General features: G+C 67.1%; 50 protein-coding genes and 3 pseudogenes (2 of these 53 cut by a window edge). 18 read left to right on the top strand and 35 right to left on the bottom strand.

Annotated elements, in window-relative coordinates; translation table 11 throughout:
• Positions 1-80 carry the 5' portion of an MFS transporter gene (locus QF050_RS09360; RefSeq protein ID WP_308930202.1) on the bottom strand. It extends 1,192 nt beyond the left edge of the window, so 80 of the gene's 1,272 nt are visible here — the first part of the coding sequence; its start codon is at positions 78-80; its stop codon lies beyond the left edge, outside the window.
• Positions 81-187: 107 nt separating this feature from the next.
• Between QF050_RS09360 and QF050_RS09355 the strand changes: the two genes are divergently transcribed.
• The 3 genes from QF050_RS09355 (at position 188) to QF050_RS09345 (ending at position 2,961) form a co-directional block, all read left to right on the top strand.
• Positions 188-685, top strand: coding sequence for a Fur family transcriptional regulator (locus QF050_RS09355; RefSeq protein ID WP_308930201.1), 498 nt, complete (start codon positions 188-190; stop codon positions 683-685).
• The gene (locus QF050_RS09350; RefSeq protein ID WP_308930200.1) at positions 682-2,178 is read left to right on the top strand and encodes a catalase; all 1,497 of its coding nucleotides are present in this window, start codon (positions 682-684) and stop codon (positions 2,176-2,178) included. Before QF050_RS09355 ends, QF050_RS09350 begins: the two co-directional genes overlap by 4 nt.
• A gap of 147 nt (positions 2,179-2,325) precedes the next feature.
• Entirely contained in the window at positions 2,326-2,961 is a 636-nt protein-coding gene (locus tag QF050_RS09345) for a DUF2461 domain-containing protein (RefSeq protein ID WP_308930199.1), read from the top strand.
• Positions 2,962-2,965: 4 nt separating this feature from the next.
• On the opposite strand, the gene QF050_RS09340 is transcribed toward QF050_RS09345, so the two are convergent.
• From QF050_RS09340 to QF050_RS09295, 10 genes and pseudogenes are all read right to left on the bottom strand, one after another.
• The gene (locus QF050_RS09340) at positions 2,966-3,565 is read right to left on the bottom strand and encodes a TetR/AcrR family transcriptional regulator (RefSeq protein WP_308930198.1); all 600 of its coding nucleotides are present in this window, start codon (positions 3,563-3,565) and stop codon (positions 2,966-2,968) included.
• A gap of 81 nt (positions 3,566-3,646) precedes the next feature.
• Complete coding sequence (locus tag QF050_RS09335; protein WP_308930197.1) at positions 3,647-5,209, bottom strand: amino acid permease; 1,563 nt, start codon at positions 5,207-5,209, stop codon at positions 3,647-3,649.
• A gap of 175 nt (positions 5,210-5,384) precedes the next feature.
• Positions 5,385-5,792, bottom strand: coding sequence for a DUF779 domain-containing protein (locus tag QF050_RS09330; protein ID WP_308930196.1), 408 nt, complete (start codon positions 5,790-5,792; stop codon positions 5,385-5,387).
• Positions 5,792-6,814 carry an alcohol dehydrogenase AdhP gene (adhP, locus tag QF050_RS09325; RefSeq protein WP_308930195.1) on the bottom strand — a complete coding sequence of 341 codons (1,023 nt, stop codon included), beginning with the start codon at positions 6,812-6,814 and terminating at the stop codon, positions 5,792-5,794. Before adhP ends, QF050_RS09330 begins: the two co-directional genes overlap by 1 nt.
• Before the next feature lie 45 nt (positions 6,815-6,859).
• Positions 6,860-8,383, bottom strand: coding sequence for an aldehyde dehydrogenase family protein (locus tag QF050_RS09320; protein WP_308930194.1), 1,524 nt, complete (start codon positions 8,381-8,383; stop codon positions 6,860-6,862).
• Between the two features lie 164 nt (positions 8,384-8,547).
• Positions 8,548-9,892 (bottom strand): annotated as a pseudogene (locus QF050_RS09315) (GAF domain-containing protein).
• Between the two features lie 72 nt (positions 9,893-9,964).
• The gene (locus QF050_RS09310) at positions 9,965-11,248 is read right to left on the bottom strand and encodes a nucleotide disphospho-sugar-binding domain-containing protein (protein ID WP_308930193.1); all 1,284 of its coding nucleotides are present in this window, start codon (positions 11,246-11,248) and stop codon (positions 9,965-9,967) included.
• Positions 11,248-11,853: a TetR/AcrR family transcriptional regulator gene (locus QF050_RS09305; protein WP_308930192.1), complete on the bottom strand. Its 606-nt coding sequence runs from the start codon at positions 11,851-11,853 to the stop codon at positions 11,248-11,250. The genes QF050_RS09310 and QF050_RS09305 overlap by 1 nt, the downstream gene beginning before the upstream one ends.
• Before the next feature lie 57 nt (positions 11,854-11,910).
• Positions 11,911-13,371, bottom strand: coding sequence for an FAD-dependent oxidoreductase (locus QF050_RS09300; protein ID WP_374121514.1), 1,461 nt, complete (start codon positions 13,369-13,371; stop codon positions 11,911-11,913).
• Positions 13,372-13,410: 39 nt separating this feature from the next.
• A pseudogene (locus tag QF050_RS09295) lies at positions 13,411-14,407 on the bottom strand (DNA topoisomerase IB).
• 119 nt (positions 14,408-14,526) lie between these two features.
• Here QF050_RS09295 and rarD point away from each other — a divergent pair.
• Positions 14,527-15,537, top strand: a complete 1,011-nt coding sequence (gene rarD, locus QF050_RS09290; RefSeq protein ID WP_308930190.1) for an EamA family transporter RarD — start codon at positions 14,527-14,529, stop codon at positions 15,535-15,537.
• Between the two features lie 76 nt (positions 15,538-15,613).
• On the opposite strand, the gene gabT is transcribed toward rarD, so the two are convergent.
• Together gabT and QF050_RS09280 are read right to left on the bottom strand one after the other, a co-directional pair.
• Positions 15,614-16,984 (bottom strand): 4-aminobutyrate--2-oxoglutarate transaminase, encoded by a 1,371-nt coding sequence (gabT, locus tag QF050_RS09285; RefSeq protein ID WP_308930189.1) that lies wholly within the window; start codon positions 16,982-16,984, stop codon positions 15,614-15,616.
• A 74-nt stretch (positions 16,985-17,058) separates the two neighbouring features.
• Positions 17,059-18,489, bottom strand: coding sequence for an aminobutyraldehyde dehydrogenase (locus QF050_RS09280; RefSeq protein ID WP_308930188.1), 1,431 nt, complete (start codon positions 18,487-18,489; stop codon positions 17,059-17,061).
• A 167-nt stretch (positions 18,490-18,656) separates the two neighbouring features.
• Between QF050_RS09280 and QF050_RS09275 the strand changes: the two genes are divergently transcribed.
• On the top strand, positions 18,657-20,093 hold the full coding sequence (locus QF050_RS09275; protein WP_308930187.1) for a PucR family transcriptional regulator ligand-binding domain-containing protein: 1,437 nt from the start codon (positions 18,657-18,659) through the stop codon (positions 20,091-20,093).
• An 8-nt stretch (positions 20,094-20,101) separates the two neighbouring features.
• Here the strand turns inward: QF050_RS09275 and QF050_RS09270 are convergent, their stop codons facing one another.
• Positions 20,102-21,712 carry a CYTH and CHAD domain-containing protein gene (locus tag QF050_RS09270; RefSeq protein WP_308930186.1) on the bottom strand — a complete coding sequence of 537 codons (1,611 nt, stop codon included), beginning with the start codon at positions 21,710-21,712 and terminating at the stop codon, positions 20,102-20,104.
• 135 nt (positions 21,713-21,847) lie between these two features.
• On the opposite strand from QF050_RS09270, the gene QF050_RS09265 reads away from it, so the two are divergent.
• Both QF050_RS09265 and QF050_RS09260 read left to right on the top strand, forming a co-directional pair.
• Positions 21,848-23,116 (top strand): MFS transporter, encoded by a 1,269-nt coding sequence (locus QF050_RS09265; RefSeq protein ID WP_308930185.1) that lies wholly within the window; start codon positions 21,848-21,850, stop codon positions 23,114-23,116.
• A gap of 4 nt (positions 23,117-23,120) precedes the next feature.
• Positions 23,121-23,801 carry a FadR/GntR family transcriptional regulator gene (locus QF050_RS09260; RefSeq protein ID WP_308930184.1) on the top strand — a complete coding sequence of 227 codons (681 nt, stop codon included), beginning with the start codon at positions 23,121-23,123 and terminating at the stop codon, positions 23,799-23,801.
• A 196-nt stretch (positions 23,802-23,997) separates the two neighbouring features.
• Here the strand turns inward: QF050_RS09260 and QF050_RS09255 are convergent, their stop codons facing one another.
• A complete protein-coding gene (locus QF050_RS09255) occupies positions 23,998-24,537 on the bottom strand; it encodes a hypothetical protein (protein WP_308930183.1) in 540 nt (179 codons plus the stop codon).
• A 159-nt stretch (positions 24,538-24,696) separates the two neighbouring features.
• Here QF050_RS09255 and QF050_RS09250 point away from each other — a divergent pair, with 159 nt between their 5' ends.
• From QF050_RS09250 to QF050_RS09240, 3 genes are read left to right on the top strand one after another with little or no spacing between them, the layout of a single operon-like run.
• A complete protein-coding gene (locus QF050_RS09250; RefSeq protein ID WP_308930182.1) occupies positions 24,697-24,987 on the top strand; it encodes a hypothetical protein in 291 nt (96 codons plus the stop codon).
• A gap of 3 nt (positions 24,988-24,990) precedes the next feature.
• Positions 24,991-25,818 (top strand): DUF1206 domain-containing protein, encoded by an 828-nt coding sequence (locus tag QF050_RS09245; RefSeq protein ID WP_308930181.1) that lies wholly within the window; start codon positions 24,991-24,993, stop codon positions 25,816-25,818.
• Between the two features lie 34 nt (positions 25,819-25,852).
• A complete protein-coding gene (locus QF050_RS09240; RefSeq protein ID WP_308930180.1) occupies positions 25,853-26,293 on the top strand; it encodes an SRPBCC family protein in 441 nt (146 codons plus the stop codon).
• Between the two features lie 65 nt (positions 26,294-26,358).
• Here the strand turns inward: QF050_RS09240 and QF050_RS09235 are convergent, their stop codons facing one another.
• The 3 genes and pseudogenes from QF050_RS09235 to QF050_RS09225 form a co-directional block, all read right to left on the bottom strand.
• Positions 26,359-27,825, bottom strand: a complete 1,467-nt coding sequence (locus tag QF050_RS09235; protein ID WP_308930179.1) for an FAD-dependent oxidoreductase — start codon at positions 27,823-27,825, stop codon at positions 26,359-26,361.
• An 87-nt stretch (positions 27,826-27,912) separates the two neighbouring features.
• Positions 27,913-29,176, bottom strand: a pseudogene (cobA, locus tag QF050_RS09230) (uroporphyrinogen-III C-methyltransferase).
• Between the two features lie 94 nt (positions 29,177-29,270).
• Positions 29,271-29,879 carry a helix-turn-helix domain-containing protein gene (locus QF050_RS09225; RefSeq protein ID WP_308930178.1) on the bottom strand — a complete coding sequence of 203 codons (609 nt, stop codon included), beginning with the start codon at positions 29,877-29,879 and terminating at the stop codon, positions 29,271-29,273.
• 74 nt (positions 29,880-29,953) lie between these two features.
• Between QF050_RS09225 and QF050_RS09220 the strand changes: the two genes are divergently transcribed.
• Entirely contained in the window at positions 29,954-30,451 is a 498-nt protein-coding gene (locus QF050_RS09220) for a cupin domain-containing protein (RefSeq protein ID WP_308930177.1), read from the top strand.
• A 9-nt stretch (positions 30,452-30,460) separates the two neighbouring features.
• On the opposite strand, the gene QF050_RS09215 is transcribed toward QF050_RS09220, so the two are convergent.
• The 4 genes from QF050_RS09215 to QF050_RS09200 all read right to left on the bottom strand — a co-directional run bounded on the left by QF050_RS09215 (position 30,461) and on the right by QF050_RS09200 (position 33,963).
• Positions 30,461-30,922 carry an SRPBCC family protein gene (locus QF050_RS09215; RefSeq protein ID WP_308930176.1) on the bottom strand — a complete coding sequence of 154 codons (462 nt, stop codon included), beginning with the start codon at positions 30,920-30,922 and terminating at the stop codon, positions 30,461-30,463.
• A 203-nt stretch (positions 30,923-31,125) separates the two neighbouring features.
• Positions 31,126-32,091: an ABC transporter permease gene (locus QF050_RS09210; protein ID WP_308930175.1), complete on the bottom strand. Its 966-nt coding sequence runs from the start codon at positions 32,089-32,091 to the stop codon at positions 31,126-31,128.
• Complete coding sequence (locus tag QF050_RS09205) at positions 32,081-32,806, bottom strand: ABC transporter ATP-binding protein (protein ID WP_214944836.1); 726 nt, start codon at positions 32,804-32,806, stop codon at positions 32,081-32,083. Before QF050_RS09205 ends, QF050_RS09210 begins: the two co-directional genes overlap by 11 nt.
• A gap of 26 nt (positions 32,807-32,832) precedes the next feature.
• Positions 32,833-33,963, bottom strand: coding sequence for an ABC transporter substrate-binding protein (locus QF050_RS09200; protein WP_308932138.1), 1,131 nt, complete (start codon positions 33,961-33,963; stop codon positions 32,833-32,835).
• Positions 33,964-34,226: 263 nt separating this feature from the next.
• Between QF050_RS09200 and QF050_RS09195 the strand changes: the two genes are divergently transcribed.
• Positions 34,227-34,661: an SRPBCC family protein gene (locus QF050_RS09195; RefSeq protein ID WP_308930174.1), complete on the top strand. Its 435-nt coding sequence runs from the start codon at positions 34,227-34,229 to the stop codon at positions 34,659-34,661.
• Positions 34,662-34,687: 26 nt separating this feature from the next.
• Here QF050_RS09195 and QF050_RS09190 read toward each other — a convergent pair whose 3' ends face one another.
• The 6 genes from QF050_RS09190 to QF050_RS09165 form a co-directional block, all read right to left on the bottom strand.
• Positions 34,688-35,461, bottom strand: a complete 774-nt coding sequence (locus tag QF050_RS09190; protein WP_308930173.1) for a hypothetical protein — start codon at positions 35,459-35,461, stop codon at positions 34,688-34,690.
• A gap of 213 nt (positions 35,462-35,674) precedes the next feature.
• Positions 35,675-37,084: a GTP-binding protein gene (locus QF050_RS09185; protein ID WP_308930172.1), complete on the bottom strand. Its 1,410-nt coding sequence runs from the start codon at positions 37,082-37,084 to the stop codon at positions 35,675-35,677.
• Positions 37,084-38,148, bottom strand: a complete 1,065-nt coding sequence (cysD, locus tag QF050_RS09180; protein WP_308930171.1) for a sulfate adenylyltransferase subunit CysD — start codon at positions 38,146-38,148, stop codon at positions 37,084-37,086. The genes QF050_RS09185 and cysD overlap by 1 nt, the downstream gene beginning before the upstream one ends.
• On the bottom strand, positions 38,145-38,888 hold the full coding sequence (locus QF050_RS09175; protein ID WP_374121513.1) for a phosphoadenylyl-sulfate reductase: 744 nt from the start codon (positions 38,886-38,888) through the stop codon (positions 38,145-38,147). Before QF050_RS09175 ends, cysD begins: the two co-directional genes overlap by 4 nt.
• A complete protein-coding gene (locus QF050_RS09170) occupies positions 38,852-40,597 on the bottom strand; it encodes a nitrite/sulfite reductase (RefSeq protein WP_308930169.1) in 1,746 nt (581 codons plus the stop codon). Before QF050_RS09170 ends, QF050_RS09175 begins: the two co-directional genes overlap by 37 nt.
• A 54-nt stretch (positions 40,598-40,651) precedes the next feature.
• Entirely contained in the window at positions 40,652-41,521 is an 870-nt protein-coding gene (locus tag QF050_RS09165) for a CbiX/SirB N-terminal domain-containing protein (protein ID WP_308930168.1), read from the bottom strand.
• Between the two features lie 60 nt (positions 41,522-41,581).
• Here QF050_RS09165 and QF050_RS09160 point away from each other — a divergent pair, with 60 nt between their 5' ends.
• Both QF050_RS09160 and QF050_RS09155 read left to right on the top strand, forming a co-directional pair.
• Positions 41,582-42,235 carry a trimeric intracellular cation channel family protein gene (locus QF050_RS09160; protein WP_308930167.1) on the top strand — a complete coding sequence of 218 codons (654 nt, stop codon included), beginning with the start codon at positions 41,582-41,584 and terminating at the stop codon, positions 42,233-42,235.
• 50 nt (positions 42,236-42,285) lie between these two features.
• Complete coding sequence (locus QF050_RS09155; protein WP_308930166.1) at positions 42,286-42,717, top strand: hypothetical protein; 432 nt, start codon at positions 42,286-42,288, stop codon at positions 42,715-42,717.
• 111 nt (positions 42,718-42,828) lie between these two features.
• Here the strand turns inward: QF050_RS09155 and QF050_RS09150 are convergent, their stop codons facing one another.
• The 4 genes from QF050_RS09150 to QF050_RS09135 form a co-directional block, all read right to left on the bottom strand.
• Positions 42,829-43,668, bottom strand: a complete 840-nt coding sequence (locus QF050_RS09150) for a type IV toxin-antitoxin system AbiEi family antitoxin domain-containing protein (protein ID WP_308930165.1) — start codon at positions 43,666-43,668, stop codon at positions 42,829-42,831.
• A 421-nt stretch (positions 43,669-44,089) separates the two neighbouring features.
• Entirely contained in the window at positions 44,090-45,190 is a 1,101-nt protein-coding gene (locus QF050_RS09145; RefSeq protein WP_308930164.1) for a polyprenyl synthetase family protein, read from the bottom strand.
• The gene (locus QF050_RS09140; protein WP_308930163.1) at positions 45,187-46,518 is read right to left on the bottom strand and encodes a geranylgeranyl reductase family protein; all 1,332 of its coding nucleotides are present in this window, start codon (positions 46,516-46,518) and stop codon (positions 45,187-45,189) included. Before QF050_RS09140 ends, QF050_RS09145 begins: the two co-directional genes overlap by 4 nt.
• Positions 46,519-46,521: 3 nt before the next feature.
• Positions 46,522-47,289: a demethylmenaquinone methyltransferase gene (locus QF050_RS09135; protein WP_308930162.1), complete on the bottom strand. Its 768-nt coding sequence runs from the start codon at positions 47,287-47,289 to the stop codon at positions 46,522-46,524.
• Between the two features lie 114 nt (positions 47,290-47,403).
• Between QF050_RS09135 and QF050_RS09130 the strand changes: the two genes are divergently transcribed.
• The 4 genes from QF050_RS09130 to QF050_RS09115 all read left to right on the top strand — a co-directional run bounded on the left by QF050_RS09130 (position 47,404) and on the right by QF050_RS09115 (position 51,702).
• Entirely contained in the window at positions 47,404-48,804 is a 1,401-nt protein-coding gene (locus QF050_RS09130) for an isochorismate synthase (protein WP_308930161.1), read from the top strand.
• 176 nt (positions 48,805-48,980) lie between these two features.
• Positions 48,981-49,934: an ABC transporter substrate-binding protein gene (locus QF050_RS09125; protein WP_308930160.1), complete on the top strand. Its 954-nt coding sequence runs from the start codon at positions 48,981-48,983 to the stop codon at positions 49,932-49,934.
• A 35-nt stretch (positions 49,935-49,969) separates the two neighbouring features.
• Entirely contained in the window at positions 49,970-50,929 is a 960-nt protein-coding gene (locus tag QF050_RS09120; protein WP_285248530.1) for an amino acid ABC transporter permease, read from the top strand.
• A complete protein-coding gene (locus tag QF050_RS09115; RefSeq protein ID WP_308930159.1) occupies positions 50,926-51,702 on the top strand; it encodes an amino acid ABC transporter ATP-binding protein in 777 nt (258 codons plus the stop codon). The genes QF050_RS09120 and QF050_RS09115 overlap by 4 nt, the downstream gene beginning before the upstream one ends.
• Before the next feature lie 122 nt (positions 51,703-51,824).
• On the opposite strand, the gene menD is transcribed toward QF050_RS09115, so the two are convergent.
• From menD to QF050_RS09100, 3 genes are all read right to left on the bottom strand, one after another.
• Positions 51,825-53,615, bottom strand: a complete 1,791-nt coding sequence (gene menD / locus QF050_RS09110; protein ID WP_374121564.1) for a 2-succinyl-5-enolpyruvyl-6-hydroxy-3-cyclohexene-1-carboxylic-acid synthase — start codon at positions 53,613-53,615, stop codon at positions 51,825-51,827.
• A 185-nt stretch (positions 53,616-53,800) separates the two neighbouring features.
• Positions 53,801-55,867, bottom strand: a complete 2,067-nt coding sequence (locus tag QF050_RS09105; RefSeq protein WP_308930158.1) for a PhoX family phosphatase — start codon at positions 55,865-55,867, stop codon at positions 53,801-53,803.
• Between the two features lie 201 nt (positions 55,868-56,068).
• Positions 56,069-56,709, bottom strand: the 3' portion of a protein-coding gene (locus QF050_RS09100) for an o-succinylbenzoate synthase (protein ID WP_308930157.1). 397 nt of this gene lie beyond the right edge of the window; the window shows 641 of its 1,038 coding nt (coding positions 398-1,038); its start codon lies beyond the right edge, outside the window; its stop codon occupies positions 56,069-56,071.

Genomic DNA, 56,709 nt, shown 5'->3' with positions numbered 1-56,709 from the left:
GATACCGCTGAGCCGAGCCAGAGCCTGCGGAATGCGGGGCTCTCCTTGAGCGGCGTCATGTCAGCAAGCAGTTTCCCCACCCTGCAACCCTAATGTCACCGGGGGCGCCCTGCCGTTCACCAGAGGTTGGCAGGAGGTTAGCCAGGCCTTATTGCGATAAAGTCAAAATAAGTGTTTCAATGGAGCCATGACGGAACACTTTGACGGCCAGGACGCATGGGCAGCAGCCCTGCGTGCCCACGGCCGCAGGGTGACCAAGCAGCGGCTTGCCGTGCTCGCCGCCGTCGAACGCCACCCGCATTCACCTGCCGAAAGCATCCTGGCCGCCGCGCGCGCCGAACTGCCGGAACTGACGGCCCAGTCGGTCTACGTGGTCCTTGGCGACCTGACGGACCTGCACATGCTGCGCCGCTTCGAACCGCCACACTCCCCCGCCCTGTACGAGACGCGCGTGGGTGACAACCACCACCACGCCATCTGCATCAGCTGCGGGCGCGTGGAGGACGTGGACTGCGCCGTCGGCCACGCCCCGTGCCTCACTCCCCACTGGAACCCTGACGCCAAGCCGATGACCATCCAGATCGCCGACGTCATGTACCAGGGCATCTGCCAGGACTGCCAGCGGGCCCAACAACTTCCTCCCCAATCGTCCCTTGCAAGTAACAGAGAAATAGGAGAACAATGACTGCCGTTTCCACAACCCAGTCAGGTGCGCCGGTTACGTCCGACGCTCACTCGAAGTCAGTTGGTGCCGACGGTGCCATCATCCTGACCGACCACTACCTGGTGGAAAAACTTGCCCAGTTCAACCGCGAACGGGTTCCGGAGCGCGTAGTGCACGCCAAGGGTGGCGGCGCATTCGGCACCTTCAAGGCCTCCGAGGACATCTCCAAGTACACCAAGGCTGCGTTCCTGCAGCCCGGCGCCGAGACCGAGATGCTGATCCGTTTCTCCTCCGTCGCCGGTGAGAACGGCTCCCCGGACACCTGGCGCGATCCCCGCGGTTTCGCCGTGAAGTTCTACACCACCGAGGGCAACTACGACCTCGTGGGCAACAACACCCCCGTCTTCTTCATCCGCGACGGCATCAAGTTCCCGGACTTCATCCACTCCCAGAAGCGCCTGCCGGGCACGCACCTGCGCGACGCCGACATGCAGTGGGACTTCTGGACCCTGTCCCCCGAGTCCGCACACCAGGTCACCTGGCTCATGGGTGACCGCGGCCTGCCCGCTTCCTGGCGCGAAATGCAGGGCTACGGCTCGCACACCTACCAGTGGATCAACGCCGAGGGCGAGCGCTTCTGGGTCAAGTACCACTTCAAGTCCAACCAGGGCGTGAACTCCATGAGCAGCGAGCAGGCCGAGCAGCTCGCCGGCTCCGACGCGGACTTCTATATCCGCGACCTGTCCGAGAACATCGCCGCCGGCAACTTCCCCTCCTGGGACCTGCACGTCCAGGTGATGCCGTACGAGGACGCCAAGACCTACCGCTTCAACCCGTTCGACCTGACCAAGGTGTGGCCGCACAGCGACTACCCGCTGATCAAGGTTGGCACCATGGAGCTGAACCGCAACCCGGAGAACTACTTCGCGCAGATCGAGCAGGCCACCTTCGCGCCGTCGAACTTCGTACCCGGCATTGCCGCCTCGCCGGACAAGATGCTGCAGGCCCGCATCTTCTCCTACGCCGATGCGCACCGCTACCGCGTGGGCACCAACCACGCCCAGATCCCGGTGAACCAGCCCAAGAACCAGGTCAACAACTACAGCCAGGACGGGCAGGGACGCTTCCTGTTCAACGCCCCCTCGGTTCCGGTCTACGCCCCCAACTCCGTGGGTGGCCCTGCTGCAGTTGAGCCGCAGAACCCGGCCGGCGGCTGGGAGAACGACGGCGAGTTGACCCATGCCGCGCACTCCCTCCACGCCGAGGACAGCGACTTCGTCCAGGCCGGTGCGCTCTACCGCGAGGTCTACGACGAGGCAGCCAAGGCCCGCTTCCTGGAGACCATCACCGGTGCCGTGGGCGGCGTCAAGAGCCCGGGCATCAAGGAACGCGCCATCCAGTACTGGACCAACGTTGACGCAGAACTTGGCGCCAAGCTGCGCGCCAACCTCGGCGCGGGGGATGCCCCCTCGGCTCCGGCCTCGGATGCAGAGTCCGCCAACAAGATCGGCTAGCACTGCACTGTCCGGCCAACCGGACCGATTGGAACACCCCGCTCCCGGCCTGCCCGGGGGCGGGGTGTTCTGCTGTCTGCGCTGCGGTTTTGCACATAGGGTGCCGGAGGTCTGGCCGGTCAAGGACGGCGGCCTTAGGCTCCGTACATGAACACTTTCGCAGGCATTCCCCCGGAAGCCTTCAGCTTCTACGCACAGCTGGAAGAGAACAACAACCGCGACTGGTGGCTCGAACACAAAGGCATCTACGAAGAAGCGGTCAAGGAGCCACTCACCCTCCTGCTCTCCGAACTGGAGCCCGAGTTCGGCCCAGCCAAGCTGTTCCGCCCCAACCGGGATATCCGCTTTTCGCCGGACAAGTCGCCGTACAAGACGGCCCAAGGCGCATTCGCCGCACGCCAGGAAGGCGTTGGGTTCTATCTCCAAATCAACGCTGACGGACTGTTGATCGGCGGCGGCTACCATTCCCATACTCCCGCGCAGCTGGCCCGGTTCCGCTCCGCCGCGGATGCTTCCGCCAGCGGGTCCGCCCTGCAGGACATTGTGGACGCCGTGGCCGGGGCAGGTTTTGCCATCGAGGGCGAGAAACTGAAGACCGTCCCGCGGGGATTCGACAAAGACCATCCGCGTGCCGAACTGCTGAAGCACAAATCGTTGTCCGCAGGGGTCGAGGTCGGCCAGCCCGACTGGGTCTCCACACCGGCGGTGAAAGAGCAGGTCGCGGAACGGTGGCGGAAACTCCGTCCGCTCGTGGAGTGGGTGGGCCGCTACGCAGCCCCCTGACGCCTTAGGGTCCTGCGTCGGCCAGGCGCGTCTCGAGGTTGTTGAAGAACACTGTCAGCATCAGTTCGAATGCTTTTGTGGCGGCGTCTGGCTGGTTCATCACCACGAAATCGAACTGCAGGCCGTAGAAGGTGGAGGTGAAAAGCCTGGCATCGGTGTCCGCATATTCCTCGGGAATGCCCTGGACCATCAGCCAGTCGCGGGTTTTGTGGTGCAGCAGGCGGAAATGCTCCTGCGCGGTGCCCCGGGGCGTGGCAGCCACAATGTCCTGCGAGGTAGCCTCGAATTCGAGCCTGGTCAGGTGCCGGTTCCGCTGGGCCATGGTCCACTGCCACGAGTCGAGCAGGAAGGCCCGCCAGGCTTCCCGGTCAATGTCGCGCACATCGGTGTTGCGCATCCGGTTCAGGCGCGACTCGATGGACACCACGATGTCGTTGATCAACTGCTCCCGGCTGCCGAAGTGGTACACCAGCGTGTAGGAACTCATCCCCAGGCCCTCTGCGAGGCTCCGGAAGCTCAGTTCGGCCAGGGTCTTGTCCATCAGGTAGTCAAGGATGGCAGCAAGCAGTTCCGCTTTGCGTTCTGACCGGGAGGGACGTGCCATACATCCATCCTAGGAGCGGGAAACGCCACTGCCCGCCCGGCAGGGGCCGGGCGGGCAGTTTCACCAGGGGTGAGGGGTCGGTCAGGTCCGGGACAACTCGTCCTCGTCGTCGGACTCCTCGGCAGCCCGCCGGCCGGTGACCGGGCCGCTGTTGACGGACGCGGTGGCTTCGGCGAAGCGTTCGTTGAGCCGCGAGTGGCGCTGGCCGTAGGCAAAGTAGATGGCGAGGCCGATGACCAGCCAGAACGCAAAGAAGATCCAGGTCTCCACGGCGAGGTTGGTCATCAGGTACAGGCACAAAACCGCGGAGACAACCGGCAGCACCTTGCCAAACGGGACACGGAAGGCCGGCTTCAGGTCCGGGCGCTTCTTGCGGAGCACCAGAATTCCCAGGCTCACCACCACGAACGCGGAGAGCGTGCCGATGTTGATCATTTCCTCCAGCAGGTCCACGTTGGTAAGGCCCGCAACCAGGGCCACCGCGGCGCCGCAGATGATCTGCAGGCGCGCCGGGGTGGAACGCTTTTCGCTGGTCTTGGACAGGGCCCGTGGCAGCAGGCCGTCGCGGCTCATGGCCAGCACCACGCGGGACAGGCCCATGAGGAGCACCATGATCACGGTGGTCAGGCCCACCAGGGAGCCGAAGGCGATGACCTTGGCCGCTGACGTGTCCCCCACTGCCTCGAAGGCGGTGGTAAGCGTGGGACTCTTGGCCTCGGCCAGCTGGGTGTAGGACACCATGCCGGTCAGTGCCAGGGACACCAGGATGTAGAGCAGCGTGACCAGGGCCAGGCCGCCAAAGATGCCGCGGGGCAGCGTCTTTTGCGGGTTCTTCACTTCCTCGGCCGAGGTAGCCACCACGTCGAAACCGATGAAGGCGAAGAATACCAGGGCGGCACCGGCGAAGATGCCCAGGGTGCCGTACTGGGCCGGGGCAGCACCGGTAAGGAAACCGAAGAAGGACTGCTTCAGCACGTACGCACCGCCGGTGCCGGCGGTGGGCTCCGCTGCCGGAACGAACGGCGCGTAGTTTTCGACCTTGACGTAGGTGAAGCCCACCACGATCACGAACAGCACCACGCCGATCTTGATCAGGGTGAAGATGTTGCCGACGCGGGCAGAGAGCTTGGTGCCCAGGACCAGCAGCACGGTGAAGATGGCCACGATCAGGAAGGCGCCCCAGTAGAGGTCCACGCCGCCGAGGGGGATGGCGGGCGGGATGTCGGCCCCGGTGAGGGCAAAGACCTTGCTGAGGTAGATGCCCCAGTATTTGGCGATCACGGCGGCGGCGGTGAACAACTCCAGGATCAGGTTCCAGCCGATGATCCAGGCAAGGAGTTCGCCCATGGTGGCGTACGTGAAGACGTAGGCTGAACCGGCCACGGGGATTGCGGTGGCGAACTCGGCGTAGCACATGATGGCCAGCGCGCAGGTCACGGCGGCGATGGCGAAGGACAGCGTGACGGCGGGGCCGGCAAAGTTTGCGGCAGCCTTGGCGCCAACGGAAAAGATGCCGGCGCCCACGGCAACGGCGACACCCATGATCATGAGGTCCCAGGTGCTGAGGGAACGCTTGAGCTTGCGTCCGGGTTCATCGGCGTCGGCGATCGATTGCTCGATGGATTTTGTCCGCAGAAGATTCATTGGGAGGTCACAATCCTGGTTTGTGATGGAAACAGACCTATCAACGATAGTGTCCATCCACTGGACGGCCCCAATTGTCCCGAATAGTGAGACGGCTATTTCGCCGAACTTTATTCCGCCAACGTGCTCGGGGCCCTCCTGGTGGAGGGCCCCGAGGCGTTTTTGACCGAACTTCCTAGACGGGCCAGTCCATCAGGGTTGAGCGGATCAGGAAGCGTTTGCCCTCCGGCGCCTCCACCGAAAACCCGCTTCCCCGGCCCGGTACGACGTCCACGGCCAGATGCGTGTGGCTCCAGTAAGTGAACTGTTCCCTGGACATCCAGAACTCCAAAGGCATCGGCTGCCCTCCATCCGACAGGTCGAACAGTCCCAGCAGGACGTCTGAATCCCCCGTGGTGAATTCCCCTGCCGGGTAGCACATTGGCGAGGACCCGTCACAGCAGCCGCCTGACTGGTGGAACATGAGCGGACCGTGCCGCTCCCAGAGCATCCGGAGCAGGTCTACGGCCGCGGGCGTGAGGGCCACCCGGGAAAAGTCTTCCCCGGGCAGCGTCACCGCGGCCTCAAGCCCTTGAATGCGCATCAGAACTTCAGCACCACGCGGCCGTCGATCTTGGCATGCTTCATCTCGTCGAACACCGCGTTGACCTCGGAAAGCTCCCGCACGGAGACCGTGGGGTGGATCTTCCCCCGGGCGTAGAAGTCCAAGGCTTCCTCGAGGTCCTGGCGGGTGCCCACGATCGAGCCGCGGACCGTCAACCCCTTGAGCACAATGTCAAAGATCGGCGCGGGAAAGTCCCCCGGCGGCAGTCCGTTGAACACAATGGTGCCGCCACGGCGGGCCATCCCGATGGCCTGCCCGAACGCTGACGGGTGCACCGCAGTAACCAGGACTCCATGGCATCCTCCTGTTTCACGCTGGATCACTTCGGCCGGGTCTTCATGCAGGGCGTTGACTGTTACTTCGGCGCCGTGGGCCTTTGCCAGGGCAAGTTTGTCGTCGGCGATATCCACCGCGGCGACACGCAGGCCCATGGCCACGGCATACTGGACGGCGATGTGGCCCAGCCCGCCGATGCCGGAGATGGTGACCCACTGGCCCGGCCTCGCCTCCGTCATCTTCAGGCCTTTGTAGACGGTGACGCCGGCGCAGAGCACCGGGGCCACCTCGACGGGGTCGGATCCCGCCGGTATGCGGGCCGCGAAGCGCGAGTCCACGAGCATGTACTCCCCGAAGGAGCCGTCCACGCTGTAGCCGCCGTTCTGCTGTGCCTCGCACAGGGTTTCCCAGCCGGTGCGGCAGTACTGGCAGTCGCCGCAGGCGGACCACAGCCAGGCGTTGCCCACGAGGTCGCCGATGGCGAGATCGGTGACGCCCTCGCCCAGGGCCACCACTTCGCCCACCCCCTCGTGGCCGGGAACGAACGGCGGCGTGGGCTTCACCGGCCAGTCGCCCTCCGCGGCGTGGAGGTCGGTGTGGCAGACACCGGTGGTGAGCACCTTGACCAGTGCCTGCCCGGGCCCGGGCACCGGGACGGCGATGTCCTGGACGGACAGGTCCGTGCCGAATTCGGTTACTACTGCTGCGTGCATTGTCGTCGTCATTGGCGATATCCTTGCGTCGTTGTAGTGGGTGTGGTGCGGCCGGACCTAAAAGAAGCCCAGCTTGTTCTCGTCGTAGCTGACCAGCAGGTTCTTGGTCTGCTGGTAGTGGTCCAGCATCATCGCGTGGTTCTCGCGCCCGATGCCCGAGGACTTGTAGCCGCCAAACGCGGCACCCGCCGGGTAGGCGTGGTAGTTGTTGACCCAGACACGGCCGGCCTGGATTTCACGGCCGGCGCGATAGGCCACGTTGCCGTTGCGGGACCAAACGCCGGCGCCCAGGCCGTACAGGGTGTCATTGGCGATGCCCATGGCGTCGTTGTAGTCGCTGAACCGGGTCACGGCCACAACGGGCCCGAAGATCTCCTCCTGGAAGATCCGCATCCGGTTGTGCCCCTCGAATACAGTGGGCTGGACGTAGAAGCCGCCTGCCAGATCACCCGGCAGTTCGGCGCGGGCTCCACCGGTGAGCACCTTGGCGCCTTCCTGCTTTCCGATGTCGATGTAGGACAGGATCTTCTCAAGCTGGTCGTTGGACGCCTGCGCACCAACCTGGGTCTCGGTATCCAGCGGGTTGCCCTGGATCATCTTTTCCACCCGGGCCACGGCGTCCGCCATGAAGGACTCGTAAATGTCCTCCTGAACCAGGGCGCGGGACGGGCACGTGCAGACCTCCCCCTGGTTGAACGCGAACAATGCGAAGCCCTCCTGGGCTTTGTCGTAGAAGGCGTCGTTCTCCTGGGCAACATCGTTGAAGAAGATGTTGGGGCTCTTGCCTCCCAGCTCCAGCGTGACAGGGATGAGGTTCTGGCTGGCGTACTGGCTGATCAGGCGGCCCGTGGTGGTCTCGCCGGTGAAGGCGATCTTGCGGATCCGCGGGCTGGACGCGAGCGGTTTGCCGGCCTCCACGCCGAAGCCGTTGACCACGTTAAGGACGCCGGCCGGGAGGAGATCACCGATGAGCTCCATCAGGACCAGGATGGACGTGGGCGTCTGTTCGGCCGGCTTGAGGACCACGGTGTTGCCGGCGGCGAGCGCCGGGGCCAGTTTCCAGACGGCCATCAGGATGGGGAAGTTCCAGGGGATGATCTGGCCTACGACGCCGAGCGGTTCGTGGAAGTGGTAGGCGGTGGTGTTGTCATCCAGTTGGGACAGGCTGCCTTCCTGGGCCCGGACGGCGGAAGCGAAGTAGCGGAAGTGGTCCGAGGCCAGCGGAAGGTCTGCGTTGAGGGTTTCGCGGACGGGCTTGCCGTTGTCCCAGGTTTCGGCGACGGCGAGCATTTCGAGGTTTTCGTCGATCCGGTCCGCGATCTTGTTCAGGATGGCGGCCCGTTCAGCCACGGAGGTCTTCCCCCAGGACGGTGCCGCTTTGTGGGCTGCGTCCAGTGCCAGCTCGATGTCCTCCGCGGTGCCGCGAGCCACCTCGCAGAAGGCCTTGCCCGTGACCGGGGTGATGTTTTCGAAGTACTGGCCCTTCACCGGGGCCACCCATTCGCCACCAATCCAGTTCTCGTACCGGTCCTTGAAGGTGACCTTCGAACCGTCGGTTCCTGGCTGTGCGTAAACGGTCATTGCTTAGCTCCTTTGCTGTGCAGTTTGGCCTGCCCACAAGGGGCCCGCCGTTGGAGCCAGCGTAGGAGCTCGAAGGTTGCAGCAAGGTTGCAGCGGTGGAATCCGGTGGTTGAGCCTGTCGAAACCCGGTTTTCGACAGGCTCAACCACCGGGCAGGCCGGGATTTAGGCGCGGAGTTCGGCTTCCAGCCGTTCGAGATCTGCGACGACGGCGGCCCGCTTGGGTGAGCGCGGCGGCAGGAGGCGGAGCACGGCACGGCGGATGCCGACGTCGTCAATCGCCTCGGGAAGCGCGGCGAACTTGAGCAGGGAACTCGGCGCTGCCGTCCGTCAGGACCGCCTCGCGGAGCAGGGATGAAACCCTGTTCCTGAGGTCCACGACGCCGGGGGCCTCGGAGCGGGGCAACACGGCGCCGCGGTAGATCTCCAGCGCAATCCGGTGGGCACCGCGCTGCAGGCAACTGAGGACCTGGCCGGTATCGGCCACGAGGTCCACGGGGAGCCGGTAGGGGCGGGACCCGGGGACGGCCTCGGGGCTGAGCTGCTGGATCACCTTGCGCAGGCGCACCATCTCGGCCCGGAGCGTCATGGTGGAGCCCTCTCCCTGGTACAGCAAAGAACTGAGTTCCCCGGCGGTGAGCCCGTCCGGATGCATGCCCAGCAGGGCCAGGATTTCACTGTGCCGGGCGGACAGGGCAACTGTCTTTCCTCCCAGGCTGAGCAGTGCCTGGTCGCGGCCCAGGAGCTGCAGGCTGTTCCGGTAGAGGCTGCCTTCCGTGGCATCCCGGCCCTGCCTGCCCGCGCCGGCCGGGGACCGTCGTCGTACGGGCTTCCGTGCCAGCTCCGCCGCGTGCTGCAGGCGTTCGACCCGCAGCTGGGCCTGGGCCGCGGCCACCGTTGCCTCCACCAGCGACAAGGTGTGTGGTGCCACCGCGGTGGCCGTCCCCGTGATGTCCACGACGCCCAGGACGGCGCCTGAGTCGGGATCGTGGAAGGGGACTGCGGTGCAACTCCAGGGGTGCACCGCCCGCTGGTAGTGCTCGGCGCCGGCGATCTGGATTCCACGGCCCAGGGCAAGGGCCGTTCCGGGTGCGCTGGTACCAACGCTCGCTTCGGACCAGTTGGCGCCGGGGACGAACATCATGCCTTCGGCCCGGCGCTGGAGCGCGGGATCGCCGTCCACCCAGAGGAGCCTGCCTACCTCGTCCCCTACGGCCACCAGGAGCCCGCTGTCGTGGCTGGGCTGGACCAGGAGCTTGTTGATGACCGGCATGATCGCGGCAAGGGGATGCCGGCGGCGGTAGTCCTCCAGCTCGTCCCAATCGAATGCCAGCGGCGCGGCGGCGTTGTCCGGGTTCGCTTTGAAGCGGGCGGACCGCTGCCAGGATTCGCGGATCAGGGAGCGCAGGCCGGGGATCTCGGGGGTGGCGTCGTCGAACGCGTAGTCCAGGCGCTCGTGTCCCGCCAGCGCGGCACGCTGGCGCGGTTCAGGCTGGATCAGGTTCGTCATCGAACTCCCGGATAGCGCAGGGGTATGGCGGCTATTCTAACCCTGCCTGCCGGGGGCTGGTCCGGCGGACGGTCACCGGGCCGGGCGGGGCAGGTTTATCACCTCTTCAAGGGCGTCTGCCCCGGCAGCTGCGCCGCCTGCGGCCGCGTATCCCTCAGCGACCCTTCGGGCCCCCGGTGTTTTGGTGAGCGCCTCCCGGACGGCAGCCCGCAACGAATCCGGCGTGAGATGTTTCCGGTTGAGGCGCACACCTGCGTCTGCAGCCACAACCCGCGCGGCTACCTCATGCTGGTCACGGCCGAATGGAACCACCACCACGGGCACCCCCTTGGCGAGCGCCTTCTGCGTCGCCCCCATGCCGCCGTGCGTGATCGCAACCGCGGCACGGTCCAGGACCGGACCGTGCGGCACGAAGTGCTCAAGCCGGGCATTGGGCGGAACGGGGCCGAACCGGTCGATGCCGGCAGCCCGGGCGGCGCCCGCCGAACCGGCCCGCGCGGCAGGCAACGTGGCGACGACGGTGAATGGCTCCCCTGCCAGGCCCGCCAGGGCGGTCCGGACGATGGCTTCATCGGCCTGGTATTCGGAGGACGTGGTCACCAGGACAACGGGGTCGGTGGCCGCCCCGAGCCAGGCGGGAAGATCCGCGGGCGGCTCCCACTCCAGGGCGCCAATCATCCGCACGTCCGGGGCCCAGTCCGGATGCGGATACTCGAACGGCTCGGCGGTGGTTACCAGCATCAGCGGTGCGGTGCGGAACATGGAATCGGCGCCGGTCACCGGGGGAAGCATCCCGCCGGAGATGTCGGCCCGCAGGGCGTTGATCCGGGGCAGCATCAGCTTCTCCACCGCGCCAATCACCAGGCGGCGGGCCACCGCATCACGGGCCCTTCCCAGGGGTCCGGCCATGGGGGCAAGCCCCGGGCCAAAGGGCGGCGTTCCGCGTGACTGGAGCGGCGGGGTGTAGGGGCTGAAGGTGGCCCACGGCAACCCTGACGATTCGGCATGGATGCGGGCTCCCCATGCGTTGATGTCGATCAGCAGCAGGTCCGGGCCGACGTCGGCAATGGCTTTCTCCAGATCCGGTGCATCAAAGCGGGCGCGGGCCGCGAAGGTCTCAACGCTGGAAGCCAGGGCGGCCTTCGCGTTCCGGGCGCGGTAATCCGTGGCCTCGATCTCAAGAACCCTGCCATCCATCGGCCCGGCGTGGAACCCCGACTCCGTGAGCATGGAAACCTGCCGGGGAAGGGTACGGACGTGGACATCATGGCCGCGGGCCTTCAGCTCCAGGAGCAGCGGGACCATCGGGAACAGATGGCCGATGGCGGGTGAGGTATAGGCAAGGACGGTTGGCATCAGGGCCTCCGGATGAAGGGCTCAAGCATTTCGTGGAGCGAAAGGGCCACCTGGTCGCGGCTGAGCCCGGCGTCACGGCGGAGCAGTTTCCAGGTGTAGACGTCGCAGACGGCGACGAACTGGGCCAGCCGGCGGTCACGGTCCGGCGTACCCGCCATGGGTTCCAGGAAGGGCGCAAACACCCGTTCGCACCATTGCCGGTGGAGCTGGCGGGCCGCCCCCGTGATGGCGGCGAGGTCCGCGGATGAGTGTTCCTCGGCAAGTAATTTCAGGGCGAGCGCGGCGGTGGTTTCGTAGTGGTCGAGCAGGTTATCGACGGCGGCGTGGACGTCACCGGGTGGAGCGGCATTCCGCTGGGCCGAGACGCGCGCGGCGGCGGACTCTGCCGTGGCGCGGATCAGGCCCGCCCGGTCGCCGAACCGGCGGATGACGGTCTGGACCGTGACGCCCGCCCGCCCCGCCACGGCGTTCAACGTGACGTCAGCGAGCGGCCCTTCCATGAACAGGTCTTCGGTGGCCTGCAGGATGCGGTGACCCGTCTGCGCCGCAGCCGAGGCGCGCTTCCGGGAGTCATAGGCACGGGTCTTTGCCCCGCCGACTTTCATGTTAATTATGCTAACTCGAATATGCGGCGCTGCACAGGGCCGCAGTATCGGGAAGCGTCAGCCGCGGGAGATGCGGATCATTTCCTCGCGTGGCACTACTTTGATGCGCTCGCGCGCCACGTGGTCCAGCCCTTCGGGGCCGGTCCAGGCAGCACCGAGGCCGGCCTCGTGGGCGTCGAGCTTGTTCCAGCCCTCCCACGTGGTGTACTCGATGCCGCGCTCTTCCAGGAGGTCGATGATCGCCTGCGGATCCGGGTTCCGGGCCGCAGGGAGGTTCAGCCGGTCCTCCAGCAGGAAGCCGATGGTCTCCAGGGCATCGCCTTTGGTGTGCCCGATCAGGCCCACCGGCCCGCGCTTGATCCAGCCGGTGGCGTAGATTCCGGGGACTGGCTTGCCGCCGGCGTCCAGGACACGGCCGCCCTCATTCGGAATGACGCCGCGCTTGGCGTCATATTCCAGTTCATCGAGCGCCGAGCCGTGGTAGCCAATGGCGCGGTAAACGGCCTGGACGGGGTATTCGACGTACTCCCCCGTGCCCTTGGCGTTGCCGGTCCCGTCCAGCTGCATCCGCTCAAACTTGATGCCGTCCACCTTGCCCGTTCCGTCGTCGAGCACTTCCACCGGGCTGTGCAGGAAGTGCAGGTGCAGCCGGCGGGACGAGGGGTTCTCGGCTTCGGCGTGTTCCTCCACCAGCCAGTTGGTGAGGGTGTTCACCATGGTCTTGATCTGGTTGTTGCTGCGGATGGCCTCGTCCGAGGCGTCGTCGAATTCGAAGTCCTCCGGGTAGAGCACGATGTCCACGTCGTCCATGTGGCTGAGCTCCCGCAACTCCAGCGGGGTGAACTTGACCTGGGCCGGGCCGCGGCGGCCGAAGACGTGGACGTCCGTCACGGGGGATGCCTTCAGGCCCTGGTAGACGTTGTCCGGGATTTCTGTGGTGAGCAGTTCCTCCGGGTGTTTGACCAGCATGCGGGCCACATCCAGGGCCACGTTGCCGTTGCCGATGACGGCGATTTCCTTGGCGTCCAGTGGCCACTCGCGGGGCACGTCCGGGTGGCCGTCGTACCAGGATACGAAGTCCGCTCCGCCGAAGGAGCCGTGCAGGTTGATGCCGGGGATGTCCAGGTCCGCGTCCTTGACTGCGCCGGTGGAGAAGATTACGGCGTCGTAGAACGCGCGGAAGTCGTGCAGGGTCAGGTCCCGGCCGTAGGTCACGTTGCCCAGGAAGCGGATGTCGCCGCGGTCCAGGACCTTGTGCAGGGCGTTGACGATGCCCTTGATCCGTGGATGGTCCGGGGCCACGCCGTAGCGGATCAGCCCGTACGGCGCCGGGTAGGCCTCGAAGAGGTCGATGCTGACCTGGAAGTCGCCGTCCTTCACGCCGCTGGACTTAGTGAGGATGTCCGCAGCATAGACTCCTGCCGGTCCCGCGCCGATGATGGCGACGCGGAGCGGACGGTTGGCGGCGGATTCGCTGTGATTGGACACCGGGAGCCCTTCTGAACTGGTCCTGCTCATGATTCATGCGCTGCATGGTGCAACGCACAAGGCCCCATTCTAGTTGGCGGCCAGGGGCACCACCTGGCCTTCCCGGTACAGGAGTGCCCGCAGTTCGGCTTCGGCGGAGTCCAGCCGCTTCGGATCGATGGTCTCGCCGTCGTGGTAGTGGTCAACAACCCGGGGGTCCACGTAGCTTTTGCGGGCGATCGAGGGGGTGTTTCCCAACGTTTCCGCGGCCTCGATCATGGCCCGGCTGATGGCGCGCTTCCGCTTGGCGGCCGTGCGCAGGGCGCCGGTGCGTGCCAGGCTGGCCGCGGCGGCCGCCGTGCCCCGCAGGGTCCGGAAGTCCTTGGCCGTGAAGTCGGACCCGGTCCGTTCCTTCACGTACGCGTTGATGTCGGCACTGGTGACCGGGCGCCACTTCCCGCCGTCCTTGTAGGCCAGCAGCCGGGCATTCGGGCCACGGCGCTTGAGCAGGCGCAGGAGGTCGGCGAGGTCGGGGTCGCGGATTTCCGATTCCCAGTCCTTGCCGCTCTTGGCCGGGAAGCTCAGGAGGATCCTGTCCTTGCGCACCCGGACGTGGGCACACAGCAGCGTGGCCAGGCCGCGGCTGCCGTTTTCGTTGGTGTAGCGCTCGGAGCCGACCCGCAGGGATCCGCTGTCCAGCATTCGGAAGGCTGCCGCCAGGACGCGCTCCCGGGTAAAGCCCTCGCTCCGCAGGTCCATGGTGACCTTGCGGCGGGCCGCGGGCAGCGATTCGGCCAACTGGAGGGACCGGTCGAACTTCAGCCGGTCCTTACGCTGGCGCCACTCGGGATGATAGATGTATTGGCGGCGTCCCAACCGCGTCCAGGCCGGTTGCCTGGATATGGCCGTTCTCGAACGGGGCGATCCAGACGTCGGTCCACGCCGGGGGAATGCCGATGCTTTCCAGCCGGTCCCGCACGGGTCCGGGCGGCAGGGTGGAACCGTCGAGGTCCCGGTAACTGAAGCCTGTTCCTGCGGCCACCCTGCGGTAGCCGCGGCCGGAGGCGTTGCTGCGCCGGAGTCTCATCGGGCGCCGGATGGCCGGTAGGCAGATGTCATAAAAGAAAGCCTACTGACTGTTTTCGGGTTTGCCCGCGCTCCGGCTGGAATACCTGCCCCGGGGCTGCTGTTATGGACATCGTGCCCATGCCAGAACGAACGTCCCAAACCGCCCCTGAAACCACGTCCCCAGCGCCCGGGCAGAAGCCCGCGGCCACCACGGGCCCCAAACCCGTTGCAAAGGACACGACGGCGGGCATGCTGTTCGGCATCGGGGCGTACGTTTTGTGGGGGCTGCTCCCCCTGTACTTCTTCATCCTCATGCCTGCGGGCGCCGTCGAAATCGTCGCCAACCGCGTGGTGTGGTCACTGCTGTTCTGCGCCCTCCTGATCACCGTAACCCGGACCTGGGGCGTGCTTGCGGCGGCAGTGAAGGACCGGCGCGTGTTTGGTCCGCTCGCGTTGGCGGCGTTCCTGATCGCGATCAACTGGTTGACCTACACCTACGGCGTGACCACCGGGCAGGCGGTGGAAACCTCGCTGGGCTACTTCATCAACCCGCTCGTGTCCGTTTTGTTGGGCGTGTTCGTCCTGAAGGAACGCCTCCGGCCGCTCCAGTGGGCCGCCGTCGGCGTCGGCTTCATCGCCGTGGGCGTGCTGACCTACTCCTACGGGAAACTTCCCTGGATCGCCCTGACGCTGGCTTTCAGCTTCGGCCTGTACGGGTTCGTCAAGAACCGGGTGGGCTCCAGGGTGGACGCGATCACCAGCCTGAGTGTGGAAACCATGGTCCTGGCCCCGCTGGCGGCGGTGGCGATGGTTGTCCTGGCCGCGGGCGGCACCTCCACGCTGACCAGCCAGGGAGCGGGGCACTTCTGGCTGCTGCTGGCCTCCGGCGTCATTACCGCGGTTCCGCTGCTCTTCTTCGGCGCCTCTGCCCGGCGGCTGCCGATGACCACCATCGGGTTGCTTCAGTATTTCGCCCCGGTGCTGCAATTCCTGGTGGCGCTGCTGGTTTTCCGGGAGGCCATGACCATGGAGCGCTGGATCGGGTTCGGAGTGGTGTGGCTGGCCCTGCTGCTGCTCACCCTGGACATGCTTGGGACGGCACGCCGGAATTCGCTGGCCCGGAGGGCGGCACTCCGGGCCGCCGCCTGAAAACGGGCAACGCAAAGAAGGTGGGCTCCCAACAGGGAGCCCACCTTCTTTGCGTTGCCGGAGGGAGTCGTTCCGGTTAGGCGTTGGCCTTGATGGCGGCGGCGAGAACTTCCAGGCCGTCGGCCAGCAGTTCGTCGGTAATGACCAGCGGGGGCAGCAGGCGGATGACGTTGCCGTAGGTGCCGCAGGTGAGGATGATGACGCCTTCCTTGAGGCAGGCGGCGGCCACGGCCTTGGTCAGTTCCGGGTTGGGTTCCTTGGAACCGGCCTGGACGAGTTCGACGGCGAGCATGGCACCGCGGCCACGGACGTCGCCGATCACGGCGGTATCGGCAGCGGCCAGTTGGGCCTGCAGGTCGCGGAGCCGGCCCAGCGCGAGTTCCTCGATGTGGCGGGCACGACCGTTGAGGTCGTATTCCTCCATGGACCCGATTGATGCCAGTGCTGCGGCGCACGCCACGGGGTTGCCGCCGTAGGTGCCGCCCAGGCCCCCCGGGTGGACGGCGTCGAGCAGGTCGGCGCGGCCGGTAATGGCGGACAGCGGCATGCCGCCGGCGATGCCCTTGGCCATCGTCATGATGTCCGGGACAACGCCCTCGTGGTTGACGGCGAACCATTCACCCGTACGGCAGAAGCCGGACTGGACTTCGTCGGCGATGAAGACGATGCCCTTGTCCTTGGCCCAGGCGGCGAGTGCGGGCAGGAAGCCCTCGGCGGGGACGATGAAGCCGCCCTCACCCTGGATGGGTTCGATGATGATCGCGGCGACCTGGTCGCCGCCGATCTGCTTCTCGATCATGGTGATGGCGCGCTTTGCTGCCTCGGCACCGGTGATGGCGGGGTTTTCCTCGCGGTACGGGTAGCTCATGGGCATCCGGTAGACCTCGGGGGCGAAGGGGCCGAAGTTGGTCTTGTACGGCATGGCCTTGGCGGTTAGTGCCATGGTCAGGTTGGTGCGGCCGTGGTAGGCGTGGTCGAAGGCGACGACGGCGTCCCGGCCGGTTGCCAGGCGTGCCACCTTGATGGCGTTCTCCACGGCCTCGGCGCCGGAGTTGAAGAGCACGGTGCGCTTTTCGTGGTCGCCGGGGGTGAGGCGGTTCAGCTGCTCGGCAACCGCGACGTAGCCCTCGTAGGGGGTGACCATGAAGCAGGTGTGGGTGAAGTGCTCCACCGCTTCCTTGACGGCACCGACGACGGCGGGATCGGAAGCGCCCACGCTGGTCACGGCAATGCCGGAGCCGAGGTCGATGAAGGAGTTGCCGTCGACGTCATGGATGATGCCGCCGTCCGCGTCCGCCACGTACACGGGAACGCTGGAGGCGACGCCGGCGGCCACCACGGACTTGCGGCGTTCGGTCAGGGCCACGGACTTGGGGCCCGGGAAGTCGGCCTGGACGTTGCGCTTCTGCTCGAGGCGGAACGTGATGTCTGATGCGGTGGTGGTCATGGGGGTTCTTTCTGTGCTGGTGGTTGAGCTTGCCGAAACCCGGGTTTCGGCAAGCTCAACCAGCGGGGAAATGGTCAGGCGTCGAGGGCGGACATGACGTGCTTGATGCGGGTGTAGTCCTCCACCCCGTACATGGAGAGGTCCTTGCCGTAACCGGACTGCTTGAAGCCGCCGTGCGGCATTTCGGCCGTGAGGAGGATGTGGGTGTTGATCCAGACGGCACCGAAGTCCAGGTCGCGGCTTAGCCGCATGGCGGTGCCGTGGTTGGTGGTCCAGACGCTGGAGGCCAGGGCGTAGTCGACGTCGTTGGCCAGGGCCACGGCTTCTTCCTCAGTGCTGAACTTCTGCACGGTGATGACCGGGCCGAAGGTTTCCTTCTGCACGACGTCGTCGGTCTGCTTGGCGCCGGTGATGATGGTGGGCTCGAAGAAGAAGCCCTTCTCCCCTGCGCGGTGGCCGCCGGTTTCGATCCGGCAGTTGGCGGGCAGGTTCTCCACCACGGAAGTCACCGCGTTGAAGTGGTTGATGTTGTTCAGCGGGCCGAAGTAGTTGTCTTCGTCGTTCTGCGAGCCGGTGTGCAGGGTCCTGGTGTGTTCCACCATGGCCGCCACGACGTCGTCGTGCACTGATTCCTCCACCAGCACCCTGGTGATGGCGGTGCAGTCCTGGCCGGCGTTGAAGAACGCGAACTCGGCGATGGCCGCGGCGCTCTTCTTGATGTCGGCATCCTTGAACACGATGGCCGGAGCCTTGCCGCCCAGCTCCAGGTGCGCGCGCTTGAGGCCCTTGGCCGCACCGGTGGCGACGGCGATCCCGGCGCGGACGGACCCGGTGATGGACACCAGGCCGGGGACCTTGTGCTCCACCATCATGGCGCCGGTTTCGCCGGTGCCCAGGACAACGTTGAGGACGCCGGCAGGGAGGATCTCCCCGGCGAGGCGGGCCAGCACCAGGGTGGACTCCGGCGTGGTGTCGGAGGGCTTGAGGACCACGGTGTTGCCGGCGGCCAGGGCGGGACCGATCTTCCAGATGGCCATCAGGAACGGGTAGTTCCACGGCGCCACCTGGGCCACCACACCGATGGGTTCGCGGCGGACGTAGGAGGTGTGGCCCTCGAAGTACTCGCCGGCGGACTTGCCTTCCAGGATCCGGGCGGCGCCGGCGAAGAAGCGCAGCTGGTCTGCGCCGGCAGCCACTTCCTCGGAGGCGATGAGGGAGCGGACCTGGCCGGTGTTGCGGTGCTGGGCTTCAACGAGTTCGTCGCTGTTGGCCTCGATGGCGTCGGCGAGCTTGAGCAGCATCAGCTGGCGCTGGCCCGGGGTGACGTGCTTCCAGGTCCGGAATGCGTCCTTCGCGGCGGCCATGGCGGCGTCGACATCGGCCTGCACGGAAACGGGGGCGTGTGCCACCACTTCGCCGCTGGCGGGGTTGACCACGTCCAGCAGGGCAGTGCCGGCCGGGGTGACGAACGCGCCGTTGATGAAGTTTTGCAAGGTTTGGACCACGGTGTGCAACCTCTTTCGTAGGAGCCATCGGCGCCCGGCGGAGGCCGGGACGGATGGATGGAACTGCATTGAGCCTATGCCAGGGCCCCGGCGGGGTGAATAGCCACCTGCACACCCTTACGGAAGAGGTTTAGTGCGGTTGCCCAGCTCACGTTTATCCTTGCTTCATGGCCATTTCCCTTGCTGCCCTGGTGGGCGTGTCGTCCCTGAAGCTGTCCAAAGCGGGCGTGGCGGAGACTACCTGGAACCAGGACATCAACTGGGTGGCCGTCACGGAGCTGGAGGATCCGCAGCGGTTCCTCAACGGCGGGGAACTGGTCCTCACCACCGGCCTGCGGCTGCGCTCCGCCCCCGAGCAGCGCCGCTTTGTCCGCCAGGTGCAGCGGGCAGGCGCGGTGGGCATTGGATTCGGGGTGGGCCTGACGCACGAGGCAGTGCCGCCCGCCCTCCTGGCCGAGGCAAACCGTTGGGGGCTTCCGGTGGTGGAAGTGCCGTACGAGACCCCCTTCATCGCCATCACCAAGCTGGTGGCGGACGCCCAGTCCGCGGACCACTACGCCAAACTTGAACGGCTGATCGCCGGCCACCAGGTGCTGGCCCGGGCCCTCCTGACCGGCGGCGGGCTCGCCGAGCTGTTGAAGAACCTGGGCGGCATGCTGCGCACGGACATTGCGCTGACCCAGTTCGCGGCCCAGCTGTACAACAGCGGCACATCCAACCCGTCCGCGGACACCTGGTCCAGTTATCCCGTCCCCACCGGCCGGCGGGACGCCTGCACACTGTGGGTGCGCCAGCCCTTCGAGGACACGGGCATCATCGGCTACGCGCAGAACCTGATCAGCGTGGAGCTGAACAACATGGTCAAGCAGCGCCAGGCCCAGCGAGCGTTGTGCGGCCAGGTGCTGGAGGACGTGATCCACGGCGCGCTGGAGACCAGCGAGGCGCAGCGCCGCCTGGCCGGCGTGGGCGTGAACAGCACCCGCAAGAACGTTGTGCTGCTGGCGGTGTCCGCCGCCCACGGCAAGGCCCTGGGAAGCACATCGGTGCCGCAGGAGCTCCAGAAGGCTGTGGCCGCCGTCGTGGGCAAGGATTTGGTGCTGGTGGTCAATGACGACGGCGGTGCGGCACCGGTGCTGGCGCGTGGGCTGAGCGACCACCTGGCGGAGGCCGGCATCCACGCCACAATCGGCATCGGCGGTGCATACACCAAGCCCAACGGGCTGCGCTGGAGCTACTTCGAGGCGCGGGACGCCGCGAGCCACGGCCTGCCCGTCAATGAGCCCGAGCGGCTGAGCCTGACGTCGTTGCTGCTGGCCAGCGAGGATGTGCCGCTGGCGGACATGGCCCATGAGTCCCTGAACCCGCTGCGGTCCTTCGACGCAGCGCACGGCTCTGAACTGATGACCACGCTGGAGAGCTACCTGAACAACAACGGCTCGGTGGCCGCGGTGGCGGAAGAACTCACGCTGCACCGCAACACGGTGCGATACCGGCTTGCCCAAATCACCGAACTGACCGGCTACGACCCCTCGATCACCGCGGACCGGGTGCAGTTGTGGCTGGCCCTGGCGGTGGCCCGGTTGTCCGCGCGGCAGGGCAAATAACCCGGGCCTCAGATGACGCCGCGGCTCAGCACCTCGCGCGATTTCTTCCGGGCCTTCCGGTATTTGGCGTGCGCGGCCAGCATGATTGCATCCTGCTGGCTGAGCAGTTCGGTGTAGATGGCCGCGGTTGCCGGGTCGCTGCCGTCCGCCGCGATGGCCGCCAACAGTTCCCTGGCCACCACCGCGTCTTGGAACCTGCCCAGGATCTTTTGCTGCCGGCGGGCCGCCTTGGCTACTTTGGCGGCGCGCTTGCCGCGGACCAGTCCGGCCGATTCAGCCACGTAGCGCAGCCGCTTTGCGTCCTTGCGTACGCGATGCAGGGCAAGTTCCTGGTCCGTGCCGCGCCGGGCGCGCGTGGCCGCCTTGTGTGAGCGCTTCAGCCGTTTGGCACCCTTGTCCACGGCTTTCGCCGCCGCCCGGCGGCCGGATGTGACGGCATCGGCGCGCACCGGCGGGTTGTCGCGGAAATCCTCGAGGTTGTCCAGGAGCCGGAAGTAGCGGTCCGAGCCCAGCGCTTCCTGCAGGAGGCGGTAGGCGGCGTCGAAATCCTCACCGGTCCGGTGTTCAACCGCTGCCGTGGCGGCGGCGAGTCCCTCACCCTGTGGCAGGTCTGCCAGCTGGTTGCGGAGCTGCGCGCGCAGGACTTCGGCGTCGCGCGGCTCGCCCAGCAGCTGGCCCAGCCATTTCAGTTCGTCCCGGAGCCGGCGCACCGGCGATGCCCGGTACAGCTTGCCGTACGCTGCCAGGACGGACCGGATGCGGCGGGCGGCGGATCGCATGGTGTGGACCGATTCCGTTTGCTCCAGCCGGACGGCGGCGTCGATGGCGAGGATCTCGTCGATCTGCGAGGCCACAAAGACGGTGACGACGGCGGCTGCCGGGGCGCGCTTCCCGGCCAGCAGGGCCGGGGTGCTGCCGGGGCCGGCATCTCGGTCGGGTGCGGCACCGGCGGGTGCGGTGCCGGCGGAGCGCTTCGCGGCTGCCTTGCCCGCGCCCAGGGCGCGCGCCAGTTTGGAGGCGTGCGCGGCGGGCCGGGCACCGGCGGCGGTCAGCAGCTCTTCCACCGGACCGAAGAGGGCAGGCTCCCCGTGGACCAGTTCCACTTCCCACTCACGCCACTGCTGGCGCGCGGTGGTGTCCCGTTCCCCTCCGGCCAGCCGCTCGGCCGTGACGTGGTCGTCGGCGAGGTCGGCGAGGTGCACGCCGTCGTCCCCATACAGGGGGTGGGTGGTGCGCCGGGTTTCCAGCCGGACCACCGGCACCGGAACGGATCCCCGCAGGTAGGCGTGAAGGTGGGCGAGGAGACTGTCCGGGACGGCGTCCGGACGGCCAAGGGGTGCGTGCAGCTCCGTCCGCGGCTGCGGACCCTCACCCGGGGCGGCAGCCTTCGGCGGGAGCTTCAGGTGCCAGCCCGCGTCGGTGCCGCCGGTGCGGCGGCGGAGGGTGATCCGGCGGCCCGCCAGGTCATGGGCCGGGGTGTCGAAGTACACGGCCTCAAGGAGGTCGGTGTGGGGCTTTCCGGTCCGGGCCACCCCGGCGGCCTGCTCCAGCGCCGGCACCACGGCGTCAGCGCCGACGTCGTACTTCTTCTCAATCTCAAGTCCCCGCGAAGCCTCCACAGCCGCCCTTCCGCACCACCTGGTCCAAGCCAGGCCCTCCGACAGTCCGTTCGCAGTCTATTCCAGCCCCGGCAGCAGGGAGAGGTTGGCCACAAAACCTCAAACATCAAACGTCTAACCTTTAGGGTGGAGGGTATGCCTGCCACTCCCCCAGCGCCCGCGCCACCAGCGACCGCCACCAAACCGGCAGGCACCGCCGCCGGCGCCATGGCCGCCAAGCCGCGCTCCGCCGTCGTGTTCGGCGTGATTGCCCTGGTGCTGATCGGCCTGAACCTGCGCGCGGGCATCACCGGAGCCTCTGCCCTGCTGCACGACCTTCAAGCCGTGCTGGGATACGGGGCGCTGGTGGCGGCCATCATCCCGTCCATTCCCACCCTGTGTTTCGCGGTGGCCGGCGCCGCAACGTCCTGGCTGAGCGGCAAGCTCGGCGTCGAAAAAGCCATCCTGCTGTCCCTGACGCTGCTGGCCGGCGGCCTCCTGCTGCGCGGTATTCCCGCCACCGGAATGCTGGTGGCAGGAAGCGTGGTGGGCATGTCCGGGCTGGCCGTATGCAATGTGGCGATGCCGTCCTTCATCCGCGAACACTTCGCCGCCCGGCCGTCGCTCATGACCGCCGTCTATACGGTGACCATGACCACGGGAGGCACCCTGTCCGCCGTCCTGGTGGTGCCCCTGGCCCAGGCCCTCGGATCCCCTTCCGCGGCCGTGGGCATGGTGGGCATTGCCGCCGTGGCGGCACTCCTGGGCTTCCTGCCCGTGGCGCTGCACGCCCACCGCCACACGGTCCGGAGCACCGCAGCCCACATCTCCCCCTGGCCCCTGCTGCGCACCCGGAAAGGCCAACTGCTCACCGCGATCTTCACCCTCCAGGCACTGCTGGCCTACGCGCTGTTGAGCTGGCTGCCGTACATGCTGACCACCATGGGCATGAGCGCCTCGGACAGCGGGCTGATGTTCGGGCTGATGCAACTGGTGTCCGTCCCGGCCGGCATGGTGCTGATTGCCATCGGCTCCCGCCCGCGCATGCTGCGTCCGGCGTTCTACCTGGTGAGCGTCACCATGGCCGTGGGAGTCGCGGCGCTGCTGGTCCTGCCCGTGGGGCTGGCGGCCATTCCGGCTGTCCTGATCGGTTTCGGTTTGGGCATCTTCCCCCTGGTGATGGTGATGATCAGCCGCAGCGGGACCAGCACGGCCGAGACCACGGCGCTGTCCACCGTGGCCCAATCCTCGGGGTACCTGCTGGCGACAGCGGGTCCGTTCGGCATGGGCCTGTTGCACAGCGCCACGGGCGGCTGGACCCTGCCGCTCGTGCTGCTGCTGGCGCTGGCACTGGTCCAGATCATGGTGGCCCACCTGATCACCGGGCGCGGCATGTCCGGAACCCGCCCGGCGGAAAGGAAGTAGCACCGTGTCCCTGAGCCCCTCCGTCCGGCAGCCGCTTGCCGCCGAAGTCACCGCCAAGCTGCGGGAGATGGTCCACTCCGGCGAGTGGGCCTTGAACCAGCGCATCCCCCCCGAACCCGAGCTCATGACCCGGCTGGGGGTTTCCCGCGGCACCCTGCGCGAAGCGGTGAAAGCCCTGGCGCACGGCGGCATGCTGGAGGTCCGCCGCGGCGACGGTACGTACGTGCGGGCCACGAACGAGATGTCCGGTGCCGCGCGGCGGCTGTACCAGGACCACACCGAGCAGCACATCCTTGAGGTCCGGCTGGGCCTGGACACCCAGGCTGCCCGGCTGGCCGCCCGGAATGCCACGGACGACGACGTCACGTCCCTGAGAGCTTTCCTCACCGCCCGGGACCAGGCCTGGAAGAACGGGGACTTCGAGGCGTGGGCAGACGCTGACTGGGAGTTTCACCTGGGCGTTGCCCAGGCGTCCGGCAACCCGCTGCTGCTTGAGCTTTATGCCAGCTTCGGGACCGTGTTCCACCAGGACCTGCTCACGCAGCAGCGCCGGCCAGGCTTCAACGGGCTCCCCCGGGACGGCCACGAAACCCTCCTTGACGCCATCGAGCGGCGGCACGAGGACGACGCCGTGGCCACCGTGAACCGGAACCTGAACTCCTGCGCGGAATGGCTGGCGGAGTAGCGCTCCCGGGCTCCCGTGGCGCTCCGGCTCCCGGAAATCGACGCGCATATTCCCCGGCGCGGACGTTATTTAGTGCGCGCCAGGGAATTTCGACGACGCGATCAACTGTGTGCGTCGCTGCGGAAAGTGCGCGTCGCACATGGCGGCGGCCCGGCACTGTGGTGCCGGGCCGCCGTCGGCCGTCCTGCGTGTGCCGCTAGTCGCGGCGCAGGCCCGCAAAGACGTTGGTGGGGCGCTGCATCTCGCCGTGCTTGGCGCCCAAGATGATCACCAGCGCGGCGAAGCCGGGGATGGCCCACTGCAGGAGCTTCAGCTGCTGCTGGGCGGACTTCAGCTCGTCCGACGCGGCCGGATGCGGCTCCGTAGCGCCCTTGGCGCCCTCATCGGCAAGCTTCTCCACTTTCTTGCCCAGGATGCCGGAGTACAGGGTCACCCCGGCGCCGGCGAGCGTCACGGCCGTCTTGATGACGGTGTCGCGTGCCACGCCGTCCTGCTTGGCGATCCGTCCCTTGTTCTCCCACGCGATGGCGAGGTCGGCTGCCAGGTGGGCGGCAAAGGCCGCGGTCTGGACCGGCGCCCACCGCATCCAGCCGGCGGTTGACAGCCGGGTGCGTTCCGCGGGGTCCTTGGCCTGCGCCGCTGCACCGTTGAGCCCGATGGCACCCATCAGGGATCCGCCGAACCATGCTGCCGCCGTCAGGTCGTGAACTGAACGCGCAATGAGATTTCCTGCCATGATGTGCATTCCTAACGTTGTGAACTGGTACCGGATTGCCGCCCTGCGCGGGCTTCGCGTGCCGTGTCCCATCAAGGTATGGTGCGCCCATACTAAGCACACTTACTAATATTACGAAAGCCCGGCCCCGACCCCGCCCAAACGCGTAATATCAACGCCATGGGAAATACAGGGACATTGTTCGGCTGGGCCTTCGGGAACCCCGCCCGGGAAAGTGACAGCGGCTACGTGGACGCTCTGGAGCGCGAGGCCCTCGGGAACGCCCGGGAAACCGCCAAGGCCAAGGGCGTCAGCGTCCTGGCCGGCTCCGAAGTGTTCACCGTCCTCAGCGGCCACGATTCACTGGTGGAACTGGACAACGCCCCCGGCCAGCTGGTGGTCCGCTGCACCGTCCATGTGGAGGGCCCCGGAGCCGAGAAAATGCGGGCCGAAGGGCCCATGAACGGCTGAGGGATGTCCGACGGCGATTCCACCCTCAGCCAGGCAGCCGACGCTGTCGAGGACGCGTCCAACCATAAGGTCATCGATGTCCTGGCCCGTGCGGGATTCGCCGTCATGGCACTGCTTCATGTGATCGTCGGCGCCATCGCGATCGCCATCGCCTTCGGCCACCAGGGGGACGCTGAACCAACCGGCGCCATCGCCCGGCTGGCTGACAACCCTTTCGGAACAATCGTCATGTGGGCGTGCGTCGTGGCATGCCTTGCCTTGGCTCTTTGGCAGGCCAGCGAAGCCACCCTCCGCGCCCGGAGCCTGCCCCGCAAAGAACGCCTCGCCAAACTGGTTTCGTCGGGTTTCCTTGCCATCGCGTACGGCAGCGTGGGCCTTAGTTTTGCGGGTTTCGCCGTGGGGCAGCCCAGCGACTCGGGCGACAACACCCGGGATTTCAGTGCGGGCGTGATGGCGCACCCCGCGGGGCCCTGGATCCTGGTGGCCCTGGGCCTGACCATCCTCGGCATTGGCATCTATTTCATCGCCAAAGGCCTTCGCCGCGGATTCAAGGAGGAGCTGTTCCATTTCGTCGGCACCCGGCGGGGCAGGCTGATCGACAGCCTGGGCGTCACCGGCCACGTGGCCAAAGGCGTCGCCCTGGTCCTCACCGGGCTGCTGTTCGTGATCGCCGCCGCCGAACACCGGCCCGACGAATCCACCGGACTGGACGGCAGCCTCAAGGCCCTCCAGGACCATCCGTTCGGGCCCACCCTGCTGGTTGCGATTGGCGCAGGCTTCATCGCCTATGGGATTTTCGCATTGATCCGGGCCCGGTTCGGCCGCATGTAGCGTCCGGTTTGGCCCACGAAGAGAGAAGGAACCCATGTCCACCGTCTCGCTGCTGTTCAAGTGCCCCCCGGCCGACGTCTGGCGGGTCATCGCCGACGGCTGGCTGTACTCCGGCTGGGTGGTGGGCGCATCCCGGATAAGGGATGTGGACGCCGAATGGCCCGGGCGCGGTTCCCGGCTCCACCACTCCGTGGGCGCCTGGCCGCTGGTGATCAACGACAGCAGCCGTGTCACAGCCGTGGAGCCCGGACGCTCACTGGAACTCGTGGCGCGCGGCTGGCCGGTGGGCGAGGCCAAGGTGGACATCAAGCTGGAGGACCGCGGCGGCCAGTGCCTGGTCACCATTGCCGAGGACGCCATCCGCGGGCCGGGCAAGCTGATGCCGAAATTCCTCCGGGATCCCGTCATCTCCGCCCGGAACCGGGAGACGCTCCGCCGGCTGGAACTGATGGCCATCGGCGGCGCCGGAAAATAGCGCAGCAGGGTTAAATGGCAGGAGCCGCGGACCGGTGGTTCCGCGGCTCCTGCTGTTCCAAAGGCCTAGACCTGGGCGGTCACGCCGTCACGGGAGATGGATACCATGTCCTCGCGCGGCACCACTTTGATGCGCTCACGCTTGACCTGGACGCCGTGTGAGCCGCCGGCTTCGGTGGCCGCCGCGCCAAGCGCCAGTTCGTGGGCGTCCAGTGCCAGCCAGCCTTCCCAGGACGTGAACTTCACGCCGCGGGCATCGAGGAGCTCGACGACGGCGTCCTCAGCAGGTGCCTCGGCAACGGGGAGGTTTTCGCGGTCTTCCAGCAGGTAGGTCACGGTTTCCAGAGCATCGCCCTTGGTGTGCCCGATCAGGCCGATGGGGCCGCGCTTGATCCAGCCGGTAGCGTAGATGCCCGGCACGTGGGCGCCCGAGGCATCCAGGACGCGGCCGCCGTCGTTCGGGATGACGCCCTTCTTGTGGTCGAACTCGATCTCCGGCAGGGCAGAGCCGAAGTAGCCGATGGCGCGGTAGACGGCCTGGACCGGGTAGTCCACGTATTCGCCGGTGCCGCGGGCGTTGCCGGTGCCGTCGAGCTCGGTGCGCTCGAACTTGATGCCGGCCACCTTGCCCGGCGCCTCGGCGTCGTCATAGATCTCCACCGGGCTGTGCAGGAAGTGCAGGTGCAGGCGGCGGGAAGCCTTGAGCTCGGAGACGTCCTCGGGCTGCTCGGCGATCCAGTTGGTGAGCGTGCCCACCATGGTCTTGGTCTGGTTGTTGGTCTGGATCTGGCGGTCCGATTCCTCGTCGAACTCGAAGTCCTCCGGGTACAGGATGATGTCCACGTCCTTGGAGTGGGACAGCTCGCGGAGCTCCAGCGGGGTGAACTTGACCTGGGCGGGGCCGCGGCGTCCGAAGACGTGTACGTCGGTCACCGGCGAAGCCTTCAGGCCGGCGTAGACGTTGTCCGGGATTTCGGAGACCAGGAGGTCGTCGGCGTGCTTGGACAGGACGCGGGCCACGTCCAGGGCCACGTTGCCGTTGCCGATCACGGCAATCTCCTTGGCCTCCAGCGGCCATTCGCGGGGCACGTCCGGGTGGCCGTCGTACCAGGAGACGAAGTCGGCGCCGCCGTAGGAGCCGTCCAGTTCGATGCCGGGGATGTTCAGGTCCGCGTCCTTGATGGCGCCGGTGGCGAAGATGACGGCGTCGTAGTGGGTGCGGAGGTCCTCGATGGTGAGGTCCGTGCCGTAGTCCACGTTGCCGAAGAAGCGGATGTCGCCGCGGTCCAGGACCTTGTGCAGGGCGTTGACGATGCCCTTGATGCGGGGGTGGTCCGGGGCCACGCCGTAGCGGATCAGGCCGTAGGGTGCCGGGTAGCGGTCGAAGAGGTCAATGCTGACGGTCAGCTCGCCGCTCTTGACGGCCTCGCTCTTGGTGAGGATGTCGGCTGCGTAGACGCCGGCGGGGCCGGAGCCAACGACGGCGACGCGGAGCGGACGCGCAGCAGTTCCTACGGTGGTGCTGGATGACACGGCTGTGTTCCTTTTCTTCTGCATCGATTGCTGAGTCATTGCCGTTTTGAAGGCTCATAACGACAATTACGGAGCAATCGATGGGTTTCAGGTGGTGAGGGCGGTCTTGCGGGGGCTGTTCGGGGTGGTGGTGCCGTAGTCAGCGGTTTTGAAGTGCGACGGCGCGAACGGGCTCACGCGCACCACGTCACCGATGACGATCACGGCCGGGTTGGCAACACCGGCAGCTTCGGCCTGGTCCGCGATGGAACCAAGCGTGCCAATGGTGACGCGCTGGTCCGGCAGATAACCGTTTTCCACGATACCAACAGGGGTGTCCTCCGGCAGGCCAGCTTCGCCCAGCGCGGACGCGGATTCCCGGAGCTTACCCGACGCCCATCAGCAGGACGATGGTGTGGTCCGGGCGGGCAGGAACTTCGGAGAGTTCCTCGTGGCCGGTAACCACGCTGAACCCCTTCGCCAGTCCACGGTGCGTGACGGGAATGCCCGCGGCGGCCGGGACGGAGATGGCTGACGTAACGCCGGAGACCACCTCAACCTCCACACCATGCTGCCGGCAGTACTCGGCTTCCTCACCGCCACGGCCCAGGACATAGGGGTCCCCGCCCTTGAGCCGGACCACACGGTGCCCCTGTTGTGCCTCCGCCACCAGGATGCGATTGATCTCCGCCTGCGGCACTGGGTGGTGGCCGGGAGTCTTGCCGACTTCGATGACCCGGACGTCCGGGGCGAGTTCGTTAAGGAGGCCGCGCGGGCCCAGGCGGTCAGCAACGACGACGTCGGCCTGGCCCAGGAGCCGGCGGCCGCGGACGGTAATGAGGCCGGTATCGCCGGGACCGCCACCCACCAGGGCAACGGATCCCTGGTGCGCGCGGCGGCGGCGCAGCGGCAGGTCTCCGGTTTCCAGGGCGGTGGCGACGGCGTCCCGGACAGCCATTGCGCGGCGCGGATCTCCCCCGGCGTTCACGGCGATCTTCACGTCATCCACCTCTGCCACGGCGGGTGTCCAGGCGGCAGACGCTTCATGGTTGGAGGCGTTGACGCACCAAACCCGCTGCGCCTCCGCGTCGGCCGACACCTGGGCATCCACCTCCGGATCGCCGGTGGCGGTCTGCGCGAACCACACGCCGTCGACGTCGCTGGAGAGGTAGGGCCGCGCTTCCCAGGTGAGCAGGCCGGCGTCGGCCATGTCCTTCAGCGCGGGCGAGGCAACCGGGGCCACGACGGTGACCACTGCCCCGGCGTCGAGCAGGCCCTTGGCGCGGCGGGCTGCAACGGGGCCGCCGCCCACCACCAGCACGGGGCGGCCGAGCAGCCGCAGCGCCGTGGGGTATATGTCCTGAATTGCCATGAATCAACGGTAGGGCCGCGTCACATTCGCCAACAAAGGCCGAGCAACACCAGTTCACGTAAGGTAATGCTGCGTCACAAAGGATCCGGTGCCGTCAGCCCCACAGGCCATCGGCCTGCGCCTTGGCCAGCAACGCGTTGGCAGTCCACCGCATTGACTCGATGGCCTCATCCCGGCCGAGCCCGCCCACATCCGTCAGCCAGACCAGGGCTTCAATGCCAGTGGCGCTGCGGATGGCCAGCACCAGCTTGTGGACCTGGTCATCAGTCAGCTCCCCCCGCAGCGGCGCCAGCGCTTCGGTAAGCCAGCCGATGGCACGCCCCTGGCGCAGCGGTAGGCTCCGGTCGGGACCGTCTGCGGACTCAAGCGACAAGCGCAGCATGGTCCGCTGCTGCGCCTCGGTCTCCAGGATCATCCGGGTGAACTCCACCACCACGGCGTCGAGCCGCCCGGCCGCGTCCTGGGGCGGAGTGTCCGGCAGCATCGAGGTCCGTGCGGTCTCAGGGTGCGCCGCGGCGAGCAGGTCCCGTTGGCCCGGGAAATAGCGGTAGGCAGTACTCCGCGCCACCCCGGCCGCCTGCGCGGCCTCGTCCACGGTAGGCGTCCTGCCGGCGGCAACCAGAGTCCTGGCCGCGGCCACAAGCGCATCCATCGTCCGGCGCTTCTGGCTGGTCCGCCCGCTGTCCGCATAGGGTCTTGACATGTCCTTCATGGTACCTCAGTCTTGTTATGGGACGCCCGTCCCATAAAGTTTCCCGACGCATCGAGGCGAACAGCATGGAAACGAAGAACGGCTCATCATCCCTGGTCCGCCAGCCCGGCGAAGGACCCAGACGCTGGTTCTACGGCGGCGGAGTGCACACCTGGAAGGCCAGGCAGGAGGAGACGGGCGGGGCGTTCCTGCTGTTCGAGGACGAGATGGCCCTTAACAAGGTCACCCCACTCCACACCCACCCCGATTCGGACGAAACCCTCTACGTTTTGGCGGGCGAGATCCTGGTGAACCTTGACGGAACTGAGCACCGGATCCCCGCCGGCGGCGTGGCCATGGCACCACGAGGCCTTCCCCACGCCTTCAAAGTGCTGCAGGAAGGCACCCGGATACTGTGCCTCCAGACGCCGGGCAGTGCCCAGTCCTTCTACGACGGCGCCAGCGAACCACTGTCCGGGACCGATACCCCGGACGGTTCAGGAATGGTGGACTTCAGCCGGATTCGGGCATCCGGCCAGGCCCACGGCGGAATCGAGATCATTGGGCCGCCGCCCTTCGCGTAGCCGCAGCGGCTAGCTGCTTCCGGCAATCCGGCCGGCCGCGAGGAATTGCCCCCGCCCCCTGATAAGGCGTTCCAGATACCGGGCAAGGAACAGGCGTTCGACGCCGCGGCCCAGCACACCCAGCGGCGCGGTGAACTCCAGCCGGTCAATCATCACGCTTCCCGTGGCCGTGGGCTCGAATTCGTGGACGTGCCGGAAGGCCTTGAAGGGACCCTTGACTTGTTTGTCGGTGAAGCTGCGGGGGTAATCCAAATGGGTGACCCGGCTGGTCATGGTGAGCGGGATGCCGAAGTGCCAGGCCCGCCACGTCACCTCCTGGCCTTCCCCGATAAGGCCGCTGGTTACGCCGGCCACCGCGCGCTCCCCGGACGCCCGCTGCGAGTCCACATGCGCATCGATGCTGCGGGCCAGGTCGAAGAGGCGCTCCACCGGCAGCGGGGATTCGGTGCGGCACTCGAAGCTGGCGGTCATCCGGCCAGTCTGCCATGGCTCTCCTGGTGGAAGCCGCGGTGCCGGGGCTCTTTCGTGAGTCCCGGCGTCGAACCGGCCCCAAAATCCCGCGTGTCCGTGTCAAAGTGCCCCGGCACGGCCGCGGCAGGCCGTCAGGAGACAAGAGAGCCCGACGGCGGGAGGTCGCCGTCGGGCTCTGAAGGGTGCCTTGGGAACGGGCTGGGTCAGCGGGTGCTGCCGGCCAGGAGCCCGCGGCTGCGGAGGAGCCGCTTCTCGATGGGGCCGAAGACCAGCAGTTCGATCAGGATGCCCACCGCCAGGATCAGGAGGATGGCGCCCATGACCACGGCCATGTCGGAGAGGGTCCGCCCCTGGTCCAGCAGCGAACCAAGGCCGAAGCCGATGGTGCCGCCCACCGCAATGATTTCGGCGGCCATGAGGGAACGCCAGGAGAAGGCCCAGCCCTGCTTCAGGCCGCCCAGGTAACCGGGCAGCGCAGCCGGCAGGACAATCTGCAGGGCCATCTGGAGCCTTGACGCGCCCAGGACGGTGCCCACCCTGCGGTATTGCGGCGGGATCTGGTCCACGCCGGAGATGAGCCCGTTGATGATGGACGGGATGGCGCCCATGAACACCACGAAGTAGACGGTGGCGTCGGTGAGGCCGAACCAGATGATGGCCGCGGGGACCCACGCCACCGAGGGCAGCACCTGCAGGCCGGAGATGAGCGGGCCGAAGGCGCGCCGCAGCGGTGCCACCTGGGCCAGGAGCAGTCCTGCCGGGGTCGCAATGGCCACCGAGATGACGAAACCCACCACGCCGCGCTGCAGTGAAGTCCAAACAGATTCCTGCAGCTTGCCGTCGCTCCAGAGAATGCCCAGCTGGCCGAGGACGTCCAGCGGTCCGGGAACCAGGTCGCGGCGCTTGACGCCGAGCGAGACATAGAACTGCCAGACCAGTACCAGGACCACCAGGGCGGCCACGGGCAGGAAGATTCGGCTCCAGTCGATCCGGTGCTTACTTTCGGCGTCGGACTGCAGGGAGTCCAAACCGGATTCGAGTTCGCGGAGGTCCTCGTGCCCGCTGGAGGTCCGGGTCAAAGCGGCATGGACGTGCCGGGTTTCAGCAGTTGTGGTTTCGACAGGCTCAACCACCGGCTCCTCCTCAACCAGGGGTGGGTTACTTGGCATGGCGGCGAATCTCCTCCCGCAGCCGGGCGGTGATGACCCCGGTAAGCTGGCCGGCGAGCCCGGCATCGGTTCGGTGTTCCTCGGTGACGGCCCATTCCTGGACCACGCGGCCGGGGCGGGAGGACAGCAGCAGGACGCGCTGTCCCAGGCGGACGGCCTCGCGGACATTGTGGGTGACGAACACGATGGTGCGTCCGGTTTCCTTCCAGATGCGTTCCAGCTCGTCGTGCAACAGGTCGCGGGTGATGGCGTCCAGCGCGGCAAACGGTTCATCCATGAGGAGCAGCTGCCGGTCCTGCGCCAGCGAGCGGGCCAGCGAGACGCGCTGCCGCATGCCGCCGGAGAGTTCGTGCGGCCGCTTGTCCCCGGCGGAGCCAAGGTGTACCAGTTCCAGGAGTTCCTGGGCCTTGGTGCGGCGCTCGGCCTTGCCCACACCGCGAAGCTTCAGGGCCAGTTCGATGTTTTCCCGGGCGGTCAGCCATGGGAAGAGGGCGGCGTCCTGGAACATGAAGGCGGCGCCGTCGCTCGGGACTTCCAGGGCGCCCGACGTCGGCGCTTCCAGTCCCGCGATGATGTTCAGGAGGGTGGATTTGCCGCAGCCGGAGGCACCGAGGAGGGCAACGAACTCGCCCTGCCTGATGTTGGCGTTGACGTCGTCCAGTACCGGGGCGCCGTCGCCGAAGCGCTTGCCCAGGTGTTCCAGTACGACTGGCATGGTGCCGTCCTTAGGTAGTGGGTGGGTCAGTCCTGGCCGAGGCCGGCCGCGGAGATCTTGTCGGCGCCGCCGATGACCTGGTTGAGTGCACGGAGGTCGAAGAGTCCGTTGATGTCGGCCTTCTTGGTGGTTCCCGCGTCCACGCCATCCTGCAGCAGCTTGGGATAGCTGCCGGCCAGCGGGTCGAGGGTGAACTTGATGTTGGCCAGCGACCTGGTGAGGACGTCGTTTGGCAGTGCTGCCCCGGCGGATTCCTGCAGGGCGGCGTTGATGAGGTTCGCTTTCTCATCGGCGGGCGCGGAGTTGAGCCACGCAACGGACTCGGCGTTGCCCTTGAGCAGGGCCTCGATGGTGTCCGGGTGGTCAGCCGCGTATTTCTGGTTCACGATCAGGATGGTGGTGGGGAACTCGCCCGGCTTGCCGGTTCCGGTTCCGTCCCACAGGTCCTTTTCGTCCACCAGGACTTTGGCTCCGGCCTGAAGCACCAGGCGGGAGGCCCAAGGCTCAGGCAACCATGCGCCGTCGAGCTTTCCGTCCTGGAACAGCTTCAGGGTCTGGGCGTTGTCCGTGGGGTTGATGGCGACGTCGCCGCTGCCGTCCACGCTGGTCTTATACCCCTGTTTGGAAAGCCAGGCGCGGAGGGCGACGTCCTGGGTCCCGCCCAGCTGGGGTGAGGCAAGGGTCTTGCCCCTGAGGTCCGCGGCGGAGTTGATCCCGGGCTTGACCACGAGCTGCGCGCCGCCCGCGGCGGCCCCGGCGATGACGCGCACGGACTGCCCCTGGCTCTTGGCGAAGGAGTTGATGGCGGGGTTGGGACCGATGTAGGCGGCGTCGATGGCTCCGGCGTTCAGGGCTTCGATGGCGGCCGGCCCGGCGTTGAAGGTTTCGGTGCTGAGCTTGGTGCTGCCGAGCGCTTGCTGCAGGAAGCCTTTCTTGACGCCGACAAGGGCCGGGGCGTGCGTGACGTTGCCGAAGTAGCCGAGCTTCAGGTCGGCCGCAGGGCTGGGCTCCGCCGCCTGGGCCTCGGCGTTACGGGAGATGTTCGAGGCAACGATGGCCCCGATGGCGATCAGCAGCACAAGCCCGATGGCCAGGGCAGCCTCGACGGCACGCTTGCGCTTGGGAACCGCGCTTTCGCCTGCCACGATGCGGGTCATCCCGGGCTTGGAACTAGTCATTGTTTCACCATAGGGAGTGGCCCAAACCCGTTCAACGACGCGGAAACGGGGGGTCACGCACGTTCATGTAGCGTCACATTCGGCCGCCCGGATGCCCGGTTTCGCAGATTCAGGCGCCGCAACGTTGACCAACTGCCGCAGCATGTGCCGGACCCGCCCGCAGGTGCGCCTCCTCCGCGTCCCGGCTAACGTGGCTACGAGGCTTACCGCAATGGCACCCCGCAGCTGCAAGGAGACCAGGCATGGTGAACGTCCAGACCGAGATCCACATCGACAAGCCCCGAAGTGAAGTGGCGGAGTACGCGGCGGCCCCTGAGAACGCGCCCAAGTGGTACCGGAACATCCACAGCTCGCAGCGGCTCAGCGTGGGCCCTGCCGGGGTGGGCTCCAAGGTGGCGTTCACCGCAAGATTCCTGGGCCGGGAGCTGAAATATACCTACGAGTTCGTGGACTTCGTCGCCGGCGAGAGACTGGTGATGCGGACGGCCCAGGGCCCCTTCCCCATGCAGACCACCTACACCTGGACGGACGACGACGGCGGGACGCGCATGACGCTCGGCAACAGCGGGAGCCCCTCGGGTTTCTCCAGGCTGGCAGGGTTGTTCATGGAGCCAATGATCCGGCGTGAGACCCGCCGGGACCTGCAGAAACTGAAGGCCATCCTCGAGGGCCGATAGCGGAGGTCCAATGAACGATCGGGAACTCAGGCGGTGCTTGCCAAGCGGTGGCGGGGCCCTGCCACGCTCGCCCGGTGCTGGAACAGACGGCGCACGTTGAGCCAGCAGAACAACGCCAATCCCAGGTACAGGCAGAGCTCCATCACTTCGGAATACTCAGAAATTCCGTAATCGGCCGCCGGCCACACCAACAGGCGGAAGAGCCGGTACGCCGCGGCCAGCCCGAAAGCCGGCACCAGGCCCAGGGGCGGGATGAGCAGGTGCAGGAACGCAGCCTTCTTCCAGCGTGCCCGGACCGCCGCCCAAACCAGGGGGGCGCACGCACCGTACAGGCTGGCCAGGAGCATGGCGGCCGGGACCAGTTCCTGCACGCCCCGGATGTTGTGCAGGGTGGTTTCGCCCTGCCTGTTGATCTGCTCCATGGATTCGGGAGTCTGCCAGCCAAAAATCCGCTGGCCCCAGGAGATTTCCTCGCCGGCGAGGAACCAGGCCCCGGCGCCAACCAGCCCGTAAACAAGAGCCATGCCCTTCTGTCCGGACGCCGGGAGCCGGACAGCGAGGAAGGTCAGGAAGATGGCCGCGCCCAGGAGGCTGAGGAACTGCAGCCATTCCACCAGCGAGTCTTCGGCGAGGAGCCAGATGTACAGCGGCGGATAAAGGACCGTGGCCGCAGCTGCCATCGCAATGCCGACGGGGAGCAGGGCGAGCATCAGTGCCTGGCGCCGGGTGATCCGCCAGTCCCGGGCATCGCGCGCGAATACCAGTACCGCTTTGGTGCGCCACCGGTGGATGGCTGGCATCGCGCCTCCTGAACGAATGGCCCGGGCCTGGAACCCCCCGGGCATCGAGAAACAATGCCTGAGCTTCCCATGCCGCCATTCGCCGGGAAAGATCCGGCGGGCACCATTGCGGTTAACGTGCGGGTTGCCGCAGGAACGCGAAATCGCCGGAACGCTGCCGGGGAGCCGTAGCGTTCCGGCGACCTTGCAGCGTTCCGGCGATCCGGACAGGAACTAGATGCTGTAGCGCTCGTCCTCGTGGTCCCCCGGGTGGTCCTTGACGAGGCCGGCGGCCAGGGTGTTGCCGTCCAGCGGATCGATCACCAGGAACGCGCCGGTGCGGCGGTGGTGCAGGTAGTTCTCCAGCGGCAGCGGGGCGGCGAGCCGGAGCTGCGCGTTGCCGATGTCGTTGAGCTCCAGGCTTGACGCCGCCTCCAGCTTGAAGGTGGCCAGGTCCAGCTTGCCGGAGACGTTGCGGACCATCCCCTGCACCGTCCGGGTGCCGTGCTTGACCAGCACCTTCTGGCCTTCGCGAAGCGGCTTGGGCGAGAGCCAGCAAAGGGCGGCGTACAGGTCGGCGGAGGCTTCCCGGACGGTCCCGGCAGCGGCGATGGTGTCACCGCGGGCGACGTCGAACTCGTCCGCCAGCCGGAGGGCCACCGACTGCGGAGCGGCGGCTTCCGCCAGGGAAGCACCGGCGAAGTCGATGCCCACCACGGTGGTGGTCCGAGGGGATTGGCCCGGCGTAAGGACGGAGACCTGGTCCCCCACCTTCACTGAGCCTTCGGTGATCTGCCCGGCATAGGCGCGGTAGTCGCGGTACGCCTCCACGTCCAGGCCGGCGGCGACGGCGTCAGGAGCCAGGGCGCCCTGCGGCCGGACGACCAGCTGGACCGGGAAACGGAAGCTTTCCAGGTGGCTCTCGAGCTCATCAGCGGCCGGGAGGGTCTCGAGGACCTCCAGCAGCGCGGGGCCGGTGTACCAAGGGGTCCGCTCCGAGCGGTCCACCACGTTGTCGCCGTCGAGGGCGGACACCGGGATGACCAGGAGGTCGGAGATGCCGTCCGAACCGAGCCCCAGTTCGCGGCCCACCTGCTGCACGTCGGCTTCGATCCCGCGGAACACGGATTCGCTGAAGTCCACCAGGTCGATCTTGTTCACGGCCACGATCACGTGCGCCACGCGCAGCAGCTGCAGCACCGACAGGTGCCGGCGGGTCTGCTCCAGCACACCCTTGCGGGCGTCGATAAGGACGACGACGGCATCCGCGGTGGATGCGCCGGTCACCGTGTTCTTGGTGTACTGGACGTGCCCGGGGCAGTCGGCGAGGATGAAGCTGCGGCGGTCGGTGGCGAAGTAGCGGTAGGCCACGTCGATGGTGATGCCCTGTTCGCGTTCGGCGCGCAGGCCATCGGTCAGCAGGGCCAGGTCAATTCCGCCCTTGTCGCCGCCGAAGCCGCGGTCCGCGGAGGTGCGGGCAACGGCGTCGAGCTGGTCCGCAAGGATCGCCTTGGAATCGTGCAGGAGGCGGCCCACCAAAGTGGACTTGCCGTCGTCGACCGATCCCGCGGTGGCGAAGCGGAAGAGCGTAGTGGGCAGGCTGTCGTTGATTGAGCCTGTCGAAACCTCGGAAATCGTGCTCATTAGAAGTACCCGTCCTTCTTGCGGTCTTCCATGGCGGCCTCGGAGATGCGGTCATCTGCGCGGGTGGCGCCACGTTCGGTGAGGGTGGAGGCGGCGACTTCCACCACGACGTCGGACACCGTGTAGGCGTTGGACTCCACGGCGCCGGTGCAGGACATGTCCCCCACGGTCCGGTAGCGGACGGTCTTGGTGATGACTTCCTCATCGGGGCGCGGCTGGGACACCTCGCCGACCGCGCGCCACATGCCGTCGCGGGCGAAGACCTCGCGCTCGTGGGCGTAGTACAGGCCCGGCAGCTCGATGTTCTCGCGCTCGATGTAGCGCCAGATGTCCAGCTCGGTCCAGTTGCTGATGGGGAACGCGCGGACGTGCTGGCCCACTGTGTGGCGGCCGTTGTACAGGTTCCACAGCTCGGGGCGCTGGTTGCGGGGGTCCCACTGGCCGAACTCGTCGCGCAGGCTCAGGATCCGCTCCTTTGCCCGGGCCTTGTCCTCGTCGCGGCGGCCGCCGCCGAAGACGGCGTCGAACTTGTTCTGCTGGATGGCGTCCAGCAGCGGGACGGTCTGCAGCGGGTTGCGGGTGCCGTCGGCACGCTCAGCCAGTTCGCCGCGGTCGATGAACTCCTGCACGGAGCCGACGACGAGCTTGAGGCCCAGGCGCTCCACGGTGCGGTCGCGGAAGTCGATAACCTCGGGGAAGTTGTGGCCGGTGTCCACGTGCAGCACGGGGAACGGCACCTTGCCCGGCCAGAACGCCTTGGTGGCCAGGTGCAGCATCACCACGGAGTCCTTGCCGCCGGAGAACAGCAGCGCGGGCTTTTCGAATTCGGCAACAACCTCGCGGATGATGTGGATGGCCTCGGACTCCAGGGTGTCCAGGCTGGACAGTCGGGCTGAGACGCCGAATGCCGCCCCCGCCCCTTCGCCGCGCGGCTGATCTTCGATCAGCCCAGCGCGCGGCTCCGACAGGCCCGATGCCACTCCCTGGGCGGCATTCGGCGTCTCAGTAGCGTCAGTTTCCAACACAGACAGCTCCAGATCCTCGTTGGTGGTTTGGGTGCTCATACGTGTAGCCCGCATTCTGTCTTGTCGGATCCTGCCCAGCGGCCGGCCCGGGGATCTTCGCCCGGCGCCACCTTCCGGGTGCAGGGCTGGCAGCCAATGGAGGGGTAGCCCTGGGAAAGCAGCGGGTTGACGGGCAGGAGGTTGTCGTCGGAGTACTGGACCAGCTGGTCGAACGTCCAGGCAGCCATCGGATTGACCTTGACCAGGCCGTTCTTCTCGTCCCAGCCCACCAGCGGCGTGTTGGTCCGGGTGGGGGCTTCGTCGCGGCGGACGCCAGTGAACCACAGCTCGTAACCGGCCAGGGTGCGCTGCAGCGGGGCCACCTTGCGGAGCGCACAGCACTGGGCGGCGTCACGGGCAAAGAGGTCCTTGCCCAGCAGCCGGTCCTGCTGCTCCACGGTGTTCTCCGGCAGTACATCCACCACGTTGACGCGCAGGTTCGCGGCCACTTCATCGCGCGTGGCGTAGGTTTCCGGGAAGTGGTAGCCGGTCTCCAGGAACAGGACGTCGACGCCGGGCATCTGGTCGGCCACCAGGGCGGGCAGGACGGCGTCGGCCATGGAGCAGGCGACCGCCACGGCGGGCAGGTCGAAGTTCCGCTCCACCCAGGCGATGACGTCGCGGGCGGGGGCGTCCCAGCCGAGCTCGGCCGCACCGGCTTCGGCGATGGCCTTCAGCTCGTCCTTGGTGCGGAGTTTGGTTGTCACTGGAGTGCCTCCTCGTCTGCTGCGTGGGCCCATTCGGCGAAGCTCTGGCCTTCGGCGCGGTCGGCGACGAACCGGCGTACTACGCGCTCCACGTAGTCGGGCAGGTCGTCAACGTACACCTTGAGGCCGCGGACGGTGCGTCCCAGGCCTGCTTCCTCGCGGTCGTTGGAAGCCAGGCCGCCGCCGAGGTGGACCTGGAAACCCGGGGAGGGGTCGCCGTCGGGCGTTGGCAGCATCATGCCCTTGAGGCCGATGTCCGCCGTCTGGATGCGGGCGCAGGAGTTGGGGCAGCCGTTGATGTGCAGGGACAGTGCCTGCGGCAGTTGGCCCGACCCGGCCAGGTCGGCCAGGCGGCGTTCCAGCTCCGCCACGGCGGTAGCGGCCGTCATCTTGGTTTCAACGATGGCCAGCTTGCAGTACTCGATGCCGGTGCATGCGATGGTACCGCGGCGGAACACCGAGGGCCGCGCGGACAGGCCCAGGGCGTCCAGTTCTGCCACCAGGGGCTCCACCTGGTCCTTTTCGACGTCCAGGACCACCAGTTTCTGGTGCGGGGTGGTGCGCAGCCGGAAGGAGCCGCGGGCCTCGAGGGTGTCCGCGAGCTTCACCAGGGCGGACCCGGAGAGGCGGCCGGCAAGCGGCGTGGCGCCGATGAAGAACTTGCCGTCCTTCTGCTCGTGCACGCCCACGTGGTCACCCGGAGTGGCGGGCTTGGGGGCGGCGGGGCCGTCGGCAAGCTTGTAACCGAGGTATTCGTCCTCCAGGATCTGGCGGAACTTCTCTGTGCCCCAGTCGGCCAGGAGGAACTTCAGGCGGGCCTTGGTGCGCATGCGGCGGTAACCGTAGTCGCGGAAGATGCTGGTGACCCCGAGCCACACGTCGGCAGCCTGGTCCGGCTTGACGAATGCGCCCAGCCGCTTGCCCAGCATGGGGTTGGTGGACAGCGCGCCGCCCACCCACAGGTCGTAACCAATGCCGAGTTCGGGGTGTTCGATGCCCACGAAGGCGCAGTCGTTGATCTCGTGCACGACGTCCTGGCTCGGGTGGCCGGTGATGGCGGTCTTGTACTTCCGCGGCAGGTTGGACAGCAGCGGGTTGCCGATGAACCGCTCCCCCAGCTCGGCGATGAGCGGGGTGGGGTCGATGATCTCGTCCTTGGCGATGCCGGCCACGGGCGAGCCGAGGATGACACGGGGTACGTCGCCGCAGGCTTCGGTGGTGGACAGGCCAACCGACTCCAGGCGGTTCCAGATCTCGGGGATGTCCTCCACCTGGATCCAGTGCAGCTGGATGTTCTGGCGGTCGGTGAGGTCGGCGGAGTCCCGGGCGAAGTCCACCGAGATCTGGCCGATCACGCGCAGCTGCTCGGTGGTGAGCGCTCCGCCGTCGATCCTCACGCGGAGCATGAAGTACTTGTCCTCAAGCTCGTGCGGCTCCAAGGTAGCCGTCTTGCCGCCGTCGATCCCCTGCTTGCGCTGGGTGTACAGGCCCCACCAGCGGAACCGGCCGTGCAGGTCCTGGCTGGGGATGGCGTCGAAGCCTTCCTTGGCGTAGATGGTCTCAATACGCTCGCGGACGTTCAGGCCGTCGTCTTCCTGTTTCCAGGTTTCGTTGGCATTCAGCGGCGTCGTGCCGTCCACCTTCCACTGGCCGTGCGGCTTCGCGGCGGGGCGGGACGGGCGTGCGGGGCGCTTGGGAGCAGCCGAATCCGCGGACGCTCCGGCTAGAGCTGTATCAGTCATGCATCGACTGTAGGGCGCCCCCGATTTACGTCACAAAGGCCCGGAAATGCTGAGTCACCTAGGGAAATATTTCGTCACGAAACGCCGAACAGCCTTGAAGATGCCACCTGCCTGTGCATCGGTGGGCGCCTCGGCCGCTCCTGCCTCCGGTGCCCCAGGCGCCGCTTCCAGGGCAGGTTCGGAGGGTGTTTCCCGCATCTTCGCGACGGCGGCGTCGTACCTGTCCAACGCGATCTGAGCGAGCGTGGCGGACGGCAACAGGGGTTCTGTCACGACGTCGGCACCCGCCTTCGCCAGCTGGTCGTGGAAGTAGCCCGGCGCCAGGAGGTAGGAGGCAATCACCACCCGGCCGCCGACGTCGACCGCTCCCGCGGACTCCCCCGCCCCGGCACCTCCTGCCAGCTCCTGCCGAAGCATCGCGACGGCGTCGGGCACGGACGGCTTAGCGGAGGCACCGTAGGCGGCCACGATGCGATTGGACCGCAGCGCCTGCAACTGGCCCAGCAGCTCCTCAACACTGACCGCGGCGTTGGGATTGGACGAGCCCGCGGCGGCAAGGACGACGACATCGTTGTCCGTGGTGCCTGCCTCGCGCAGCCGCTGGTCCAGCAGCGCGGCGAGCCGGGGGTCGGGGCCCAGCGGTGCGGCGGCGGCGCTGCCAGGGCGGCTCTTCACGGCCCGCGCAATGTCCACCTTCACGTGGTAGCCAACACTCAGCAGCAGCGGGACCACTACCGCGGGCTCCGCCTCCGGCAGGCCCGCCACGACATCCACCAGGTCCGGCTGCTGGACGTCCACATAGGCTTCGCGGACGTCGAGCCCGGGGCGCAGTTCCGCAATGGCGGCGCGCAGGGCGTTGACCTCCGCGGCCCCCTGTGTGTTGGACGTCCCATGGGCGCAAGCGATCATGACGGGGCTGTTCATAGGGGCTAGCGTAACGTTGGAGCCGCCCTGTCCGCCCTCTTTGAAATACCGGGACGTCCCATGACATTCGCCTTTGACAACTCCCCGGTGTGGCTGGATCTGTTGGGCGTTTTCTTCTTTGCCGTCTCGGGTTCACTGCTCGCGGCGCGGAAGCAGATCGATATTGTCGGCTCCCTCCTGCTGGCGTCGCTGGTGGGTCTGGGCGGCGGGGTGATCCGGGACATCATCATCGCCGTGGTCCCCGCTGCCTTCACCAACCCGGCCTACCTGTTCCCGCCGGTCCTCGCCACAGCCCTGGTGTACTTCCTGTTTTCCAGCGTCCAGCGCTACACATCCCTGCTGATCCTCTTCGATGCCGCCGGCCTGGCCCTGTTCTGCATGACCGGCACGCTCAAGGCGCTGGCCACGGGCCTGAACCCGGTGGCGTCCGTGCTGCTGGGAGTGACAACAGCGGTGGGCGGCGGCCTGCTGCGGGACATCACCGCCAATGAGGTGCCGGAATTGTTCAACCCCAGGGATATTTATGCGCTGCCGGCGTTCCTGGGTTCGTCGCTGACTGCTGTCCTGTGGGTGGCGGGCGTATTCAACGTGCTGACGGCTGCCGCCATCGCGGCACTGGTTTTCACGTTCCGGGTCCTGGCCTGGCGCCGGTCGTGGCAGGCGCCGCTTGCCGTCCGCGGGTGGCACCGGCGGGCTGGCGATACAGGGCTGTAGTGGCTGTTCCATGTCATTTTGAGGGGTCCGGGATTGGCTAGGATATGAGCATGACTGACATGTTCCTCGAGAAGTTCCGCGCGCTTGTTCCGAAGTATCTCGAGGATGAATGGCAGGAAGCAGATGGCCTGACCCCGGCGGAGCTGGATGAAGCCCTCGCCGAGCACCAGTTTGAGATCCCGCTGGTCCTGCGCGAGTTCTACCTTGCCCTGGGCGGCTGCGAGGACCTGATGGAGGCGTACCACTACTTCTGGGACCCCGAAGAGCTGGAAGTCGACGACGAGGGCTTCCTGATGTTCCTCGAAGACGAAGAGGAACAGTTCACCTGGGGCTTCCGCGTGGGCGACCTCGGCGTGCCGGACCCCATCGTGTACCGCCGCAACAACGCCCGCGGCCAGTGGAAGTCCGAGGAAGGCACCTTCTCCGAGTTCGTCTTCGACATGTTCGAGTGGGCTTTCGAGGAAGACGAAGAGGAAGAGTAGGGCTCTCCGCTTTTTTAGCGCTGCCCTCCCGGGGCGCTATGACACGGACACGCCGCTACCAGAGCCCGTTTGGGCCTGCGGCGAAATCAAAGTGCCCCGCGACGGCGGAACCTACCGGCCCCCGAAAGCTCCCCGTCGGCTTTGCTCCAGTACGGCGAGTACTTGGGCCACCATTCTCCCGGGGTGATGAACGACGTCGTCATACCCAAACCTCAGGCAGAGGCGCCCTCCCACAACCGTGGCGTTGTTGCGCGTCCGGTCCTTCTTGACCTGCCGCGGCTCCAGATGCGTTGCACCGTCGGTCTCCACCACCAGGCAGTCCTCGACGAGGAAATCCACTTCGCCCACTCCCTGGAGTTCAACGTGCCTGCGGACCTGGAGCCCGGCGTTGAGAAAGTGGTAGTTGGCGAGCACCTCGAGGATGGAATCGGCACGCGGAACTACATAGTCCAGGACTGCCCTGGCGCGGGCATTGCGATTTCCAGGCAGCTTCCGGCGCAGGAAGTCGACGGTGACATCCCCCCGCTGCGTTGCGCATTGGACCATGACCAGGGACTCCAGCACCGGGAGGCAATGCAGGGCGTGGATGAGGACATCGGCCAGGCCCGCTACCGGCAACCAAGGGTGGACGGGGTGACGGATCCGCCCGTGCATGACCATACCCGGCAGGGATTTTCGGTGGCCCTGGCCCACGTGCATTGCGTCAGCCTTTTGCAGGGTCCAGAGCTGGTAGGCAGGCGCCGCGGACACACAGGTCACCAGCGCAGTGTGCCGTAGCGCCAGGCCCAGCACACCGGCTTCGTCCGGCAGGCTGTACACGCCCCGACGGAGCCGGACGATGCGCCCCGCTGCCACTGCTTTGTCCACCCGCGTCCGTGAATGTCCGGCACGCCGCAGGGTTTCAGTCCGGGCCGCTCCTCCACGGTGCCGGAGCACGTCTTCGATATCCATGGCTTCTACGGTGGTCCCGCCCGCCGTGGGACGGCAGATATGGATGGGCCCATGTGGACAAACAGCGGCTGCGGGGCACTATGACACGGACACGCCGGCCCACGGGCCGGGAACCCGGCTGCCGGGCCCCAATGTGCCCCGCGACGGCAGGGGACGTCCCCCGCGAGGGCGTGGGCAGACTCAGCGCCAAGACTTTTTGACACCCGCAGTTACAGAAGACTTGCGCACTGTGACAAAGCTGTCATAAGCTATTCACGGATCCGCTAAACGCCTCCGGCGGGTCTGATGCGAACGGAGAGATAGCCCCGGTTCACAGCAGCTTCGGTTGTTGAGGACCGGGGCTATCCCGTTAACGCCACACCCCAAAGAAGAAGCCCGGCACCCACTGGATTAACCAGAGGCACCGGGCTCCCACAAAGGATCAGCTGGCGCGGTCCACCACAGCCAGCGCGAAGTTGGACAGCGATTCCTTGACCACGCCCTCGGGCAACGGGGCCAGGGCGGCGATGGCTTCGTCGGCCCAGCGGCGTGCCACCACCCAGGACTCGGCCGTGACAGGGTGCTCGCGCAGCCCGGCGACGGCGGCGGCAAGGGCTTCATCCGAGGTCAGGTCACCGTCAATCAGGGTCAAGAGGTCGACGGCGGACTGGTCGCCATCAGCGGCAGCCTTGCGCAGGAGCAGCACAGGCAGGGTGGGAACCCCTTCACGGAGGTCCGTTCCGGGCGACTTGCCGGACTTGACCTTGACGCCGGTGACGTCGATGACGTCGTCGGCCAGTTGGAAGGCAACTCCCACCTTCTCGCCGTACTCCACCAGGATGTCCTCAAAAGCCTCGTCGGCGCCGGAGAAGATGGCACCGAACTGGCCTGAAGCCGCCACCAGGGAACCGGTCTTGTCCGCGATCACCGAAAGGTAGTGCTCCACCGGGTCCTCATCCGGACGCGGACCCACGGTCTCGTGCAGCTGGCCGAGGCACAGGCGCTCAAACGTGCGTGCCTGGATGCCCAGCGCCCGCCCGCCGAGTTCGGACACCAGGATGGATGCCCGGGCGAAGATCAGGTCGCCGGTGAGGACAGCCACCGAGTTGCCCCATACCTCGTGGGCCGTGGGGGCACCGCGGCGGAACGGAGCGGAGTCCATGACGTCGTCGTGGTAAAGGGTGGCCAGGTGCGTCAGTTCAACCACGACGGCGGCCTGCACCACGGCGGGCAGCGATGCGTCACCGAGGTGGGCGCAGAGCAGGGTCAGCAGCGGCCGGATGCGCTTGCCGCCGGCTTCCACCAGGTGGCGGGACGTGGCATCTGCCAGCGGGTCCGAGTTGGCGATTGCCTCGCGAAGCTTCTTCTCCACCTTGGCCAGGTTGTTGGTGATGGCCGGGCCCAGTTCGGCGTCCCCCGCGATGGCTGCAAAACCCGCCGGAAGCTGCAGTCCCGTGGCAATTGCGGTGGTATTGAGGCTGGGTTCGGAGTCCGGCAGGCCGTGCCCGGCGTGCGTCCAGCTGTGGTCTGCGGATTTGGTCACGGGTTAACCCTAACTTTTTGTTGCGGATACCGCTGGTTCGGAGCTGACGGGGCATTGGATGTGGCAGGAACCAGCGATTCCAGGACGCGGATCACCCGGTCCTCGAGGCCCTTCGCTGAGGGGTCCGTAAGGTTGGCCAGGAGCCGGACCACGAACCGCATCAGGACCGGGATGGGCATGCCGGTCCGCAGCGCGAGCTTCATGACGGCGGGCTTGCCGATCAGCGCGGCGAAGGCCCGGCCCAGGGTGAAGTGCGAACCCCACTGGCCCCGCACGTAGTCCGCATACCGCGAAAGGTGCGCATCGGCGTCGTACGTTCCGCCCAAAGCAGCCGAACGGGAAGCTACGTCGATGATGAACTCGGCGGCAAACCGCGCCGACTCCATCGCGTAGGAGATGCCCTCGCCGTTGAACGGGGACACCATGCCGCCGGCATCGCCCAGCAGGAGCAGGCCCGGAGAGTAGTGGGGCGTGCGGTTGAAGCCCATGGGAAGCGCGGCGCCGCGGATCTCGCCCACCTGGTTCTCCGGGGTGAAGCCCCATTCGGCAGGCATGCCGGCGGTCCATTCGCGCAGGACCTGCTTGTAGTCCAGCTTGCCGAATTCCTTGGACGAGTTCAGGATGCCCAGGCCCACGTTGGAGGTGCCGTCGCCAACGCCGAACACCCAGCCGTAGCCGGGCAGCAGCTTTCCGTCGCGGCCGGGGAGCTCCAGCCAGCCTTCCATCCAGTCGTCGTCGGTGCGCGGCGACGTGAAGTAGGTGCGGACGGCAACGCCGAGCGGGCGGTCGTCGCGCTTTTGGATCCCCAGCGACACGGCGGTGCGGGTGGAGTTGCCGTCGGCAGCGAGGACGACGTCGGCACTGAAGTCACGCGTCTCCCCCGTCTTGCGTCCGTTCCCGTCAAGGAGCGCTGCGCGGACCCCCGTGACGCGGCCGGCGTCGTCCCGGAAGGCCTCGGTGACGCCGTGCCGCTCGAGGATCGTGGCGCCCGCAGCCTCAGCATGCCGGGCCAGTTCCTCGTCAAAGCCCAGCCGGGTGCGGATCAGGCCGTACTGCGGGAAGTCGGACACCTCGGGCCAGGGCAGCTCGATGGTGCGGCCGCCGGCGATCAGGCGCAGGCCCTTGTTCCGCCGCCAGCCATCGTTCTCGGGGTGCGGGAGGCCCAGCTTCTGGATCTCCCGCACGGCACGGGGCGTGAGTCCGTCCCCGCAGACCTTCTCGCGCGGGAAGCTGGTCTTTTCGAGGACCGTAACCTCAACTCCCGCCCTGGCGAGGTAGTACGCGGCAGTGGATCCGGCCGGACCCGCGCCGACAATCAGTACCTTCACAGGTCAGCGGACGATGTTGCGGCGCAGCTTGGCCACCGGGCCCTTGTGCGCAGCGATGGCAGCCGCCGCACCCTCGGAGGCGGGCTTGAACGCCCGGTGCACCGCCACGATGCCGCCGGTGAGGTTGCGGTACGTGACCTTCTCCCAGCCGCTCTCCTGCAGCCAGGCCGCCAGGTGGTCCTGGTCCGGCCACGCGCGGATGGATTCGGCCAGGTAGACGTAAGCGTCCGGGTTGGAGGCGACCTTGACGGCGATGGCCGGCAGGGCGCGCATCAGGTATTCGGTGTACATGGTGCGCCAGAGCGGGACCACGGGCTGCGAGAACTCGGCGATGACCAGGCGGCCGCCGGGCTTGGTGACGCGCAGCATCTCGGCCAGCGCCTTCTTGGGCTCGTTCACGTTGCGCAGCCCAAAGGAGATGGTGGTGGCATCAAAGGTGTTGTCCGCGAAGGGCAGGTTGGTGGCGTCACCGGCGATGAAGTTGATGTCCGGGCGGCGGCGCTTGCCCACCTTGAGCATTCCCAGGGAGAAGTCGCAGGCCACCACGTCTATGCCGGCGTCGGCATATGGCTCGCTGGAGGTACCAGTGCCGGCCGCGAGATCAAGGACGCGCTGGCCCTTGGAGACTTCCATCGCGTCCACCACGATCTTCCGCCAGCGGCGGGTCTGTCCCATGGAGAGGACATCGTTGACGACGTCGTATTTCGGTGCGACGTCGTCAAACATCGTGGCTACTTCGTCCGGACGCTTATCCAAGGATGCTCGGTTCACCATGACATTGTCTCAAATGTTCGCGCGGGTCCGGACCAGCGGCTCCATCTCCTTTTTTGCCCTCCCTGCACCCGGAGAAAGCCCCCGCCTACGCGGGAGTAGTGTTGTCTCATCATGACGAGCACGTTCCGCACCTTGACAGTCCCCCTGGATGGCAAAACTTTCCCCGGGGGGCTGCCTTCGTTTCTGGTCCGGGACGACATCCTCTGCTGGACGCGCCGCGAGGCCGGGCTGGCGGGCTTCGGGGAGATCGCGCGGTTCACCTCCACCGGGCCGGAACGGTTCCTGGAAGCGGATATCTGGTGGCGGCACCTGGTCCTGGAGGCGGACGTTGCGGATGCGGTGGAGCTGCCCGGCACCGGCCCGGTCGCTTTCGGTTCCTTCGCTTTCTCCAAGACCTCCCGGTACGAGTCGCGCCTGATCGTGCCGGAGATCGTGGTGGGCGTCCGGGACAACCAGGCGTGGCTCACCCAGTTAACGTTCGACGACGCCCCCCTCACCGAAGAGACGGCCGCCGCCGCACTGGAGCGCTGGCTCAGCAGCAGTTCCGCAGGTTCCCCCGCCGGTGAAGGTACGACCGCGGCAGCGGGCCTGGCCGGGGACGGCACCTCGGACGGGACGCAAGGTCCGGCCGGCGGCGCCGTCGTGCGTCCACTCCCCCTGGCCGCGGGCGCAACACTGCACACCGGCTCCCTCAGCGAGGAAGCCTGGATGGATGCCGTTGCCGCCGGCGTCGCCGAAATCCGCACCGGAGCGCTGGAGAAGCTGGTGCTGGCACGGGACGTGGTGGCAACTATTCCCTCCGGCGTACATGCGGCGGAGGTGCTGCGCGAGCTCGCGGCCAGGTACCGCGAGTGCTGGACCTACGGGGTGGATGGCCTGGTTGGCGCCACGCCGGAGATGCTGATCCAGGTGGAAGGACGCACCGCCCAGGCGCGCGTGCTGGCCGGCACCCTTGACCGCCGGGACGCCCACGGCGAGGACGGTGCGCCGATGGACTACGCAACACGGGTGCTGGCAGGCTCGGAGAAACAGCGGCATGAGCATGAGATCGCCATCCAATCGCTGACCAAGCAGCTGGCACCCTTCTCCGAGGCAATGAATGCCCATGATGAGCCGTTCATCCTGGAACTGCCCAACGTCTGGCACCTGGCCTCCGACGTCAAGGCCGAACTCACCGAGGTGGAAGGGCACGTGCCCACGTGCCTGGCGCTGATCAACGCGCTGCACCCCACCGCGGCCGTCTGCGGGACGCCCACTCTTGTGGCGGGCGAATTGATCCGCACGCTGGAACACCTGGACCGTGGACCGTATGCAGGGCCGGTGGGCTGGCTGGACGCCGCGGGCAACGGCGAATGGGGCATCGCGTTGCGCGGCGCCGTCATCGAATCTGCCGACACCGTCCGGCTCTATGCCGGTTGCGGAATAGTCGATGGCTCGCTTCCGGCGGCCGAATTGGCCGAAACGTGGGCCAAATTTCGGCCGATGCTGGAGTCCCTGGGCATCAACAGCTGACGCCTGGCGGCACTGAGTCTGGGATGACAGACAAGTCCTGCGCTGAAAGGCTTGATTTTGCCCCCGCTACAGTTATCCAATAGTGAAACTTAGTTGCGTGTGACGTACCTCTCTTGTTGAGCGTTACACTATAAGCCGCGTTAGTACCTCATAGCCCCTGCAACAAAAGGTAAGAAATGCAGACTCCCCGTACCCTCCTGGGCACTTCCAAGCTGACCGCCGCCACTATGGTCGCCATCAGCGCCCTGGCCCTCTCAGCATGCACCAACGCCTCGGAAACGGGTCCTTCCAGCGCGGCTACCTCGTCGGGCAGCGCCGCCGCCAGCTTTGATCCCACCACCGTCAAGAAGGACGACGCCCTGGCCGCCATGGTCCCGGACGCCATCAAGTCCAAGGGCACCATCACGGTTGGTTCGGACACCAGCTACGCCCCCGCCGAATTCCTCGGTCCGGACGGCCAGACTCCCGTGGGCTACGACGTGGACATCGCCAAGGCCATCGGCGCCACCCTGGGCCTCAAGGTCCAGGTCCAGACCGCTGAGTTCACCGGCATCCTCCCGGCACTCGGCCCGAAGTATGATCTGGGCATCTCCTCGTTCACCATCAACCCCGAGCGCCTGGGTGCCGTGAACATGGTCAGCTACTTCAACGCCGGCACCGCCTGGGCCGTGCAGAAGGGCAACCCCAAGAAGTTCTCCCTGGACGACGTCTGCGGCAAGTCCATCGGCGTGCAGACCGGCACCGTGCAGGAAGACCCTGACCTTGCCGACCGCAACAAGAAGTGCGCCGCCGACGGCAAGAAGCCCATTGACATCGTCACCCTGAAGAACCAGACGGACGTCACCACGCGCCTGGTCAACGGCAGCATCGACGCCATGGCCGCCGACTCCCCCATCATCGGCTACGCCCTGACCCAGACCAACGGCCAGCTGGAGAAGCTGGGCGATGTCTACGACTCGGCCCCGCAGGGCATCGCCGTGGCCAAGGCTGACACCGCCTGGGCTGACGTCATCCAGAAGGCCGTCACCAAGCTGATGGCAGACGGCTCCTACAAGAAGATCCTGGAAGGCTGGGGCAACTCCGAGGGCGCCATCACCAAGTCCGAGGTCAACCCGGCGGTCAAGTCTTGAGTTTCCGCCTTACCGACGACAAGTCAGGTGTGCACATGGAACACCATCAACAAGGGGACGCACCGGTACTGAATAAGTCCGTGCCGGTGCGCCACCCCGGCCGGTGGATCAGCGCCGCCATCATCCTCCTCCTGGTGGCCGGGCTCGTTCAGAGCCTGTTCACCAACTCCAACTTCCGCTGGGACGTTGTGGGCACCTACATCCTGGACGTCAAAGTTGTCCAGGGCGTGGGATGGACGCTCCTGCTGACGGTGGCGTCGATGGTCCTGGCAATCGTCCTGGCCATCCTGCTGGCAGTGATGCGGCAGTCCGACAACCCGGTCTTCCGCTGGTCCAGCTGGGTGTGGGTGTGGTTCTTCCGCGGAACTCCGGTCTACACGCAGTTGGTGTTCTGGGGCCTCGTAACGGTTCTCTACCCGGCCTTCACGCTGGGTATTCCGTTTGGGCCCGAGCTCTTCAGCTATGCGCTGTCCGACCCCAGCAAAGGCCTGATCCCCGCGATCCTCGGCCTCGGCCTGAACGAATCGGCATACCTGGCGGAGATCTTCCGGGCCGGCCTCAAATCCGTGGACCGGGGCCAGCAGGAAGCTGCCGAGGCGCTCGGCATGTCCAAGGGCAAGATCATGTGGCGGATCATCCTGCCGCAGGCCATGCGGATCATCGTTCCGCCTACCGGCAACGAAACCATCGGCATGCTGAAGACCACCTCGCTGGTCCTGGCGGTCCCGTTCACGCTGGACCTGACCTTCGCCACCAATGCCCTGGCAAACCGCATCTACCTGCCGATTCCGCTGCTGATCGTTGCCGCGTTCTGGTACCTGCTCGTCACTAGCATCCTCATGGTGGGCCAGCACTACCTCGAGGCCTATTACGGCAAGGGCGTGGACAACCTCGCTCCCGCAGCCGTGAATCCGGCCGCCGCCAAGGCTGCCGGCGCCGGTGCTGACGCCCAGCGGTCGATGAAGACGGACTTCCCCGAGGAGAGTGCACGATGACGGTCACAGCAGAAAAGCCGCTGGTCAAGATCGAGGGCCTGCACAAGTTCTACGGGCCCCACCATGTCCTCCGGGGCATCGATATGACGGTTCAGCAGGGCGAGGTGTCGGTGGTGATCGGGCCGTCGGGTTCCGGCAAGTCCACCATGCTCCGCTGCGTGAACCTGTTGGAGTCCATCAGCGCCGGTCGGATCTCCGTGGGTGGCCAGCTGATTGGCTACCGCGAGGTCAACGGCAAGCTCCACGACCTCAAGACCAAGGAAATCGCCGCCCAGCGCCGCGAAATCGGCATGGTGTTCCAGCGGTTCAACCTGTTCCCGCACAAGACCGCGCTGCAGAACGTGATGGAAGCGCCGGTGCACGTCAAGGGCCAGTCCAAGGCTGCCGCCCAGAAGCGTGCACTGGAGCTGCTGGACCGGGTGGGCCTCGGTGACCGCGCCGGCCACTACCCGTCCCAGCTCTCGGGCGGCCAGCAGCAGCGCGTCGCTATTGCCCGTGCCCTGGCCATGGACCCGGAGCTCATGCTCTTCGACGAGCCCACCTCGGCGCTTGACCCGGAGCTGGTGGGCGATGTCCTGAACGTGATGAAGGACCTGGCAAAGTCCGGCATGACCATGATCGTGGTGACCCACGAGATCGGTTTTGCCCGCGAAGTGGGTGACACCCTGACCTTCATGGACGGCGGTGTGGTGGTGGAATCGGGCGATCCCCGGGAGATCATCGCCAACCCGCAGCACGCAAGAACCAAGGAGTTCCTGGGCCGCGTGCTCTGACGCCTTTCGATTTTCGCGATCCACATTCCCTGGCGCAGCCGATATTTCGGCAGCGCCAGGGAATTTGCGGTTAACGCGGGAATGTGGGCGTCGAGGGCCCACCTAAACGTGACGGGCGGCGCCTACTGTCCCGCCAGAACCCCTGCGACGGCGGCGGAAACGGCATCCTTGATGCGGGCATGAAGCTGCCTGAGCTGCCGGCGGTCCGTGCGGACTTCCACGATGCTGCGTCCCTGCACAGGCTGGGCGAGCGCTTCGGCGAGTCCCGCCGTCGTACTTACCAGCGAGTGTCCGACGCCGTATGCCCCGGCGAGTGCCGCGATGTCCACCGAGTGCGGGGTGCCAAAGAGGCGTTCGACGGCGTCCCCATAGCGGCCGGCTGCCTCCACACCCCCGTGCTCCAGCAGGCTGAAGATGGCGCCCCCGGAGTCGTTCAGGACCACGATCCGCAGGTCCGGCTGCTCTTCCCCCGCGCCGAGGAGGAGGCCGCCGGCGTCATGCAGGAACGTCACGTCGCCCAGCAGCACCGTGGTTTCCTGCAGGCCGCCCAGCGCGATGCCGGTGGCCGTGGAAATGGTGCCGTCGATCCCGGCCAGCCCCCGGTTGGCGTAGACGGTAGCGGCGGGTTCCGGGGCGGGCAAACCGGCGAGGTCAACATCCCGGATGCCGTTGGAGGACCCGAGCAGCAGTTGGCCGCGCGCATTCCTCCAGACCAGGGACGCGACGGACGGGCCGGTGGCGGCGGCCTCGTCGGAGACCACCTGGTCGAGCGCGTGCTGGGCGGCCGAGCCGGCGAGCAGCCAGGCATCCAGCCACGCAGAGGTCCCGCGGCCCGCGAATCCGGCCAGGTCCGCGAGGTTTTCCAGCGGCAGTTCGGTGCGGCGTCCGGGTTCGTACCACGCGACCGGGACCGGCTGGTACAGGGCTGATTCAACGTCCGTGCGGGCGAGGAGGGCGGCCACGGGGCGGGACAGCGTGGGCCGGCCGAACAGCACCACCCGCTCGATGGGCTGGGTCGAGCCGGGCCCGAAGTGCTCCAGCAGCAGACGGTAGGGGCCTACCGCGTTGGGTCCGAACCGGGCGTTGGAGGAGGGCTCGGCCAGCAGCGGGAGGTTGTGGGCGCGGGCGAACGCCTCGGCGACCGGCCCGGCGTCGTGCCCGGCGAGGACCACCGTCCGCCGCTCGGGCAGGTCCTCCGGGGCCGGCGGCAGGTTCATGACCAGCGGCTCGAAGCCCACCCGGTAGCGCGGCCGCTCCACCGCCTCCGGCAACCCGTCACGAGGCGACGGAACCAGCGGGTCACGGAACGCGAGGTTGAGCTGGACCGGCCCCGGCGGGAGGTCCGGGAACGCCCCGGTGGCCGCTGACAGCCCGGTTTCCACAGCGCGCTGGGGGCTTGTCCCGGCGGGAATGTCGGCGGCGAACCGGACCTGCTCACCGAACAGGTCCGGCTGGACGGTGGTTTGGTTGGCGCCGGTCCCGCGCAGTTCCTCGGGCCGGTCAGCCGACAGGACGATAAGCGGCACGGCGGCATGGTTCGCCTCCATCACCGCGGGCATCAGGTTCCCGACGGCGGTCCCGGACGTAGTGAGGACGGCTGCGGGCGTGCCGGTGGAGAGGGCAAGGCCCAGCGCCGTGAAACCGGCGGACCGTTCGTCGATCCGGACCAGCAGGTCCACCCGGCCGGCGGCCGACGCCTCAGCCAGGGCGTAGGCCATGGGGGCCGACCGTGAACCGGGCGAGACCACCACGTGCCGCACACCGCCGTCGAGCAGGACATCCACCGCGATCCGGGCCGCAGCAAGCGCGCTCAACTCCACCGCGGCGTCGCCAGGAACGGCGTCGCCAGGCACGCTGTGGGTAGGTGCGGCGTCATCTGTTGGGGCGGCGTCCGGGGCAGAATCGTTCGGCAAAGTCACCCAACCAGTCTGCCACCCCCGCGACGCCCGCTCACATATGGCAGCCACTCTCCCAACCCCCGCTCACATATGGCAGCTCTAAACGAAACGCCCGCTCACCTTCGGCCCAAAGATGGAGTCCAAGGTGAGCGGGCGTCTCCGAAAAACCCGTCAAAGGTGAGCGGGCATTGTGAAGGGGGTTAGCCGCGGAACACCTGGACCACTGCCGGACGGGGCGCGCGCACCTTGCCGGGGGCCGGCGTCGTACCCGCCGGGACGTAGTCCGGGAAGAAGGAGTGCGGCGCCTCGAAGGTGCCTTCCTCGCCGGGGTGCTGCACGGAGACGAACACGGTGCGCTCGTCGTCGTGGATGACCGGCCCGCAGGTCTCCGCATCGCGGGGAACGGAGAGGAACTGCTCCACCTTGCCGCGCTCCGCACCGTCCAGGGTGACCTTGAAGAGGCCATCGTTGTAGCCGATGCCCGAGGGGGCGCCGTCGGTGGAGATCCAGAGGTTGCCCACGGAGTCGAAGGCCACGTTGTCCGGGCAGGAGATAGGCGAAACCTTGTCCACCGGGTAGCCGGAGAAGTAGGTGACATCGCCCTGGGCCGGATCGCCGCAGACCATCAGGAGGGTCCAGTTGAACTTTGTGGACGTCTGGTCACCGGCTTCGGTGATTTCCACGATGTGCCCGTCGCGGTTCTGCGTGCGCGGGTTGACCTCCGTGGCGCCTTCCTTGGTACCGGTGCCGCGGTCCGAGTTGTTGGTGCAGACCACGTAGACCTTGCCGGTGTGCAGGCTGGGCTGGACGTCCTCGCAGCGGTCCATCTTGGTGGGGCCCACCTTGTCCGCGGCCAGGCGGGTGTACACCAGGACCTCCTCGACGGACATGCCGGGCACCGCGGACTTGCCGCCGACCACCAGGGGCAGCCACTCGCCGGTACCGTCGAACGCGCCGTCAGCGGGAAGCGCCCCGGTGCCGGTGATCTCCGCGGCGGGTGAGTTGCCCGTGAACTTGGCAACGTACAGGTCGCCCTCGGAGAGCAGGTTCATGTTGTTCCTGCGGTCTCCTTCAACGTACTTGCCCTTGGAGACGAACTTGTAGAGGTAGTCGAACTTCTCATCGTCGCCCATGTAGGCCACCACGTGCCCGGATTTGGCCACGATCACGTTGGCCCCCTCGTGCTTGAAACGGCCCATCGCCGAGCGCTTCTTCGGGGTGGAGGTGGGATCGAACGGGTCCACTTCCACGATCCAGCCGAACCGGTTGGTTTCGTTCTCGTGGCCGGCGTTGCGCGTGTCGAAGCGGGGGTCGTCCAGCTCCCACCGGCGCGCGGTGGGCTTGGCGGTGAGGCCGTAGCGCTTGTCACTGGCGGAGGTGCCGCCGGAGACGAAGTAGCCGTTGAAGTTCTCCTCACCCGAGAGGATGGTGCCCCAGGGGGTGGTGCCGCCGGAGCAGTTGCCGAACGTGCCCTTGATGGCGCGGCCGGAGGGGTCGGCCACGGTCTTGACCAGGGCAGAGCCGGCAACCGGGCCGGTCAGTTCGTAGGTGGTGTCGGAGAGATAGCGGCGGTTCAGTGGCGCCCCCTTGACGTAGGACCAGGGCTTGGTGGTGTTCTTGCGCTCCAGTTCCACCACGGCAAGGCCATGCGCGGCGCGGCCGATGGCCCGGGTTTCCTTGGCGTCATAGCCGGCAGGGACCATGATGTTTTCGTTGGTGTACTCGTGGTTGGTGAACAGGACGGCGCGGCGGCCCTTGCTGTCCGGGACCTCCACGATGTCGGTGTAGTCGTTGTTGTAGCCGAACTGCCGGGCCTGCGCTGCCGCGGTCTGGTTGTTCAGGTCGAAGTCCGGGGAATCGTTGAACAGCGGGTCACCCCAGCGGATGATGGGCTGCCAGGTGAATCCTTCCGGGACGGTGAAGGCATCAACGGCCTTGTCCACCGGCTTGATGGCGGTGAACTGCAGCTTGGACTTGCCGAAGCCTTCCTTGGCGGCCTTGGACAGGCCGGCGGCTGAGGCGGGATCGGCGGAGTTCACCGCGGAACCGAGGGCGACGGCGAGCGCACCGGCGGCGCCCAGGCCCATGGCGGCGCGGCGGGACAAGGTGGCGGAAGCGATGTCGCGGAAGTAGCTGTTGGAGCTGGTGTTACAGACCTCGCCGGCGCAAGCGTTGTCGCATTTGAGTGCACATGTGACCGGGCTGCGCTTGCCCTTCGTATGGCCGAGCATGGGCAGCAGGGTGAACTTGCGGGCAGTTTCAGACATGGGGAACCTTCCGAAGGAATGTCTTTGGGGTGCCCGATCACCCTTCCAGCCTGTTCCTACGGGAAACCGTCCATTCGATGAAGTTATGGTGAACCGCCTGTGACCTGCAGGAACGCTGCCAAAAGTGAGCGGGCGCGCCAGAAACAGCCGCCAAAAGTGAGCGGGCGTGCCAGAAAGCACCGCCAAAAGTGAGCGGGCGTGTCAGGGGGTGAGGAGGGCGTGGACGCGGCGGAGCCGGGCCAGCCACCAGTCCCGGCGTTCCACGGGAGCCGCAAACCGCTCCAGCAGCCCGGCGTCCGGAACGGCATCGCGGAGGCCGATCGCGCCGTCGTCGGCCACCAGCGGGTCCAAGGTGACGTCAGATTCGAACAGCGACACCGTGCCAAGCCCGCACGCATAAGGCAGCTCCGGCAACGCCGCCGCCAGCGCCAGGCCGGCGCGGATTCCCACCGAGGTGTCCAGGGCGGAGCTGACGACGGCGGGCAGTCCGGCCTGCGCCACGATGTCCAGGGCGCGCCGCACTCCCCCGAGTGGGGCCGCCTTGACGACGATCAGGTCCGCCGCCCCGGCCCGCGCCACCCGGAGGGGGTCGGTTTCCTTGCGCACGCTTTCGTCCGCGGCGATGAGCACCGGCGTCCCGGCATCCCGCAGCTGGGTGCGGACCTGGGCCAACCCTTCGACGGTGGGCACCGGCTGCTCGGCGTATTCCAGGCCTACGGTCGCCAGCCGGGTCAGGGCCGCCACCGCTTCGGGCACGTTCCAGCCGCCGTTGGCGTCCACCCGGATGGCGGCATCCGGCAAGGCGGCGCGGACGGCACGAAGCCGGGCGGCATCGTCGTCCA

Source organism: Arthrobacter sp. SLBN-112, assembly GCF_030944625.1.
Lineage (GTDB): Bacteria > Actinomycetota > Actinomycetes > Actinomycetales > Micrococcaceae > Arthrobacter.
The sequence above is the reverse complement of the archived record's forward strand: the minus strand, read 5'-3'. Positions and strand labels throughout refer to the sequence as shown.

Coding starts and splice junctions, on each gene's coding strand:
- QF050_RS09355 (WP_308930201.1), top strand. CDS start 188: ATGACGGAACACTTTGACGGCCAGGACGCATGGGCAGCAGCCCTGCGT.
- QF050_RS09350 (WP_308930200.1), top strand. CDS start 682: ATGACTGCCGTTTCCACAACCCAGTCAGGTGCGCCGGTTACGTCCGAC.
- QF050_RS09345 (WP_308930199.1), top strand. CDS start 2,326: ATGAACACTTTCGCAGGCATTCCCCCGGAAGCCTTCAGCTTCTACGCA.
- QF050_RS09340 (WP_308930198.1), bottom strand. CDS start 3,565: ATGGCACGTCCCTCCCGGTCAGAACGCAAAGCGGAACTGCTTGCTGCC.
- QF050_RS09335 (WP_308930197.1), bottom strand. CDS start 5,209: ATGAATCTTCTGCGGACAAAATCCATCGAGCAATCGATCGCCGACGCC.
- QF050_RS09330 (WP_308930196.1), bottom strand. CDS start 5,792: ATGCGCATTCAAGGGCTTGAGGCCGCGGTGACGCTGCCCGGGGAAGAC.
- adhP (WP_308930195.1), bottom strand. CDS start 6,814: ATGACGACGACAATGCACGCAGCAGTAGTAACCGAATTCGGCACGGAC.
- QF050_RS09320 (WP_308930194.1), bottom strand. CDS start 8,383: ATGACCGTTTACGCACAGCCAGGAACCGACGGTTCGAAGGTCACCTTC.
- QF050_RS09310 (WP_308930193.1), bottom strand. CDS start 11,248: ATGCCAACCGTCCTTGCCTATACCTCACCCGCCATCGGCCATCTGTTC.
- QF050_RS09305 (WP_308930192.1), bottom strand. CDS start 11,853: ATGAAAGTCGGCGGGGCAAAGACCCGTGCCTATGACTCCCGGAAGCGC.
- QF050_RS09300 (WP_374121514.1), bottom strand. CDS start 13,371: ATGAGCAGGACCAGTTCAGAAGGGCTCCCGGTGTCCAATCACAGCGAA.
- rarD (WP_308930190.1), top strand. CDS start 14,527: ATGCCAGAACGAACGTCCCAAACCGCCCCTGAAACCACGTCCCCAGCG.
- gabT (WP_308930189.1), bottom strand. CDS start 16,984: ATGACCACCACCGCATCAGACATCACGTTCCGCCTCGAGCAGAAGCGC.
- QF050_RS09275 (WP_308930187.1), top strand. CDS start 18,657: ATGGCCATTTCCCTTGCTGCCCTGGTGGGCGTGTCGTCCCTGAAGCTG.
- QF050_RS09265 (WP_308930185.1), top strand. CDS start 21,848: ATGCCTGCCACTCCCCCAGCGCCCGCGCCACCAGCGACCGCCACCAAA.
- QF050_RS09255 (WP_308930183.1), bottom strand. CDS start 24,537: ATGGCAGGAAATCTCATTGCGCGTTCAGTTCACGACCTGACGGCGGCA.
- QF050_RS09250 (WP_308930182.1), top strand. CDS start 24,697: ATGGGAAATACAGGGACATTGTTCGGCTGGGCCTTCGGGAACCCCGCC.
- QF050_RS09245 (WP_308930181.1), top strand. CDS start 24,991: ATGTCCGACGGCGATTCCACCCTCAGCCAGGCAGCCGACGCTGTCGAG.
- QF050_RS09240 (WP_308930180.1), top strand. CDS start 25,853: ATGTCCACCGTCTCGCTGCTGTTCAAGTGCCCCCCGGCCGACGTCTGG.
- QF050_RS09225 (WP_308930178.1), bottom strand. CDS start 29,879: ATGTCAAGACCCTATGCGGACAGCGGGCGGACCAGCCAGAAGCGCCGG.
- QF050_RS09220 (WP_308930177.1), top strand. CDS start 29,954: ATGGAAACGAAGAACGGCTCATCATCCCTGGTCCGCCAGCCCGGCGAA.
- QF050_RS09215 (WP_308930176.1), bottom strand. CDS start 30,922: ATGACCGCCAGCTTCGAGTGCCGCACCGAATCCCCGCTGCCGGTGGAG.
- QF050_RS09210 (WP_308930175.1), bottom strand. CDS start 32,091: ATGCCAAGTAACCCACCCCTGGTTGAGGAGGAGCCGGTGGTTGAGCCT.
- QF050_RS09205 (WP_214944836.1), bottom strand. CDS start 32,806: ATGCCAGTCGTACTGGAACACCTGGGCAAGCGCTTCGGCGACGGCGCC.
- QF050_RS09200 (WP_308932138.1), bottom strand. CDS start 33,963: ATGACCCGCATCGTGGCAGGCGAAAGCGCGGTTCCCAAGCGCAAGCGT.
- QF050_RS09195 (WP_308930174.1), top strand. CDS start 34,227: ATGGTGAACGTCCAGACCGAGATCCACATCGACAAGCCCCGAAGTGAA.
- QF050_RS09190 (WP_308930173.1), bottom strand. CDS start 35,461: ATGCCAGCCATCCACCGGTGGCGCACCAAAGCGGTACTGGTATTCGCG.
- QF050_RS09185 (WP_308930172.1), bottom strand. CDS start 37,084: ATGAGCACGATTTCCGAGGTTTCGACAGGCTCAATCAACGACAGCCTG.
- cysD (WP_308930171.1), bottom strand. CDS start 38,148: ATGAGCACCCAAACCACCAACGAGGATCTGGAGCTGTCTGTGTTGGAA.
- QF050_RS09175 (WP_374121513.1), bottom strand. CDS start 38,888: ATGGGCCCACGCAGCAGACGAGGAGGCACTCCAGTGACAACCAAACTC.
- QF050_RS09170 (WP_308930169.1), bottom strand. CDS start 40,597: ATGACTGATACAGCTCTAGCCGGAGCGTCCGCGGATTCGGCTGCTCCC.
- QF050_RS09165 (WP_308930168.1), bottom strand. CDS start 41,521: ATGAACAGCCCCGTCATGATCGCTTGCGCCCATGGGACGTCCAACACA.
- QF050_RS09160 (WP_308930167.1), top strand. CDS start 41,582: ATGACATTCGCCTTTGACAACTCCCCGGTGTGGCTGGATCTGTTGGGC.
- QF050_RS09155 (WP_308930166.1), top strand. CDS start 42,286: ATGACTGACATGTTCCTCGAGAAGTTCCGCGCGCTTGTTCCGAAGTAT.
- QF050_RS09150 (WP_308930165.1), bottom strand. CDS start 43,668: ATGGATATCGAAGACGTGCTCCGGCACCGTGGAGGAGCGGCCCGGACT.
- QF050_RS09130 (WP_308930161.1), top strand. CDS start 47,404: ATGACGAGCACGTTCCGCACCTTGACAGTCCCCCTGGATGGCAAAACT.
- QF050_RS09125 (WP_308930160.1), top strand. CDS start 48,981: ATGCAGACTCCCCGTACCCTCCTGGGCACTTCCAAGCTGACCGCCGCC.
- QF050_RS09120 (WP_285248530.1), top strand. CDS start 49,970: ATGGAACACCATCAACAAGGGGACGCACCGGTACTGAATAAGTCCGTG.
- QF050_RS09115 (WP_308930159.1), top strand. CDS start 50,926: ATGACGGTCACAGCAGAAAAGCCGCTGGTCAAGATCGAGGGCCTGCAC.
- QF050_RS09105 (WP_308930158.1), bottom strand. CDS start 55,867: ATGTCTGAAACTGCCCGCAAGTTCACCCTGCTGCCCATGCTCGGCCAT.